Origin of the sequence: Propionispora sp. 2/2-37 (assembly GCF_001298735.1) — a bacterium.
Lineage (GTDB): Bacteria > Bacillota > Negativicutes > Propionisporales > Propionisporaceae > Propionispora.
Genome location: NZ_CYSP01000001.1, coordinates 288,358 through 346,028, shown reverse-complemented (window position 1 = coordinate 346,028; position 57,671 = coordinate 288,358). Strand labels below are relative to the sequence as shown.

The following is a 57,671-nucleotide window of genomic DNA, read 5'->3' as shown; positions in this document are numbered from 1 at the left end:
CTGATTTTGCTGCAGACCGGCGTGCTGCCACTCCCTCTCAAGCCGCTGAGCTTGCCGTTCCCGATGTCCAGGAGCTTTGTCGTTACATACGGGCATTACAGTCAGCATTAGTGCGCAATATCAATAGTATTTTGCAATCTAATCGGGCTTTAGTTTGTCAGTATCTTGAAAATCGTTTTTTTAGGCAGCCGCACTTACTTATTAAAGATAAACACCAGACTCTGGACGGCCTTTTCCAAAGATTGAAACAATCTATACATAAATTGAATATGGACAAACGTCATCAATTTCAAATTACCGCTGAAAAGTTGTCCATGTTAAATCCATTGGGAGTTTTAGCCCGTGGCTACAGCATAGTAACAAATCATGACCATCAGGTGGTTCGCAAAGCTCAGCAAGTGGTTAACGGGGAAAATGTAAATATTACATTACACCGCGGAGAACTTGCCGTAAAGGTAATTAGTGTGAAAGAGGATATGACCAGTGAATAAAAAAAGTATGAACAAAATGTCATTTGAAGAAGCTATAAAAAAACTTGAAGAAATTGTTAAACATTTAGAGCGGGGAGAATTAACACTGGACGAGTCTTTGACTCAATTTTCGGAAGGCATTGCCCTATCACAGCATTGCTTGGCACGACTTGAAAATGCGGAACAGCAGATTGATAAGATGTTACGGGAAGAAGAAGGAACTATTATAGAAAAACCGTTGCAATTGCAGGAGGATGCGAAATGTTGAAACAATATATGCAGGAAAAATGTGATGTTATTGATCAATTTCTTGATCAGCTGATTCCTGGCAGCCAAGGGTACCCACCGGTTATTTTCGAAGCTATGCGGTATAGTTTGTTGGCTGGGGGAAAACGCTTACGCCCTGTTTTGCTTATGGCGGCTGCGGATGCTGTCGGCGGTAAAGGGGAAAGATATACACACGTGGCCTGCGGATTGGAAATGATTCATACCTATTCTCTAATTCATGATGATTTACCAATCATGGACAATGATGACTATCGCCGTGGGAAACTGACAAATCACAAAGTTTATGGCAATGCAGTGGCACTGTTAGCCGGTGATGGATTATTGACCCTGGCTTTTGAAGTCATGCTGAAACAGCCGAATATAACAGCCGAGGTGCTTCTAAAAGTTGTACATGAAATTGCAGTTTCTGCCGGTGTTTTAGGAATGGTTGGCGGGCAAACGGTCGATTTACTGTCAGAAGGTAAACTTATTGATATCGAGACACTGCGTTATATGCATAAGGCAAAAACAGGAGCTTTATTCAAAGCTTCATTACGTGCAGGTGCCATGCTGGCAGGTGCTGGAGAAAGTCAATTGCAGGCATTGACTACTTATGCAGAGCAATTTGGCTTGGCCTTTCAAATCACTGATGATATTCTTGATGTTACGGGAACACAAGAAAAAATCGGTAAACCAATAGGAAGTGATGAAAAAAATCACAAGGCCACTTATGTTTCTTTATATTCATTACAAGAAGCACAACAAATGTCTAACAATGCCGGACAAAAGGCATTGGAGGCGCTCCAGGATTTCGGCCCTGAGGCGGAAGTGCTACGAGCCATGGTCCGGTATATATTAACGCGTGATAATTGAGGTGCCTGACGTGTCTGAATTTATAACCTCGCTAAAACAAAATAATATTCTTATCAGTGCTTTTTCTGCCTGGATGAGTGCGCAAATCTTAAAAGTCCTGTTTTCGTTTATAAAACATCGTGAATTTAATGCAGAACGCCTGATCGGTGCAGGAGGGATGCCAAGTTCGCATACGGCTTTGGTTGTCTGTCTGGCGAGTTCAGTTGGCTTTCAGGAGGGATTTGATTCTTCGCTTTTTGCTATATCGGTTATATTGGCGGCCATTGTTATGTATGATGCAGCCGGTGTGCGTAATGCTGCGGGTAAACAGGCAAAAGTGATTAACCGCCTGGTACATCAAATGCGGGTACAACATACCCTGCCTGATATAAAGTTAAAAGAATTACTTGGTCATACCCCTTTAGAAGTACTGGCAGGTGCTTTGTTGGGTTTTTTTGTAGCATACGCTTTTTACTTATAGGTAATATAGTTTATTTGATGCGAGGTAAGAGGTAGTTTACATGAACAAAGAACGATTGGATGTCTTATTGACAACGAAAGGCTTAAGTCCGAGCCGAGAACGGGCAAAAGCCTCCATAATGGCCGGGCTGGTTTTTGTCAATGATCGAAAGGTTGATAAAGCCGGAACCGTGGTACCAACAGACGCTAAGATTGAAATCCGTGGAGATAGTATTGGCTATGTTAGCCGGGGCGGCTTAAAACTGGCCAAGGCATTACAAGTCTTTTCCATTCAATTAGAAAATAAAACCATGGCAGATATCGGCGCCTCCACTGGCGGCTTTACTGACTGCGCTCTAAAAAACGGAGCAGCCCGGGTATATGCTATTGACGTTGGTTATGGTCAGCTTGCTTGGTCACTCCGGATGGATGAGCGTGTAATCAATATGGAACGAACTAACGTTCGCAATGTTACTTTAGAAATGGTTGGAGAATTACTCGATTTTATATCTATTGATGTGGCTTTTATTTCACTCAGCAAGGTTTTGCCGGTAGTCAGCAAACTGCTTGCACCACACGGTTCTATCGTTGCCTTGATTAAGCCGCAGTTTGAAGCCGGACGTGAAAAAGTCGGGAAAAAAGGTGTGGTTCGTGATGCTAAGGTACATTTGGAAGTGATTAGCAATGTGGCAGCTTTCGCCCGGGAATTGAGCTTGATTCCACAAGACCTGACGTTTTCACCGATTAAAGGGCCTGAAGGCAATATCGAATATTTAATATACCTTACTAGATCCGACCCGTCAGACGGTATTACCACCAGTTTTATTCATAACATAGTTACTGAAGCCCACGCATATTTATTGTAATCTATTTTATTGTGCTTTAACTGGAAACAGAGGCCACTATGGTATGGGGGAGTTATTTTGCAGACATTCGCTATATTCCCGAATTTGAAAAAAAAAAATATCGATACTATATTAGGATGGATTATAGAGTATTTACAGCAGCGGCAGGTACGAGTACTTCTTCCGGGCAGTATAGCCAGTCAAACAGGCTATAACGACCTTGCTTATTCCTTCAGCACGGAAAGTTCTGAAAATATTACTCTTGCCATAACTCTGGGCGGCGATGGTACCTTATTGAGTACTGCTCGTCAAATGGCACCGCTTAATATTCCGATTTGCGGAGTTAATATGGGACAGTTGGGGTTTTTAACTGAAGTTGAACTTCCGGAGCTTAGTGTAGCTTTTGATAAATTGATTGCAGGAGACTACCGCCAGGAACACCATCTAATGCTGGATGCTTTTGTTATACGCGGAAAAAAAACGTTTTATGTATCTTCGGCTTTAAACGATGTGGTGGTAACCAGGGGAGGATTTTCCCGTATGATTCGCTTAAATTTATACGTTAATAATGAGTTGACAACCAATTATGCCGCCGATGGCTTGATTATTGCAACACCCACTGGTTCCACCGGCTATTCATTGTCAGCCGGAGGTCCCATTGTAAATCCAAATTTAGATGTTATTTTAGTTACGCCTATTTGTCCACATACTTTAAATGCAAGGTCATTGGTTGTTGCTGATCATGAAGAAATTTTAATAAAACTACAATCGGTGTCAGAAGATATGGTTCTCACTGTTGATGGGCAAACGATTTACAATCTAACTCCCGGTGATCAAATTATTGCCAAACGTTCCTCACATTCCGCCAGTTTTATTCAATTCAAAGATCAAAATTATTATGGCAAATTACGTACTAAATTACGGCGGGGAAAATAAATACTATGCAAAATATGAATGCGGTTAAAGTGGCTCAGAAACTTTTAAAAGATAAGGTGAAACAGGCGAGTCTTGTTCTTGACGCTACCATGGGAAATGGATCAGATACCTTGTTTTTAGCGGAGCAAACCCCACCAGAAGCTTTAGTTTATGCATTTGATATACAAAAAACGGCTATTGAAAAAACGCGTGAACAAATAGTGCAGAATAACTGGGCTCATAAAGTACACTTGATTTTGGATAGTCATGCAAATATGAATAAGTATTTACCTGACAATCAGAAGTTGGATGTGGTCATGTTTAATTTGGGGTATTTGCCGGGAGGCAGTCATTCGCTTGTTACAAAGGCAGAATCTACGGTAATGGCAATAAAAAAAGCTGTTGCACGCTTGGCTGTTGGTGGCCGTATTTCTATTGTGGCCTATACCCGTCATAACGGTGGCCAGGAAGAAACGCTTGCCGTTGAACAGTTTGTATCCTCGTTACCACAAAATATATTTACTGTTGCCTGTTGGCAAACTATAAATCATGTTAATTATCCACCTAAATTATATATAATTGAAAAAATGCGAGGTGAAATGTTTGAAGGGGATACGTCATTCTAAAATAAAAGAAATTGTCGAGCATAAAGCAATCGAAACGCAAGAGGATTTGGCTGAAGCTTTACGAAGGGAAGGTATAGAAATCACGCAGGCAACAGTATCAAGGGATATCAAAGAATTGATGTTGATAAAAGTTCCGGTGGGTGATGGGCGCTATCGTTATGCGTTCCCTTTAGAGCAAAATGTGGTTTTTTCTCAGTCACGTATGGCCCGGATGTTCCAGGATTCTGTTGTTTTATTGGATCATAGTCAAAATATGATTGTTTTAAAAACGCTTCCCGGCACCGCACAGGCTGTTGCCTCAACCATTGATTGCTCTAAATGGCCGGAAATTCTAGGAACAGTGGCGGGAGATGATACTATCTTTGTTGTAGTAAAACCGCCTGAAGCCGTTCAGGAAGTCTTAAATAAGTTCCAAAAACTGTTACAATGATGTTTGATTATATAGGTTAGACGCTTTAGTTAAGGGAGAGAAAAATATGCTAAAATCGCTAACCATTACAAATTTTGCTTTGATTGAACAAATCACCATAGAATTTTCTAGTGGGTTAAATGTATTAAGCGGTGAGACAGGCGCCGGTAAGTCCATTATCATTGATGCATTGAATACTGTTTTAGGTAGCAGGGCTTCAAACGATTTTATTCGTGCCGGTACCGACTTTTTTCGGGTGGAAGCTATGTTTGCTATAGCTCCTGCCCATCCGGTTTATACTTTGTTAGATGAACAAAATATTGCTTGGGAAGAGGCCGATCATTTAATTATCAGTCGCAAATTTACGCGCAATGGAAAAAATTCGATTGTTGTAAATGACTGTCATGTAACCTTGGCAACCTTAAGGCAAATAGGTGAAATGTTGGTAGATATGCATGGGCAACACGAAAATCAGTCATTGTTGCGGACCGATGTGCATCTTGCGTTACTTGATCTTTTTAATCATGCTGATAAAACGCTTCTGGAAACATACCAAAAACTTTTTCAAGAATGGTCGTCAATTACTCAAGAATTATCCCTGAAGGAAGTGAGTGCTCGGGAGAGAGCTCAACGATTGGACATGCTCGAGTGGCAGACTAAGGAGATTTCTGATGCTGCATTAAGAATGGCTGAAGATGAGAAAATCGAAGAAGAGCTTCGATTTCTTTCCCATTCTGAAAAAATTACCCGGGTGATTCAGCAGGTTTACTTCCTTTTACGCGAGGGTGTTCATGACACTGGTGGAGTTTTGTCGCAACTGACAGAAGTAAAAAAAGAACTGGAATCTATTGAACGGTTTGATAAAAACTTACGGCCTATATTGTCCGCAGTTACAGATGCTTTATACCAACTCGAAGAAAGTGCCCTTGAAGTAAGTAATTATCAAGAAAGTATCGAATTTAATCCGCAACGGCTGGTAAGCTTACAGGAACGAATGGACACAATATACAGATTAAAGAAGAAATATGGAGCAACGATTACCGAAATTCTGGATTATTACCAACAAGCCAACAATGAACTGGAGCAGATTAAAAGTTATGATCAACGCTTGGAAGAATTGATTAATAAACGGGATGCCATTTATCGAGAAATGGAGGATATAGCCGAACAGCTTGATCAAAAACGCCGAAAAGCGGCCAGAGAAATGTCAAAACAAATAACGGAACAGTTGTCACATTTGGGAATGCCTAAAGCTTTTTTTTGTGTGGATATTACAGTTGTTCCGCAATTTAATAACCGGGGCCGCAATGAAGTTCGATTCCTTTTTTCCGCCAATCCCGGCGAGGAACCTAAACCTTTACATAAAGTGGCATCTGGCGGTGAACTCTCCCGCATTGCTTTATCCATCAAAACAGTTTTTGCTCAAAAGGACGAAATTGCAACGCTGATTTTTGATGAGGTGGATGCCGGCGTCGGCGGGCAAATGGCACAAAAAATTGCTGAACGAATGAGTCTGGTAGCTCTGCACAAACAAGTATTATGTATTACTCATTTACCACAAATTGCCTGTATGGCCGACTGGCATATTTATATTGAAAAAACAAATCAAGAAGGACGGAGTAAAACACACGTCCGTATTTTAGATAGAACGGCCCGCCTAACCGAGTTGGCAAGAATGACCTCTGGGAATGAGATTACGGCAATAGCACTTGAAAATGCCGAGCAAATGTTAACCAACGCCTTGCAAAAAAAAGAAAAATGGAAAAAAGAAGAGAAATCTTAAGATTTCTCTTCTTTTTTATTTTAAATCATCCGTAATCAGTGTAAATGATAATATATGTCATATTATCCGGAATAATCCCCTAAAAAACCAGGTAATCTATATACGAAATTAAATCGCCGCTAATATGAAAACGAAACAATGAAGGAGTGATATGCGAAAATGCAGAAATATAACAGGCGTTCTTTAACAGGTATAATTATAGTAATACTCATTCTTTCATTTTGTTTTTCTCCACAATTTCGTAATGTTTATAATTTTCCGCCACATATGCATATCGTTGAGGGAGAAACCGCGTTGTTTCCTATTCAATTTCCTTTAACAATAAAAGTTTATGAGAATGCTATAAAAAATAGTAATCTGCCTGTATATGCATTTTCGCAAGAAGTGGCCTTATCCTCACAAAATATAAGTAAGGCAATTGTAGATATCAAGCTTTTGGGATTGTTCCCTTTACGAAGTATCCAGGTTGATGTGGTTCCTGCAATCAATTTAGTGCCGGGCGGGCATTCAATCGGAGTTGTACTTCATTCCCATGGTGTGCTTGTTGTTGGTAATTCACCTATACAAAATAGAGAAGGTCAATATGTGACTCCTGCTAAAGATGCCGGAATTAGTATTGGTGATACCATTCTTAGCATTAACGGCATTGTTGTAAGTAGCGATGCGCAAGTTGCCGAAATTATTGATTCCAGTGGCAAAGAAGGGAAACAGTTAAAATTAGTGGTAAAACGTAATAGTGAGGAAATGACAATATCTATAACACCTGTTCTTTGTTCTGAAACGAAACGTTACCGGATTGGTTTGTTTATCCGTGACAGTGCTGCCGGTGTAGGTACACTTACCTTTTATGACCCCAATTCCCGTTCGTATGGTGCTTTAGGTCATGTGATTGCTGATAATGATACTAATCAACCAATTGATTGTGATCAAGGAAAAATTGTTGCCGCTACAATTTCAGGTATTCAGCAAGGAAAAAGAGGACAGCCTGGAGAAAAAATTGGTGTTTTCCTGGAAAATAATGAAATAATAGGTGATATTCAAAAAAATACTCCTTTTGGCATTTATGGACAGTCACAGGAAAAAATAGTAAATAATTTATATCCCGAGGCTATTCCGATTGCTTCTATGAATCAGGTCCAAGAAGGACCGGCGGAATTATTAACGGTGATTGAAGGACAAGAGATTGAAAAATTTAGTGTCGATATCCAAAAAATTAACATGCAGGATTCACCGGGCAGCAAAGGACTGGTGATTAAAGTAACAGATCCGCGATTATTGGAAAAAACCGGAGGCATTATTCAAGGGATGAGTGGGAGCCCAATCATACAAAATGGTAAGATTGTTGGTGCAGTAACTCATGTTTTTGTACATGATCCTACAAAAGGCTATGGGTGTTTTATCGACTGGATGCTTATGGAAGGCGGGTTAATGCCAAAAACAGAAAAACAATCGGCAAAAGGGTTATTCTCTTTTGCCGATTGTTCTTCATTACAAAAATTAAATGTATTTTTTTTCCAAAGCAGGAAGGAAGTTACGTTGCTTTGTCGAATTGTATTTTCATAAAACTACAGGGAGGAAAACTAATGATAAAAGATGTAATTAAAGTAGCAATCGCGGATGATAATCGTGAATTTGCTGCCATCATGCAGGAATTTCTTACCCAACAGGCAGATCTTGAGTTAGTAGGCGTAGCATATAATGGAGAACAAATATTAACGATCATTCAGGAAAGCAAACCTGATGTTGTTATACTAGACATTATTATGCCTCATCTAGATGGAATTGGAGTACTGGAACGCATCAATACTTTCAGTGGAAAACGTCCCAAAATCATTATGTTGACGGCTTTTGGTCAAGAAAGCATTACTCAAAGGGTAGTAGAGTTGGGTGCCGATTACTACATATTAAAGCCATTTAATATGGAAGTACTAACAAGCAGGATCAGACAATTGGCCGGTACCATTAGTTCTCAGCGGCCTGTAGTTGCGCAGGCTATCAAGTCACGGCCTATTGATGTCGAAGTGACCAACATTATCCGTGAAATTGGAATTCCTGCACATATTAAGGGATATCAATATTTACGAGATGCGATTATGATGATTATAAATGAAATGGAATTACTTGGTGCCGTCACTAAGGTTTTGTATCCTATGATTGCGCAAAAGTATACTACAACACCCAGCCGGGTCGAAAGAGCCATCCGGCATGCTATTGAAGTTGCCTGGAGTCGTGGAAATATGGATATGATCAATAAAATTTTTGGTTATACAATAAAACTGGAAAAAGGTAAGCCCACTAATTCTGAGTTTATGGCTATGATAGCGGATAAATTACGAATGGAAATGCGTGCTTAAAATATCATAATAAAATGTTTTTTCAAAGGTATTCTGCCGAAAGGTGAGAGTACCTTTTTTATATGAATAAAACTAATTTTAGTTGGCAATAATCCTCGTAGAGAGTCTGGTGACTGTGCAGAAAGATAGATGGGAGGAATGTTTCATGATTATTAATAAAGTTGAGATTTGCGGTGTAAATACAGCCAAACTCCCGATTATTTCCGCCGGTAAAATGCGTGAGTTATTTGAGGTAATGCAACAAGGAGAAATGACAGCACGTGAACAGTTGATCTACGGCAATTTGCGGCTGGTTCTCAGCGTAATTCAGCGATTTAACAACAGGGGAGAATATGTTGACGATTTATTTCAGGTAGGTTGCATTGGCTTGATAAAAGCGATCGATAACTTTGATCTTTCGCAAAATGTTAAATTTTCTACCTATGCAGTGCCCATGATCATTGGTGAAATCCGGCGATATTTGCGCGATAATAATCCAATACGGGTAAGCCGGTCTATGCGGGATATAGCCTATAAAGCCTTACAGGTTCGTGATTCACTGGTGAGTAAATATTCGCGTGAGCCTTCAATCAATGAAATTGCCGATGAACTTAAAATACCGCGGGAAGAAATTATCTTTGCACTTGATGCTATCCAGGAACCGATATCTTTATTTGAACCGATTTATCATGATGGCGGTGACCCTATTTTTGTTATGGATCAAATTAGTGATGACAAACATCAGGATTTTAACTGGCTAGAAGGAGTTGCCATCAAAGAAGCATTAAGAAAACTAAGCGATCGTGAAAAACATATTTTGATGCTGCGATTTTTTGAAGGGAAAACTCAAATGGAAGTCGCGGAGGAGATTGGTATATCGCAGGCGCAAGTATCCCGCTTGGAAAAAGCGGCTTTAGGACATATGCGCAAGTATATTTGACTCGGGTGAGAAGATGAAAAAATCTATTTTTATATTAATTATTTTGTTTTTTGGTATATTGGGCTGGAATGTGCTGATTAAAGAGCATTTACAACAGCAAATGACCTATGATCCCAATAAGCTTATTAGATTGCACATACTGGCAAATAGTGATAGTGATGTTGATCAGAAATTAAAACTAAAAGTGCGTGATGCTCTTTTAGCCTATCTCACTCCTTTGCTGGATAATGTAGCTGACCGTGATTCTGCCAGAGATATTTTACTGAAGAATGAACCGATGATTTTGAATATTGCCAGTCAAATTATTCGTGATCAAGGTGCAAAATATGAAGTAAAAATGGAGATTGGGCACTACGAGTTTCCTATCAAATCCTATGGCGATTTCACACTGCCGGCAGGCAACTATGAAGCGGTCCGAATTCTTATTGGCAATGCCCAAGGGAAAAATTGGTGGTGTGTTTTATTTCCTCCACTTTGTTTTATTGATATCACAAATGCCTCCACTGCAAAAACGGAAGATGTTGAAGGAGCAAAAAAGTTTAACAAAGAAGACGATCCCATTGAAATAAGATGGAAATTATTGGATTTAATTACAGATTAATTTAAATTCCTAAGAAATATGCACTTTCGCCGCTTGTACAACATATAGTGTAAGGAGCATGTAACGGAGGTGTATACATAATGGTAAAGACATCCGACCTAAAACTCAAAGAAGTGGTGAATGTCGTAGATGGTAAACGCCTGGGGTCAATTACCGACATTGAAATTGAAGTGGATACAGGGAAGTTAACGGCAATTGTTGTTCCCGGCTCAGGCAAGTTTCTTGGCTTTTTTGGACGAAATGATGATATGGTTATTCCCTGGGATAAAATTACCAAAATTGGATTTGATGTTATCTTGGTCGAGGCTCCTAATTTTATTGTCAATAAACATGCCGAATCCTGATAATGATTTGACCACTTGCCTGATGTGCAGCAAGTGGTTTTTTATTTTACGCAATAAATTTCCTGGAAGGAATCATACAAGATATGGAGCAAATCGCCAGGATGTGATACAATATATAGTACGAGATATAATATTATCTTGGAGAAACCAATGTAATCATTTTAGGAAGGAGGGATACTGTGCGTTGTCCATTTTGCGGTTTCGCCGAAAGTAGAGTGATTGATTCCCGTGCTACGGAAGAGGGTAATTCTATCAGGCGGAGACGTGAATGTCTCTCCTGCATTCGCCGTTTCACCACCTATGAAGTGATTGAAGAACTTCCTCTAATGGTAATCAAAAAAGACGGACGCAGGACTATGTTTGACCGTGGAAAGCTTCTTAGCGGTATATTGAAAGCCTGCGAAAAACGTCCGGTTCCCCTTCCTGTCATTGAAAAAGTAGTGGATAAAGTAGAAAAAGAAAGCCGAAGCCAAGCAGAACGAGAGATAACCACCAGAATGATCGGTGAAATGGTAATGGCAGAATTAAAAGAAATTGATCAAGTTGCCTATGTCCGGTTTGCTTCTGTGTACCGGCAATTTGCTGATATCAATAATTTTATGTGCGAATTAGAGTTGTTAATGAAACAAGGGAAAAAGAATAGCTGAATAAAGCGAGGAATTAAACGTGTTCACAAAAGTAATGAAACGTGATGGGCGAGAGGTAATTTTTGACGAGAGTAAAATAACGGAAGCCATATTTAAAGCAGCTAAAGCTGTAGGCGGAGCCGATAAACAGTTAGCTATCGAATTGACGCTTGATGTGTTAAAATATCTTAAAAAAGTATACAACGGCCGGAATTTCAGCGTGGAAGAAGTGCAGGATGCCGTAGAAAAGATCTTGATAGAAAAAGGTCATGCTAAAACAGCCAAAGCCTATATTATATATAGAAATAAACGTACGAGAATTCGTGAAGCACAGTCATACCTGATGGATGCTGTGGGTGAAATACTGGTGGAGACCAGCCGTGAAAACGCCAATGTATCCAATTCACCTTCGGCCAAAATGCTGCAAATAGCCAGTGCAGCCAGCAAGGCTTATTACTTAAACCGATTAATTCCCGAAAAAATTGCTCAGGCACACCTGCGGGGGGATATTCATATTCATGATCTTGACTTTTATGGAAAAACACTGACTTGTGTTCATATTCCTCTGGGACGGCTTTTACAAACAGGTTTTAATAATGGTCATGGATATATCCGTCCTCCTAAACGTCCTTCGTCAGCAACAGCCTTGGCAGCTATTATTTTGCAAAGCTCGCAAAATGATATGCATGGCGGACAGTCCTTTGCTTTCTTTGACCGGGATATGGCTCCTTTTATGTCAAGTGCCAGTGAAGAGGAAATATATCAGGCCATGGAAGCTTTAATTTATAATTTAAATTCCATGCATAGCCGCGCAGGAGCTCAGGTTCCGTTTTCCAGCCTAAATGTAGGTACGGATACAACACCAGCCGGAAGAAGGGTTACCAAAAATTTATTATTAGCCTATGAGAAGGGGTTAGGACATGGTGAAAATCCAATCTTCCCTAATATTATTTTCCGGATTAAAGAGGGCGTGAGTTTAAATCCCAAAGATCCAAATTATGATTTGTTTAAGTTAGCCATCCGAGTTGCTGCCCAGCGTTTGAATCCTACCTTCAGCTTCATGGATTCATCCTTTAACAGACAATATGGAGATCAGGTCGGATATATGGGTTGCAGAACTAGGGTTATGTCGAATATATGTGGTCCGGAAGTCTCGGATGGGCGTGGAAATTTAAGCTTCACCACGATTAATTTACCTCGCCTGGCAATCAGGGCGGAACGGGATTTGATGAAATTTTATCAAAGCTTATCCGATTTAATAGATCTTACCTGTGAACAGTTGTTCCATCGCTATCAGATACAGGCGGCCTTAAAGGTAAAAGATATGCCGTTTCTAATGGGACAAGGACTATATTTGAATTCAGAAAATCTAAAGCCCAATGATACAATTGCTGATGTTATAAAACATGGATCGCTTTCTGTTGGTTTTATCGGTCTAGCCGAAACACTAATCGCCTTAACCGGTTACCATCATGGCGAAAACGAGGATTCTCAAGTCCTTGGGGAGGAAATCGTTGCTTTTATGCGTAGTAAGGTTGATAAGGCGGCCGAGCGGTACCAGCTTAATTATTCACTCCTGGCAACACCGGCTGAAGGATTATCAGGCAGGTTTGTAAAAATGGACAGACGGGAATACGGCCTTATTCCCGGTGTTACGGATAAAGAATATTATACCAATTCATTCCATATTCCCGTCTCCTATTCCATCAGCGTGTACGAAAAAATGAAACTGGAGGGAATCTATCATAAATATGCTAATGCCGGACATATTAGTTATGTTGAGTTTACTGCACCACCGCTCAATAACCTTCATGCCGTTGAGGATATACTGCGTCATATGAAAGAGTGCGATATAGGGTATGCCGGCATCAATTTTCCCGTAGATTTCTGTGAAAATTGTGGACAGCTTGGCGTTATTGATACTGATACTTGTCCTGTATGTGGTTCGGTAAAAGTACGCCGTGTACGTCGAATTACCAGCTATTTAACTACAGTCGACCGTTTTAATGATGCAAAATCCCGGGAACTAAGCGACCGGATTTCACATGTTTAAGTTTTGGGAAAAGGAGTGGTTTCACATATGATCCGATATGCCGATATTATTTCTGAGTCTATCGTTGATGGACTGGGTATCCGTGTAGCTGCTTTTTTACAGGGTTGCCCCCGGGCTTGTAGGGGATGCCATAATCAGGAGCTTTTGCCGACTGAAGGTGGCATGGCGATAGAAGAAGAAGAATTTGCCGACCTACTACTTAGCAAAATAACCCCTCTTCATCAGGGAATAACCTTTACTGGCGGTGATCCGCTGCTGCAGCATGAAACACTATGTAAGGTTATTACATTAATTCGTAAAAAAAATCCTGACTTGGATATCTGGGTATATACCGGCTATACTTTTGAGGAAATACGACATCTCGAAATAGTAAGGAATATTGATGTGCTTGTTGACGGACCGTTTATACTGGAAGAGAAAGATATTGGTTTGCCTCTGCGCGGTTCAAAAAACCAGAGAATTATTGATATAGCCAAAACCTTGCAGCAGGGAACAATGGTAACTTTGGATGTGGATCATTCTTTATATGCTGCTTCATAAATACTTAAGAACAGGATTACCATGAAGCGTAATCCTGTTCTTCCATCAGTGTGGATATAAGGTCTATAAATAATTGGGGTTGAGATGGATTGTCTTGGTTACTTAAAGAAGAATTGCAGGAGATACTGCGCAAGGAAGAAGGCGCAATCGTTTTTCCTCCCGGGTCACGTAACGGGTTTGCTCTAATTTATCCGAACAGCTATTATGTTGGGATGTCCAATTTAGGATTTCATATTATATACAAATCTATTAACAACAGACAGGATACAGCCTGTGAACGGCTATTCCTGCCGGATAAAAAAAGTGAGCATGAATATTCCCGCACGAACACACCGCTCATGACGATTGAAACACAGCGTCCGTTATATGAATTCCCATTGATTGGTTTTGCCGTAACCTTTGAAATGGATTATTTTAACATATTAAAGATATTAACTATGGGAAAAGTGCCCTTGTTGGCTAGGGATAGAACCGAACGGGATCCTTTTGTTATGATTGGTGGTCCCTGTGCTACCTTTAACCCGGAACCTCTAGCGGAATTTGTTGACCTTTGCATTATCGGCGAGGGAGAGGAAGTAATCCATAATATTCTTGATACCTATTACCTGGCTAAAAACCAAGGGCTATCACGACGGGAAATTCTGTTGGCGTTAGCACAAATTAAGGGTGTTTATGTCCCACTTTTTTATGAACCCCAATATAACGAAAATGGCACGATTGCATCCATAAAAGCTGCTCCAGGTGTTCCGACAACTATTTACCGGAGATGGGTGGAAAAGCTGGATGATTTTAAAGCACAAACAGTAATTTTGACTTCCAACACCGAATTTGGCAATATGTTTTTAATTGAGATAGCCCGAGGCTGTGGCCGTCATTGTCGATTTTGCATGGCTGGATATTGTTTTCGCCGTCCCAGAATCCGCTCTCTGGCGAACATAAAACGAGCGTTGTATGAAGCAAAAACCGTACATACGAAAGTGGGCCTGATGGGAGCAGCCATCTCGGATCATCCGGATATTGATGCTATATGCGAGACTGTTTTGGCCGAACATATGACGATGTCGGTAGCTTCCCTAAGAGCTGATTCTCTTACTCCACGGCTTGTTCACGCCCTGGCAGCTAGTAATCATAAGACCGTTACATTGGCGCCTGAGGCCGGCAGCGCCCGGATGCGTAGAGTAATTAACAAGGGGATTACCGACGAACATGTGTATGAAGGTGTCCGAATGGCTATCCAAGCCGGCATCCCGCACATTCGACTTTACATTATGATCGATCTTCCTTTTGAAGAAGACGAAGATATTGAGCAAATTGTCACTATGGCAAATACGGTTAAGACCTATATGCAAGAATTAGGCAGCAAGGGTAAACTGACCTTGAGTATTAACCCTTTTATCCCCAAGCCTTTTACACCTTTTCAGTGGTTACCGGTATCTTCCCTGTCAGTCGTTGAAAACAAGCTGAAATATATTCAGGCTGCATTAAAAAAGAAAAAGAATATCGAAGTACTCATTGAATCCCCTAAAGAAGGACATTTACAGGGAATATTGGCACGCGGCGATCGCCGCCTGGGAAAATCATTGCTCAAAGCTCATGAACTTGGCGGGTATAGACATTTTAAACGGGCTATGAGGGAAACCGGTTTAACGGAAGATTTTTACCTTTATCGTCAACGCCATAAAGATGAAGTATTTCCCTGGCATCATTTGCATATGGGGTTTGATCCGGAATATTTATGGAATGAGCTACAGCGTGCAAAAGCCGAGAAGGGTACGTCTCCCTGCCAGGCAGGCTGTGTACGCTGTGGTGTATGTAAAAGAAAAGAAGAGGCGAAGTTAAATGGAGACATTCTCGTTACATCACCATAAAGGAATATGGAACGGCACGTTTAGCCATTTCGACCGTTTCCGTTTATTGCACGGCATATCTTCCCGCCTGGGCGGTATAAGTTCAGCACCTTTTTCTTCCCTTAATTTAGCTCTTCATACGGGAGATAACGATACCGATGTATTGAAAAACAGAGAGGCCTATTGTCAAGCTGTGGGAATTCCAGCTGACAGATTGATAACCGCCGAACAAGTACATGGTGAACACATTGCTCTTGTTACACAACGGGAAACGGGAAAGGGAGCCAAAAGCTATGCCCAGGCGTTAAAACAAACAGACGCTCTGATTACTCAAACCCCCGGTGTACCTTTAATGCTTTTTTTTGCTGATTGTGTACCTGTTTTGATTTTTGACCCGGTAACACAATCCATTGGAATTGTTCATGCCGGCTGGAAAGGGACGGTTGCACTTATTGCACAAAAGACCGTTTTAGCAATGCAAGATGCCTTTGGGACTGAGCCTGCTAATTGTCTTGTTGGTATTGCACCATCTATTGGCCCTTGCTGTTATGAAATTGATAACACGGTTTTAGAACGGGTAAAGCAAAACTTTGCTGTCTGGCCATTGCTGACAAAACCCAGTAACGACCGCTGGAAGCTGAATTTGTGGGAAGCCAACCGCAGCCAATTAATCGATATCGGGGTGCAAAACACCAATATTGTTTGCAGTGATATTTGTACTGCCTGCAATAAAACATTATTTTTTTCATATCGGGCTGAAAATGGAAAAACCGGACGTATAGGAGCATTTATCATGCTTACTTAAGTTTATAATGTGAAAGCCAACGCAGGCCTCAACATTAAACGCAATGTTATACCGTTTAATGTCGAGGCTTTTACGTGTTGTTTAAAAATAATAAAATAAAGTTTCGAATCATGCGGGAGGCAAGAGGAAAATTATGTTTACCCGAGAATAATATATATATTCAGCACGGAGGTTTATTATGTCAATACAAGATAATTTAGAACAAATTCGAAAAAATATTGGCGTGGCGTTTGCAAAGCGAAAAGCCAAGCACTTATTGATGCCTGCTGATGTAAAGCTGCTGGCGGTTACTAAAAATCAAGATGTGACATCAATACAGGAAGCCATCCGCCAGGGGATCACTGCAATCGGTGAAAACCGAGTACAGGAAGCCCATCAAAAATATCAGCAGCTAACCAATATAGAATGGCATCTTATCGGCCATTTACAGACAAATAAGGTAAAGCAGGCGTTACAAATATTTGATCTAATCCATTCAGTCGACAGCGAACGGCTGTCAGTTGAAATAAACCGGATTGCTGAAAATATGAATAAGCTGCAAGATGTATTGATACAGGTTAATGTAGCCGGTGAAGAAAGCAAGTACGGCATAACACCACAGGAAGTTATACCGTTGGCAAAATTGATCAGCAATCTGGCTAATGTGCGTTTATGCGGTTTAATGACCATAGCGCCATATTATGAGGATGTAGAACAGGTAAGGCCGATTTGTAAAGAAATGTATCGTTTGTTTCGTGAACTACGGGAGTATGGATTACCCAGGACTCGGATTGAGTGGTTATCTATGGGGATGACAAACGATTATTCAGTGGCGATCGAAGAAGGCGCAAACATTGTGCGTATTGGAACTGGTATTTTTGGCAAACGCGAATATAAGTAAACAAGAGGAGGCAGAAAGTATATGAAATTTATGGAAAAGGTATGGGGTAGTTTAGGCTTATTTGAGCCTCTGGAGATTGAGGAAGAACGTCCAAAACAGGAAGAACATGAATTCAAACCTAAAAAGTCAGGCGGTAATGGCAATAATGTGGTCAACCTGCCAACGGCCCAAAAACAAATGAAAGTTATGGTGGTGGAGCCATTTTCTTTTGATGATGCTCAGACGGTGGCAGATTTTCTTAAAAACCGCAAACCTGTTGTTGTAAATTTTGAAAGCAGTGAAAAAGAAGTAGCTAAGCGAATGATTGATTTTATCAGTGGTACCACCTACGCTTTGGGTGGAACGATTCAAAAGATCGGTAATGATATTTTTCTCTGTGCACCTAATAATGTAGACGTTGCTTATAGTCCACATGAAGAGGGATCAGATAAAACAGTTTTACCGTGGGTAGGTAAATGATAAGTAATATAGGAGGTACCATGTTGCAAAATAAAAAAGTAGGATTTCTTGGTGGTGGGGCAATGGCCGAAGCTTTGCTGCGCGGTATTTTAAAATCTGGCCTGGTTACACCTAGCCAGATTACGGTCAATGACATTTCTCTTTCGCGTCTTGACTATTTAAGAGAAAAATACCAAGTTAACATCTCTATGGAAGGCAAAAGTGTGGCGGCTAGTGCAGACCTTTTATTTTTTACGGTTAAACCACAAGTAATCCATACAGTACTTGGCACCGTGGCTGCTTCGGTGAGACAAGACACGCTAGTCATTTCCATCGCTGCAGGGATTACACTCGCTACACTGCAACAGGCCTTGCCCAAGAGTCCTGTGGTCAGAGTTATGCCGAATACCCCGGCCGCTGTAGGGGAGGCTATGTCAGCCATCGCCCTTGGAACATATGCCAATGAAGAAATGGGCAAAATAGCTTCTGCCATCTTTTCATCTGTAGGACAAGTAGTTCTTTTACCGGAGAGCCTGCTGGATGCCGTGACCGGTCTTTCCGGAAGCGGGCCAGGATATGTTTTTGTTATGATTGATGCTCTGGCAGATGCCGGAGTACGTGCCGGACTGTCCCGTGCAGATGCTATCCTGCTATCGGCTCAGACTTTGCTGGGGGCAGCTAAAATGGTAATTGAAACCGGGGAGCATCCGGCTAAATTGCGTGATATGGTGACTTCACCGGGAGGAACAACAATAGCCGGTATTCATGTACTTGAACAACAAGGTATACGGGCAGCCATCAGTGATGCTGTCATGGCGGCCACTAATCGTTCCAGGGAACTGGGGAAAAAGTGATGAGCGACCGGGAAAAGATTCTACGCTACTATCGCGCCAGCGGGGATGAAGTATTAGCATCCCGGCTTCTTGACTTAGCGGATACGGTGATACGCAATCGAAAATATAAAGCAAGTGATTTTCTGGATCCATATGGATTTAGTGTGGCAGAAACCATTGCTGCTCAATACGAGGGCCGAATTAATCTGCAAAGTGCAGGTGGGTATGAAAGTGCCGAACGAAACAAAGCTATTTTTGTAAGCAATGAATATTTGGGCAAAGTGGATTGCCCGCTTTCTGTGTTGAGCATAACCTGGGACTCACGCTATTATCATATAACGCATCGGGATATCCTTGGGGCCTTGATAGGATTGGGGATAGAACGTGAGATGTTTGGGGATATTTTGATGAAAGAAAGCGGCTGTCAGGTTATTACCGACCCGAATTTATGTTCGTTTACAGCAGTTAATCTCGTAACAATTGGTGCTGCGAATGTGTCGGTCCGGGCAGAGTCGCTTGAGCATATCGAACCTCCGGAAAAAAAGGTAAAAGAAATCCGAACAACGGTAGCTTCTTTACGTCTGGACGTAATTGCTGCGGCTGGTTTCAGTGTGTCGCGCAGTAAGATGGCAGATGAAATTACCGCCGACAAAGTCAAAGTGAATTGGCAAAGTGCAAAAAACAGTTCACAGACCGTCAAACAGGGTGATATTATTTCAATGAGAGGGCGCGGCCGGGTTGAAGTATGCGAGATACTGGGACAGACAAAAAAAGGACGTACCAGTATCTTTTTAAAGAGATTTATATAGTACTACGGAGGTGGTTTTCATGTTAACGCCGTTGGATATTCATAATCAGGAGTTTAAAAGAAGTTTTCGCGGTTATAACGAAGAAGAGGTCGATGATTTTTTAGATAAAGTGATTAAAGACTATGAGCAGTTGTACCGGGAAAATATTGAATTAAAAGAATCCTTAGACCGATTAAACAGCAAACTTGAGCATTTTCAAAACATGGAAAATACCCTGCACAACACCTTAGTAATTGCTCAGGAAACAGCCGAAGAAGTAAAACTCAATGCCAAGAAAGAAACGGAGTTGCTGATTAAGGAAGCGGAAATACGGGCACAAAAAATGGTGGAAGAAGCCATGGGCAAAGTACGCCGTATGACCGGGGAGTATGAGGAAATACAAAAACAGGCCCAGATCTTCCGCACCAGGCTGCGGTCTTTACTGCAGGCACAGCTGGAAATGATCAATCGTGGCGAGGAAGATGAATAAATGTTTTGCTATAATTTTGAACCGAGTCTAACTCGGTTTTTTTTATTGTTTTATGGGTAATATAAGTCAGGAGGAATATTGATGAGCACTGAAAAGGAAGATTTCCATTTGCTTGGCACACAACTGCAAAAACTAATTAGTCATATGGAGTCTATGCGGATTGCCGAATATATAGAGCTATTAGAAAATCCGCTACGGCTTATTATGACCAATTTTATTGCCGGGCTGGCTCGCGGATTGGGTATCGCCATCGGTGCAACCTTGATCTTTGCCTTAATGCTGGAATTCTTAAGGAGAATTATCATGTTGAATATTCCGGGTATAGGTGGTTTCATTGCAGAACTGGTTCACATTGTCGAAGTACAGAACGGACGTTTTTAAACTGGCGAATCTATCATTAAGGAGGAAATATCATGCAATCTGAAATTATAGCCTGCATGCGTGATTGCGGTACGGTAAGACATTTTAAAAAGGATACTATCACCGACGAACTGATCGCAAAAATTATTGAAGCTGGCTGTTTGGCACCAAGTGCAGGCAATCTTCAGCCCTGGTTTTTTTATGTTGTTAAAAATGAGAAAGTCAGACAAAGATTGGCCGAGGCTTGTCATGATCAATCACAAGTTGCAGTTGCTCCCGTTGTTATCGTTGTTATGGCTGATCCGGCAAAATCAAATGACCGTTACGGCGAAAGAGGAGCGCAGTTGTACTGTATCCAGGATACGGCCGCAGCAGCAGAAAATATCTTATTGGCTGCCGAAAGTGCCGGACTGGCCACCTGCTGGGTAGGAGGTTTTGATGAGCCCAAAGTGCAAAGGCTGGTAGAAGCACCGCCACGGCTCAGGGCTATTGCTATAATCTGCCTTGGGTATAGCGATGAACAGGTTGCGCTTCCGAAAGAACGCTTATCTGTTGCAGAAGTCACTAAAATTATTCATTAAACGGAGAGTGGGCCATGGACCAAAAAGAGTTGACGAAAATAAAACAAAGATTGCTTGCTGAAAAAAGCAGATTGGAAAAACAAATTTCTCATTTGGAAGAAAATGGACTAGGCACTGCCATGTCTGATTCTATCAGTGAATTATCTACTTACGACAATCATCCCGCGGACATAGGGGACGAATTATTCGAACGCAGCAAGGATATTGCCCTGCGTGATAATGAAATCGGGCTATTGGAAGCGGTAGACAGAGCTTTACATAAAATAACTCAGCATACATATGGTATTTGCGATACCTGTGGCGGTGAAATTTCCAGCGAACGCTTACAAGCTATTCCCTGGGCCAGTCAGTGCATTGCTTGTCAGCGAAAGGGCGAGCCGGATGACCCGGCACCCAGGCCGATCGAAGAAGAATTGCTCACTCCTCCTTTTCACCGCACCTTTTTGGATAGAAAAGCATATGTTGGCTTTGATGGTGAAGACACATTACAAGCTGTGCTGAAATATGGAAGTTCCGATTCGCCGCAAGATATTCCGGGTTCTTATAATTATAAAGCATTGTTTCCGAATAGTAACGAACATCAGGGTATTGTAGAAAAAACCGATGCTTTACCGGACCAGAATACTACAAATTCCAAACGCCGTTCTAATACCTAAAAGTCCAGAATTCTGGACTTTTTTTGCTTCAGAATAAATTCATGATAGATTTGATTGCCGACAGTGTCCGGTTCGTTGTATAGTATTATTATGTTTTCAGTTCACTTTAGAGTTACCGTTTATATATTGAAGAAATAACCTGTTTATATTAGTCAAAAAAGAAGGTGGCAAGCATGAAAGAAATTTTGGGCAATATTAGTGGCATTCGTCATAATACAATAGAACGGCTTAAACAGTTATACAATGAGATAGTCCCTTCCGGACAGCCGGTTTCTCAGAAAATAGTGAATACTTTAGCGGCACTGACACAAGAAATAAATCGTGAAATAGCGCTTTATATAAACAGGCGCGGGCAAATCGTTGCTCTTGCCGTGGGGGATGCCCATACAGTGGCCTTACCGGATATCAAAGAAAAACGGTCGGCAAACAAGCTCAGCGGTATCCGGTGTATACATACCCACCCGGACGGTAACAGTATGTTAAGCTCAATTGATTTTGCTTCACTTAAGGAAATGCGTTTTGATTCTATGACGGCCATCGGCGTGCGGGAGGGAACCGCTGTTGCAGCTAGCTGCGGCTTTATTAGCGGCTTCGCCGATGGTATATATAAAACTGAGGCAGTGGGACCATTAGCTCTATTTGAATTCATCAATCTAGATCATACCGCACTTATTCAAGACATTGAACGAATCTTATGCAGACAAACGACGGCCAATACCCAGGAAGAGATTGAGCAGGCCTTGCTGGTCGGCATTGAAAATATACGGTTGTGGGATGTGCAGGATTCTTTGCAGGAGCTGGCGCAGTTAGCTGAAACGGCAGGTGCTGTTGTTGTTGGGCAAACCTGGCAAAAAAGGGAGCGTCCGGATAGTACTTTTTTCGTAGGCAAGGGGAAACTGCGGGAAATCAGTTTACTGTGTCAGCAATGTCATGCTAACCTTATCCTCTTTGATGATGAATTACTGCCGTCTCAGCAACGTAACATAGAGCAAGAACTGGGTGTAAAAGTCCTTGACCGTACCGCACTCATTCTGGACATCTTTGCCCAACGTGCTCGGTCACACGAGGGAAAGCTTCAGGTAGAACTTGCACAGTTAAAATACAGTTTGCCCAGGCTTAGCGGTCAGGGATTGTCGCTTTCCCGCTTAGGCGGTGGTATCGGTACAAGGGGGCCGGGGGAAACCAAGTTAGAAGTGGACCGGCGCCGAATTCGCTCACGAATTAGTACTATTGAAGAAGAAATTGATACGATCAGGGCGCAACGAAGCCTACACCGTGCCAAACGCCAGGAGTCGCGTGTTCCCATGGTAGCATTGGTAGGGTATACAAATGCCGGGAAGTCCACCCTGCTAAACCGGCTAACGGCAGCTAAAGTGATGGTCGAGGATAAACTGTTTGCAACTCTTGATCCGACGACCAGGCGGTTTCCATTAAACAATGGTCGGGAAATTCTGTTAACCGATACCGTAGGTTTTATTCAAAAGCTTCCCCACCAGTTAATAGCTGCTTTTCGGGCAACTTTAGAGGAAATCTCATATGCCAGCCTATTATTGCATGTTGTTGATGGCAGCAGTACCCTTTACCAAGAGCAAAGTACGGCGGTTATGCAGGTTTTGCAAGAACTGCAGTTAAGGGATAAACCTTTGCTGACAGTTTTCAATAAAATTGATAAGATAGATAATTCCCATGTTGTAGAGCGGCTGCTGAGAGAGGAAAATAGTATAGCTGTTTCAGCGCTCAATAATACCGGAATAGATACTTTGGTTGAAACTATTGAGTCGTTTTTCAACAAGCAAACGGTTGACACCGAGTTAAGTATACCCTATAATGACAGCGGCATTATTTCACATTTATATCAGTCAGCCATCGTATATCATATTGATTACCGGGAAGATGCCATTTATGTAAAAGCCTCACTATCTCGGGAATTACGGAATCGTTATGGCAGCTATACAACAGGAGAGGATTAATTATGTGTTTTTCTCAAAAAATAACGGCTTTACGCTCCAAGGCATTAGCGGAAGCCAAGCCTTTTTATGCATTGGTCGATGACATTGGAGTACAAAATACGGAACGTGTATTGAGAACCTTTCGGGAGCATCAAATTTCAAGTTATCATTTTAGTGCCAGTACCGGATATGGTTATAATGATGCCGGACGGGATAAGCTGGAAAAAGTCTGGGCCGATATTTGCGGAACTGAGAAAGCGTTAGTGCGGACACAATTCGTTTCGGGAACCCACGCTCTGGCCACTGTGTTATTTGGTATTTTGCGACCGGGGGATGAATTGGTTTCTGTCACCGGAACACCTTATGATACTATGCAGGCAGTTATTGGCTGCACAGCCCCCACCCCGGGATCGTTATGTGATTTTGGTGTTGCTTACCGGGAAATAGCGATGACAAGTGACGGCAAGGTTGATTTTAGTAAAATCGGACAAGCCATTACCACAAAGACCAAGGCCGTACTGATACAGCGGTCCAGAGGCTATAGTATGCGTAATCCGTTAACAATTCAGGACATTTCTTCAATTTGTGCAAAGGTTAAAAGCATTAAACCGGATTGCATTTGTTTTGTAGACAATTGTTATGGTGAGTTCGTTGATACTATGGAACCAACTGCGGCTGGTGCCGATATCATGGCCGGCTCGTTGATAAAAAATCCCGGCGGCGGTCTGGCCGCTACCGGAGCTTATATCGCAGGCAAGGCCGAATTGGTGGAGTTGGCATCGTATCGTCTAACCGCTCCCGGAATAGGAAGCGAGGTAGGCTGTTCAACTGACGGATATCGGTTATTGTATCAAGGGTTATTTATGGCACCCCACGTTACCGCTCAGGCAGTCAAGGGAGCCATTTTTGCCGCAGCTTTTTTTACATTGTTAGGTTATGTAACATTTCCATTACCTTCAGAGCGCCGTAGTGATATCATTCAGGCTATTCAACTGGATTCACCGGAAAAAATGGTAGCTTTTTGCCGGGGGTTGCAGCAATATTCACCGGTTGATTCTCATGTTAAACCGGAACCGAGCGGTATGCCGGGGTATAGCGATTCCGTAGTTATGGCCGGCGGTACTTTTGTTCAGGGAGCATCCATTGAACTTAGTGCAGATGGTCCTTTGCGTTCACCATATGCCGTATATTTGCAGGGGGGGTTAACCTTAGAACATGCAATCATTGGTATCATGGGAGCTGCAGAGGCAGTTTTACGTATAAATTGAAGATTTAATTGCATATTTCACACGAGTTATAAAAAAGTAACAGGAAAATAAGAAAACATGTCGAATCTTTACATAGAATTATAGAAAATAACATTTTATGGTGGTCGTTTTGGAGTATGTTATCATTATTTTCGCGGCAATATCGGTTACTACGCTAATTGTTTATAAGGTGGGAAGTCGGTTATCAGGGATTAATCTGCGAATCCGTTCCCTGGCTTTATGTGCAATTTGCGCCTTATTCATCAGTTTAGTCTTGCCAAGAATAGTAGTAGGTTTTGCTGGGCTGCCTGCTACTATGCTTTTTTTGCTATTTTTTGCTGTCATCTTTGCTTATTTTATTGCCCGTTATGATAATGCAGAATATCATTTTCTAAAAAAAACTCCTGATAACGTGCTTGTTGAAAAAACAAATTCGGCTTTGCCGCTAAAAGGAAGTACTGGTGCCGTACATAACCAAAATAATATACTGACTGAAAATCAGCTTTTCGATACTATAGCTAATCCTGGCAAAATAGCAGAGGGAGTGTCTAAAAAAGTGACGCAAGAGCTATTGGCAGTAAAAGCGAATAAGATTACCAATGAACAGGGCGATAAAACAAATTACGCTCAATATAAATTTGATGCCAACAATACATCCGGGCAAGACATAACGGATTTTGCAGATATTGATTCTTTAGATGAGTTAATTGAAAAAGGCTTTATTCAGAAAGAGCAACATAATTTTAACCAGGCACTGCAACTATTTCGCCGTGCTCTTAACTCGTCTATCAAGGATGAAGCCGCTCCTTTTTTGATAGTTGAAATTGGTAATATTCTGAAAGATAAAGGAGCATATGACGAGGCAATACAAACTTTTCTAGACGGACGCAATTTACATGCTTTGCATAAAAATCACTCACTGGAACAAGAGTTTGTTTCCGCTATAGCTTTCTTGCGCATAGTAAAAAACACTTTACTTCAGCATCGTTTAGGATTTATTCCATATAATGATATACCTCAGGAAGTAATGGAAGAAATTAACGATGAATTCCGTGAGTGGCACAAACTGAGTTAGACTTTTTGTTTACTTTAACTTTTTGTTTACTTTATTTGTTTAATTTAATTGAACTTTATTAAATCTAGGGGGTTAAGTAATGAAGAAAAGCGTGGATATTTTAGGCTTACAAGTGATTAGTATTACCGAAGGCAAAGAATTAGGGATTGTAAAAGGACTAGTAATTAATTCCGGCGAAGGCAAGGTGGCGGCCCTTATTATTGATGATGGTAAATGGTATCTGGGTGCAAAATTACTGCCCTTTGGCACTATTGCCGGCATTGGTGAATACGCCGTAACAGTAGAAAGCAGTAATGAGGTTCAATCTGTTTCTACTGCACCTGACTATGAAAAATTATTAGCCGCTGATATAAAGATTATTGATACTAAAATCGTTACAAAAACAGGCCGTATATTGGGTAAGGTCAAAGAATTTAATATTGATGAATCAGGAAAAATTGTTTCCTGTGATTTCGAGGATATGAAAAATGAAACAGTGACTCTTGCTGCCGAAAGAGTCATTACTTTTGGTAAGGAAGTGACGGTTATTACTGAAAATGAAGAGACTGTCGTCAAGCCTGCTACTGCAGCGGTAATTCCACCGTCTACAGTAGCGCCACCGAAACCGCCTGTTCAGGAAACAGCAGTTGCTACTGCTACGTCAACACGGACGATTCCTCCTGCGCCGGCAAAACCGGCTGAAGCTCCTGCTAATGCTAATGAAAAGCCGCCAGAAGAAACAGAAAAGAAATTTGATGATAAACATCGCAAGTACTTGCTTGGGAAAAAAGCGAGCCGGCGTATTGAAACCGACAATGGAGTTGTAATTGTGGAACAAGGTGGAGAAATTACTGAAGAAGTGTTACAAAAGGCAAAACTTGCCGGCAAATTTGTTGAGTTATCGATGAATATTCAGTAATAAAAATCCCCGCAACATGCGGGGATTTCTTTCAGTTACTAGAACTTTTTTCTCATTACCTACATATTCTTTATTACTTAAATTTATATTTATAATGAAAGGGTGCTCTATGTGCAAATAGCGACAGGCAAGCGTACTACGAACATACTACTCTTTTTAGCTATTATCGTATTGTTTAGTTCCGTTAGTCTCCTAGCTGCTAATGCCGCATTTGTAGTGAGAGATGAAATTTATACCGGGGTTACCATAGGAGAAATTCCGGTCGGAGGTCTTTCTTTATCTGCTGCACAAAAGAAAATTGCGGCAACTATGAACGAACGTCTGGGGAAAACTCCCCTGCAGTTAACCTATAATGGACAAATTTGGAAAATTAACGCAGAGGATATTGATTTGCGTATTGATGTAGAAACTCTTGCACAACACGCATACAATATCGGTCGAACCGGCAATATTATTCATCGTTTACAGGAACGGTACATGACCATAAATCATGGTTATAACTTGCCTCTTTCTTTTTCTTATAATAGGGATAAGTTACAAAATATACTATCCAATATTGCTGCTGTGATTGACCGCGAACCCACTAGTGCCAAATTAACCTATAATGATTTAAAGATAGTAACAATTCCTGAAGTGAATGGCCGCCATATGGATCGTGATAAAACGCTAGCTGAAATAATTGACACTATAAACAATAGCCACAACTGGTCAGCAGTTTCTTTGATTGTTAATGAGGTGGTTCCGCCTATTGTTGCTGCTGATTTAACGGATATTGACGATGTACTGGCGCTATATACTACTCAATTTAATCCTAGTAATGGAAACCGGGTACAAAATATTCAGTTAGCTGCCAAAAGTATCAATAACATACTTCTTCGTTCCGGGGAAATTTTCTCTTTTAACCAAACTGTCGGCTTGCGTTTGGAGGAATACGGTTATAAGGAAGCTCCCGTATTTATTGATGGAAAACTTGTACCAGATTGGGGCGGTGGTGTCTGTCAGGTTAGCAGTACCTTATATAATGCTGCCTTATTAGCAGATATGGCTATTGTAGAAAGGACAGCACACTACAGACCGCCCAATTATGTACCGTTAGGTCAGGATGCAACCGTTGCTGATAATTTACTTGATTTTAAATTTAAGAATACATCTCGCCATAATATTTTTATTTCATCTAAAGTAGGTGCGAATCAATTGACAGTTTATATTTTCGGAAAAAGTGGCAACCTCCCCGAAATTACGATTGAAGCGACAGAAAAAAAAATATTGGAGCCCAATACAATTATCAAACAAGATCCTTCGCTGGAAGTGGGAAAAGAGGTTATTGAAGTTGAGGGAGAAAGAGGATTTTTAATAACCACACATCGGATAAAGCGGGTTAATGGGATCGAAACCGGATGGGAATTTTTGGCAACGGATGAATTCCCGCCTGAAAATCGTGTTGTGCGCGTAGGTACTAAAACGATGGCTAACAGCAAATAACTATTAAAAAAATAAGGTAGCTTAAGCTTATAGCTTAGTCTACCTTATTTTTAATGGTTATTTTAATTATTTTAATAAACGGAAGACACCGGTCACTTTACCAATGATAGAAACATTTTTTACATACAACGGAGTAAAGCTGTCATTTTCAGGCTGTAGCCGGACATGATCTTTTTCTTTGTAAAAACGCTTTACCGTAGTTTCTTCATTATCAATCAAGACAACAACAATATCACCATTATTGGCTGATTTCTGTTCACGCACTAAAATATAGTCACCGTCAAGAATGCCTGCATTCATCATGCTGTCTCCCTTAACCGTTAACATAAAAACGTTGTCATCGCGCACCAATTCGGTTGGCAACGGATATGTTTCCTCAATATTCTCTATTGCCAGGATCGGCTGTCCAGCCGTCACACAGCCGACAAGAGGAACAGGGGTGAGTTGTTTTTGCCGCCAGGGCGCCTCATCCAATACATCAATAGCACGGGGTTTGGTAGGATCACGTTTTATAAATCCCAGTTCTTCAAGTTTAGACAGATGGCTGTGCACGGTTGAACTGGAACTCAACCCTACAGCTTCCCCAATTTCTCGCACTGAAGGAGGATAGCCTTTAGCCCGCAGTGTACTTTTAATGTAGGTTAAGATTTGCTTCTGGCGAGAGTTTAATAGCGCATCTTTATTCATTATTTATCCTCATTTCATAAATGTTTCGTTCAGCTTATTACTTCTTAATATTATCTTTATATATATATTATCTTAATATTAATAGTATACCAATAGTTAGTAAAAAATGCAAACATTCGTTCGAAATGCACTTGACCAGAACATATGTACTGTGCTAAAATGTAACCAAACAAATGTTCCGGAGGTCGCGAAAATGTCTATTACAAATACTGTATATCGTACTTTATATCGATATACAGGTTTATTGATCATATTGTTAAGTTTTATATTTTTTATAACTTATCCGGTAGTATCGGCTCAAGACAATGTCTTTTTAAAGACAAAATCTTATGTGATTGTATATGTTGAACCCAACGACACTGTATGGAGTATCGCCGCAAGATATATTTCCGACAAACATGATATTCGCGATTTAATTAGCGCAATTACCGAAATAAATCACTTAACAACAAATTCGGCGATACAACCGGGACAAGCATTAAAAATCCCTGTTAAATCATAAAAAAAGAGGTTATTTCAGCTTCTTTTTTTTATGATTTTTACGTCCGATAATATCTATTATGTAAAATTAACGGAAAGGGGAAGCTCAAAACAACAAAGTATATTTTTCAATCCTTATACACATATTATATATGCTAATTTTAGGAGGTGAAAAAATGCATTACACTGTCAACGGGCTAAGTGAAAAAGATGTTATGTATTTACAGGAAGCTATGGAACTAGAGAATCTTTGTATTACAAAATGTGCAGTATATGCCGATCAATGCCAGGATCCTAATATAAAAAATCTGTTTTCTCACATAGCCAAGACGAAACGTCAACATGCTGATAAAATAAAACTGGTTTTGGAAAAAAAACAGATATAAATACGGAGGTAAAATTAAATGGCCAGAATTAGAAGAAATTATTCTCAGTTTAAAGATAATGTTTCAGGTACCGGCTTATCTGATCGTGATATGCTAATGGATATGTTGCTAACAGAAAAACAAGTTTCACATGTATATGAACAGGCTACCATGGAAGCATCTTCATCGGAACTTTTAAATATGTTTGAAGCATTCCAACAGGACGAACACACTAATGCCCACGCAATTTTTGAAACCTTGCAGGAAAAAGGCTGGTACGAAACAGTTGGTTCCGGAGCTACGAGAAATTCAAGACGCTTTAACGGACGAAATTTTATAACAGCTAGTCCGGTAAATAGCAACTATGCGGTTAAATCCTCGGCAAGAAACTTTGGTAATAAATTAGCCAATAATTCGTTAGCTTCTTTAGAATATTAAAAAAATATTGAATATCAAATCTATAAAAAACTATAAAAAAAATCTATCAAAAAGTAGAAAGAAATAGCTTATTTCTTTCTACTTTTTGATTATTCTATTCCTCTTTATTTGTCAAGGTAACATTTAACGTTTGTAAGACATGATCAATTTTATTAAATAAAGTAGCTTGCTCTGAACCAGCAAATAAAAGTCCCACCCCATAATTGTCGCCGTTATTATCGTCTGTTACAATTAATGAACCGCTATCTCCTGGCAAACTCATGGGGCCGGCTAATACCTGATCAGTAAAAAGACCGGTTTCTCTATTGTTTATGTTAATTCGAATAGTGACATCGGTAGCTATAATCATACTGTGCGTTAAGCCACTGCTTCGTCCGCTTTTTTTGATTTTCATTCCAACGCTGGGTGCCTGGCTGCCTTTTATTTCACCAATGTCCAAAACCGCCGGTTGGATGAGTTCCGGCCGGATTGGTTTGGCTACGGCACAGTCGACCAAATTAGCCTTTTCACTCTCCCGCAGGACGCGTATTTGATACTGGGGTTTAACCGTGTTAATTATCTTATTTATAATCCGTTCAAAAAACTGAGCGATTTTGCATTGTGGAGCAATCCATTCCAAATGCAGTGGAATAAATTTCTCCAGGTAACCTATAGTGAGTTCTTCGAGATTGCCATTTTCACTGTCATAAAGCCCCGGCTGTGTAATGGCATCTCCGGTTTGAGCCCGTCCGTCATCACCATTTGTTAAATTTGCCAATACATGGTTATTGGATAATATAAGGGGTTCCGAAGTCTTTTTGTCATAGACAACAGCACCAAATGTACCTGCCGATACTTTGTAATGGCCAATACTGATTCCTGGTTTTGCCGGGCGCATGATTTCAATACGGTTGTTTAATAAGCGTATATCTCCCACTTCGATAACATCTGTGGGCAGACCGGCTAAATTTTTTGGTATATAGGATGATCTTTCCAGCTTTTTCTTTTCTATTTTTTCTTTTACCAATACAACGACTGCTTTACGGTTGGTATCTTTTCCCCTTATTGTTTTTTTACCATAGCCTACACCCACCACATTGGCTAAATCGGCAACTTGCCGATACAATCCAAAATCTGCAATACTCATACATTTCCCTCCGCTACTAGCCGGCTTGATTAGCACTATAAATTCATCAATGTATGATATGCTTTCGCAGAATAGCAAGCAACCTTCTTATTTACAAATACGAGTGGATTATTTTTTTTATTGCCACTACTTTTTCGCTGGCTGCCATTTCACCTCGATTAATACATAGTAATGCCTGTTTAGTATTTTGAAAACTAATATCGTGGATTTCCGGACGAATAATTATATCGGCGTACTGTTCGCCTTTTAATAAGGTTACTTCTCTTCCCATGATATCAATACATTGCAGTAATATCTCCGCAACAGAGTTAATGTTATAGTTGGCTTGCCCGGCATAACCTAAGTCCACTCCGATAATTATATTGGCACCCAGATGATGTAGAATATCTGTTGGCAAATTATTTTTTACGGCTCCGTCAACCAGTGTCATGCCGCGAAATTTTTTAGGCAGGAAAATACCAGGTATCGATATACTGCTGCGAACGGCATCGGTTAATAGGACATTATGATAATATCGGGCATTTAAAATCTCCCTTCGCCCTTCTACTGGTGTAGTAAAAAATATTGTGGTAGCTGTATTGATATCTACAGCAGTAATCGCTAGGGGAATATTTGTATCCCGGACAGTCCTTTCCTGCCAAAATTTAGAAAAATAATTTTCCAATTTATCACCCTGTATCAAGCCTGTTGGCAAAACGGACCAAAACCGAAATTTTCCGTTGAAAAACCATTTCATCCCCTGTTTAATTACGTCTGAAATAGTTACATTCAAATCAATTAGTTTTGTAAGATCTATATTTTCCGCAAATTTAATCATCTGTCTTGGTGTATATCCACAGGCATATAAAGCGGCTACAATAGACCCGGCACTAGTTCCGGCAATCATATCTATAGGGATATGGTTATCATTGAGAGCCTTTAACACGCCGATATGTGCGATACCTCTTACCCCTCCGCCGCTCAATGCGACACCGATTTTAGGCTTATCTCTGAAATTATGTCCATTAACACGAATGAGCATAAAATCCCCCCATATTCTCATATACCATACTATGAAGAGATGCAGAAGAAAGCCCAAAAGAAATAACACCTGTTGAATTAATTCAACAGGTGTTATTTCTTTTGGGCTAGAATAATCATACGTGGTGTCTCCGGTCCATAAGGGCGCTGATCAAATGAACCATAAGTGGCTTTAACTAAAAAACCGCTTTGTTCTAAAATCGCTATCATTTCTGATAGAGAGTAAGCCCGTAATGCAAATTCATATTGAGTTTTTGTTCCGGTAACTTGATTAATCAACTGTCGCTTCATCGTAGCCATGCCATTTTGTAATTCCACTTTATATGATAGCACATATTCTCCGTTAGGATGACGCCAATAACGGTTTAGGCTGTTTCGAACCATCCATTCTTTATTTAATAAATCAATAAGAAACAATCCATCAGGGAAAAGAGAATGATTAATTAAGTGTAAAACATGTGCATTTTCTTCATCCGAAAAGTAACCAAACGCAGCGAACATATTAATTACTGCATGAAATTTCTCACTATAAGAGATTTTACGCATATCACAATGATTAAAATTGATGGTAACTTTTTCCTCTGAAGCCTTTTGACTTGCAATTTCCAGAAATTCTTTAGTGGCATCCACACCAGTCATATTATAGCCTAATTTAGCTAATTCGATAGTATGCCTTCCATATCCGCAATATAAATCTAAAATACAGGAATGAATAGGCAGTGACAATACATTGTTTATAAAAGTAATCTCTTGTTCCGTACCTGCTAATGAATATGTTTTAAAATCACCTAGCATTTCTTGCGTCATGATGACACCACCATTTATGCCCAAATTGGCAATTTAAGATTTAAATAGAACAATTTCCATATAACTTAACACAGTTCCTACCGGAATGCTTTGCGGTATACAAAGCAATATCTGCGCATTCTATCAATTCAATATCATAATAAGCATCTTGAGGATAATTAGAGATACCGATACTTACCGTTACAGCGCCATTAGGCTGAGAAGATCCGTTAGGAAAAACATGTTCGGCTATTCCCTTGCGTATTCTTTCTGCAAGTATACAAGCTTCATCCACGATAGTTTCAGGTAATAAAATGGCAAATTCTTCTCCGCCATAGCGTACTACAAAATCGACATCCCGGCAAGCCTGCTTGGCTAAAGTGGCGACAGTACTTAAAACACTATCCCCGGCCAAATGTCCGTTCGCATCATTGTAGTGTTTAAAATAATCAATATCAATCATAATCAAGGATAATGGCCGTTTGTAACGAACAGCCCTTTTTAACTCTTGCTCCAGGATCGTCCGAAAATAACGATAGTTATATAAACCAGTCAATCCGTCAGTAATGGCTTGCACCTCCACTTTGGATACATGGCTGGCATGGGCTATCGTTACAGCCACTTGACTGGCCAGTGAACGGAGTAAATCCAAATCATAAGGTTGCAGAATACGTCCATCCATGGTCTCAACGTTTAGTACACCTAAAAGTTTATCACCTACAACCAAAGGAATGGCCACTTCGCTAATGCAGCCATTATTTCTGGGAATATAGCGTGAATCTTGGCTTACATCCTCAACATACACCAATTCCCGATGCAAAGCGGCATATCCGGTAATTCCGTCCCCTAACGGAATTCGTACATCGTCAGCAAAACCACGTTGTGCCTTCGTTTTTAATTCTTTTCTCTTTTCATCATATAACAAAATCGATACATGAGTAAAGCCCAATTCTCTTGTAATACCATCCAGGATTTCATTTAAAACTTCCTGTTCATTAACTGTTTTTTGAACGATGGAAGTAATCCGATATAAAGCAGCAATTTTTTTATGTGCCTGTTCAATATCCATCATGCGAAACTCTAAATTCGACATGGCAATATAAAGATCCCGATTTAAACTTTCGTATTGCTCCGACATACAGGTGAACTCTTCTTCAATCAATATCGATTCAGTGATATTTTTTATAAAAATAATTACACAATTTTGTTCGGATACAAAGGAAAAATCGCATGAAAAATATTCACTTAATCCCCGCACCCCTATATGAAATATTTTGGAAATGTGGACCGACTGATGCGATGTAACGCATTCTTTATAAGCGTTATACAGCAACTGATAGTTTCCGGCATTACAAGCTTTCTTCAGCAAGTTAAACAAATTTTTGCCAATAAAATACTGCAGGTTGTGTGAATTGTGTCTGCTAATAGTAATATATGCGATTTTCTCTTTTGAATCCACAGTTATCAATGATGAAGAAATGTAGCTGACTACTGTATCTAACATGGTAGCATGCAATGCATCCGTCACTTTAATCAATCCACCCCAAAATTACAGTACCTTATACTATTCGCCAACTTGGCACTAAATCCTTCTACAGAAAACATCTGTAACAAAAACTGCCCCACAGCACTGTAGGGCAGTTTTTGCGGCACCCCGTATAATAATCATTTTATAATCGTAATAAAATCACCTGTTTTGATCATGGCTGCATTGCCCTCATCTGTGTCAACATGCATTTCTAATAATGACTGTTCACTTACCCGGATTAATACATTGTCGAAAATCAGTCCCCTTGTCCCTTCACACTTTACTTTTACAATTTGCCTATCTTCTACGCCAAACTCAGCAGCATCGGCAGGGGTCATATGAATATGGCGAGCAGCGACAATAACGCCTTCTCGAAGTTCTAACTGGCCTTTGGGGCCAACCAGCCTAATGGGTGCCGAGCCATTAATGTCGCCGGAATCACGCACCGGCGGGGCTATTTTCAATTTTAAAGCATCTGAAAGAGAGATTTCCACCTGTGATTGTTTCCTTTCAGGCCCCAGTATTCTTACCTTAGGGAAGGTCCCTTTTTCCGAGACCAGATCAACCACTTCTTCCGCAGCGAATTGTCCTGGCTGTCCCAGTGCCTTTTTAAATGTCAACTGATATCCCGGACCATATAAAATATCCAGATGTTCACGTGTTATATGTACGTGACGTGCCGAAATACCTACTGGAATTTTTTTGTCGATTGACATTGAGATCACACTCCTTTGTATATAGTTATATATCATCTGGATAACTAAGTATTAACCTAACCAGCCGGACAATCTTTCAACACATTCTCTCAACCGTTCTTCTGGCTGAACGAGTGCAATACGGACAAAACCTTCACCATATTCACCAAAAGCGATGCCTGGAATAACAGCAATACCCGTATTTTTCAACAGGTCTACTGTAAAATCCAGAGAGGATTGCCTTGTAGGTACGGGAGCCCAAACAAACATAGATGCCTTAGGACTCGGGGTTGTCCATCCTAACTTATTGAAACCATGAATAAGTACATCACGCCGTCTTTGATAACAAGCAACTAAATCTTTAACACATTGTTGCGAACCATTAAGGGCGGCCACAGCGGCTTGCTGTATCGGGTAAAACACGCCATAATCAATATTTGATTTTAGACGTCCTAATAATTCAATAATCCTGCGATTTCCTACAGCAAAACCGATACGGCAGCCTGCCATATTATAGGTTTTCGAAAGAGAGTGAAGTTCAATGCCCACCTCTTTTGCACCAGGGACGGATAGAAAACTATCGGGACGGTAACCGTCATATACCAGTTCGCTATAAGCAAAATCATGAACAACCACAAAAGAATAGCGGTTAGCAATATCAACCACTTTACTGAAAAAATTTTGTGTTGCTGTTGCTGCTAAGGGATTATTAGGGTAATTAATAATCATCATTTTAGTACGGCGCAGTACATCTTTACTAATAGTGTCTAAATCCGGTAAATAACCATTTGCCGGAATAAGCGGCATTCGGTATAAATCCGCTCCTGCAATCAACGGGCCGGCCGTATAAATGGGATAGCCCGGATCAGGAACTAATACTACATCACCAGGGTCAACCAGACACATAGCAATGTGAGAAAGCCCATCCTGCGATCCCATTAATGAATGGATTTCTGTTTCCGGGTCCAGAGAGATGGAAAACTTACGCTTATACCATTCTGCTATGGAATTGAGCAGTTTTTCCGTTCCTTTTGACAGGGTATATCCATAATTAGCGGATTCGGATACGGCATGAGCTAATGCCTCCATAATATGTTGTGCCGGAGGCATGTCCGGGCTACCGATACTTAACGTAACAACATCTTTTCCCCTACTGATTTCCGCTTTGCGCAAATCATCCATTTGTGTAAAAATAGCAGACATTAAATGATTCATTCTAGTCGCTTGATTTATTGCCAACACATAAAAACCCTCCTATTTTGCCCTCCTATTTTGCAATGACTATGGATGACGTAAAAGAGTTTCTATTGTAACAAGGATTTGCCGGTCAATCTCATACTACGGTGATGAGCCTCATGCACCAGACGTTCTTCATCTATTGTGGTTAATGTACGATTATCCAGCAGAATTTTCCCATTAACAATAACGGTATGGACGTCTCCGGAAGAGGCTGAATATGTCAATAAGGAAACCTGATCGTGGCGAGGATACCAATGGGGAGCTTTCATATCCAACAGAACAATATCCGCCTTGTACCCCGGGGCAATGACTCCTGTGGTTTTTTCCAACCCCAAAGCCCGTGCTCCATAGTGAGTAGCCATACGACAAGCTTCTTTTGCCGGTATCACTAAAGGATCCTGTAAATTGACCTTATGTAGCAATGCTGCCAAACGTAGTTCTTCCAACATATCCAGGTTATTATTACTGGCAGCCCCGTCTGTACCCAAACCAACACAGATACCGGCTTTGAGCATTTGTGAAACGGGTGCGATACCACTCGCTAATTTCATATTGCTTCCCGGATTATGGGCCACACGAACTTGCTTTTGCTGCATAATATGAATATCTTCAGGCGAAACATGCACACAATGTGCGGCTAGCGTTCCACACTCAAAAAGTCCCAGATCAGCCATTAAGGCGATAGGTGATTGACCATACTGTTGAATGCAGTTTTCTACTTCACCGGCAGTTTCCGATAAGTGGATATGTATTTCGGCTCCCAGACGCTGAGCTAACCCAACCACCCGCTTTAAATATTCAGGAGGACACGTGTATGGAGCATGCGGCCCAAGCATGACTGTAATCCGTCCATCTGCTGCATTGTGATATTGTCGGAAAAAAGATTCACTTTCAGTTAAAGCCTGTTCGGCATTAGGGCTAACACCAGCCATACCGCGCGATAAGACCGCTCTGATACCACTTTCGGATACGGCCTGGGCCACATGCGGCATTTCAAAATACATATCTGCAAAGGTTGTAGTCCCCGTTTTTATCATTTCGGCAATAGCCAATAAACTGCCATAATAAATATCTTCCGCTGTCAAATTGGCCTCTGCCGGCCATATTTTATTTTCCAGCCAATCCATTAGCAACATGTCATCGGCATAGCTTCGAAATAACGTCATGGCTGCATGAGTGTGAGCGTTAATTAGGCCGGGAATTGCCAGTTTATCTGTACAATCAATGATTTTGTCAGCCCTGAACCCATCACACTCGCCAATTTCAGTAATTACTGTATCAGTAATACTAATATTAGCAGGTGTAACCGTGCCGCTTGCACTCAAAATATCCGCATTCTTGAGCAATAATGTATTTCCCATTCTTTCCGCCTCCCTATCTTTCCTGGTAGTTGTTGTCAGGCCTGGTGCAGATAGGCTTCCTGCTCAGATGTTAAATGGTCAATGGCTACGCCCATGGCTTGAAGTTTAAGTAATGCCACACGGGAATTTAAAGCATCAGAAGCTACATAAACTTTATTTTCCATTTCTCCAGCATGTTTGGCAATATGCAGAACGGACAAAGCCTGCATTGCAAAGGATAAATCCATGATTTCTGTTGGATGCCCGTCGCCTGCAGCCAAATTAACCAAGCGTCCTTCTGCCAGCAAATATACTTTTTTCCCGCTTGTGAGTACAAACTCTTCAATGTTTTTACGGACTATACGCTTGGAAACCGCTAACTGTCCCAGGTCGTGCTTATTTATTTCCACATCAAAGTGACCGGAATTGGCCATAATGGCGCCGGATTTCATTTGCAGAAAATGTTCACGGCGGATTACATCCCTGCAACCGGTTAGAGTAACAAAAATGTCACCTATTTTTGCTGCTTCGCTCATCGGCATAACTCTGAATCCGTCGAATACAGCTTCTATCGCTTTAATAGGATCAATTTCGGTCACAATAACGCTGGCGCCAAGACCTTTGGCTCTCATGGCCACACCTTTTCCGCACCACCCGTAACCGGCAACAACCACATTTTTTCCGGCTACCGTCAAATTGGTGGTACGCATAATGCCATCCCAAGTAGATTGGCCAGTACCGTAGCGGTTGTCAAATAAATATTTGCAATAGGCATCATTAACTGCCATCATGGGAAACTTTAAGCGTTGCTCAGCTTCCAGCGCTCTCAGACGGATCACACCAGTAGTAGTTTCTTCCGAGCCTCCGAGAATATTAGCGGCTAAATCACTGCGGGAAGTATGCAGCAGTGATACTAAATCACCGCCATCATCAATGATAATGTGGGGTTTTGTGTCTAGCGCCCTGTGAAGGAACTGCTCATACTCTTCCGCTGTACAATCATACCAGGCATATACTTTTACTCCCTGCTCGGCAAGTGCTGCCGCAACATCATCCTGAGTGGATAAAGGATTGCTGCCTGTAACCGCTATATTAGCTCCGGCATTTTTCAATACCAAGGCTAGATAGGCTGTTTTCGCCTCAAGATGCATGGTGACGACAATATTTTTACCAGTAAGCGGTTTTGTTGCCGATAACTCATCATTTAACACATTTAGTACCGGCATGAACCCTTTAACCCAGTTAATTTTATCAGTCCCCTGCGGTGCCAGTGAAATATCCCGAACCATAGATTCCATTTTAATTTTCACCCTTTTTAATTTTTATTTTTGCAATTGCTTCCGGATATGGAGCTCGTATAACCCCATACTCTGTAATAATTGCTGTTATTAAAGAATGTGGGGTTATATCAAAAGCCGGATTATATGCACCAACCTGTTCCGGTGCAATACGTACACCGGCTATGGTAGTAATTTCCTCCGGATTACGCTCTTCGATCGGAATCTCTTCCCCGCTTTCCAGCGAAAAATCAAAAGTGGAAACAGGAGCTGCCACATAAAAAGGAATGTTATGCTCCCTTGCCAGTACTGCCACACCATATGTACCGATTTTATTGGCGACATCTCCATTGAGGGTAATGCGGTCCGCCCCCACAATGACAGCTTGAACCATACGTTTACGCATTACCCAGGCGGCCATATTATCGGTAATCAGTTTGACTGGAATATGATCCTGCATTAATTCCCATGCTGTCAAGCGGGCTCCCTGTAACAACGGTCTGGTTTCATCGGCAAAAACGCAGCTTATATTGCCTTCGGACCAAGCTTTGCGAATAACTCCCAGTGCAGTTCCATGTTCTACGGTGGCGAGGGCACCGGTATTACAATGTGTTAATATGGCCGTAGGTTGGGAAAAAAGTCCCGCTCCATGTTTGGAAATTAATTGATTGACACGGCTGTCTTCATCAGCTATCAGCACAGCTTCCCGTTCCAAAACAGCCAATATTCTTTCTGAAACATCTCTTTTATGGGCTTCCACAACGCTGAGCATACGGTCAACCGCCCAAGCCAAGTTGATTGCCGTAGGCCTTGTTTGCTTCAACTCAGCTGCTATGCTTTGTATTCCGGGATATATATCCGTTTCATTTCCGGCAATTTCACGCGCTCCCAATACCATCGCAAAAGCAGCGGCGGCGCCAATTGCCGGGGCACCACGTACCTCCAGTCTTTTAATGGCATCGGCTACCTTACGATAGTCATGACAGTTAATATATTCCACTTTACCGGGAAGAAGTGTTTGATTCAGCAACGTTAGAGACGAACCATCCCACTGTAATGATCGCATAAAGTTCCCTCCTTACAGTTTAAACCCACCGTATTCCGCCAAGGCATGACGGCAGTTACAATCCCGTTCAAGATTTAACTTTTTAATTGCGGCCATGGCCAACTGTTTAATGTTGTGCGTATTGGCATTCATTGCCTCGACAACTTCAGCATGAGTTAACGGTGAAGTGGATATACCAGCGGCAAAATTTGTAACCATAGAAATAGTAGAATAACAGATCTCCGCTTCGCGTGCCAGCACTACTTCCGGAACGTTAGTCATACCGACCAAATCGCCCCCCAGTTTTTTAAACATAGCAATTTCCGCCGGAGTCTCAAAACGTGGCCCTTCTGCACACACATATACTCCCCTGTCATGCATAGTAAGACCCAAGCTATTTCCAGCTTCCAGCAGCAATTGCCGCAAAGAAGGACAATAAGGACTGGTTACATCAACGTGTACAACGCCGCGCTCACCGCCCTCATAAAAAGTATTAACCCGGCTTTTGGTAAAGTCAAGAAATTGATCCACCAGAACAAAATCACCCGGTTTCATATTAACATTTAAAGAACCGACTGCAGTTGTGGCAAGAATATTTTCCACACCTATTTTTTTCATCGCCCAAATATTGGCACGGTAATTAATTAAATGTGGCGCAATGGAATGTTTACTGCCATGCCGAGGAATAAATGCAATATTTTTTCCTTCGAATTCACCCACCTGAAAGTTGACATCTCCATAAGGTGTAACCACTTCCATAGTTTGTATATGACTCAAAATGGAAGGATCATATACCCCTGTTCCACCGATAATTGCAATTTTCACCATTGTTTTCACCCTTTAAATGGATTTTTGTATCTTCTAATCCTCATATCATTGTACTATAAATTGCCCGAAAGAAAAATACAACATATTTAGATTAGATCCCATCCCAAGGAAAGAGCCCGTAAATTGACTTCTACTGTCCTTCCCGGAACGGATTTAATTACTGCTTTTTCACCAATGCTACGTTCAAAACCTAACTTTTTTAGTGCAGTTCCTAATAAAATGCTGTTAACTGTACGTGGCTCCCCAAGCTTTATAGCCATGCCAATAGCATTAACCGTTATGGTTTGACAATAGGAAGACAGTGTTTTCAAAATGTCCCCAGGGTAAGAAACTGTTCCCGTCATGCCGGACACAGGAGGTATTTCCTGTTCATTTACAATCATTATGCCTTTAGATTGCAAATAATCGGACCAACGTAATGCTTCTAACTTTTCAAACGCGATAATCATATCCGCTTGTCCTATTTCAACCATAGGTGAAAATATTTTATCGGCAAACCGGACATAACTTACCACACTCCCGCCACGCTGAGCCATGCCGTGTACTTCGGATTGTTTAACATCGTAGCCTGATAATTGCGCCGCCTGGCTGATAATCCTGCTGGCTAGAACAGTTCCCTGCCCCCCTACTCCGACAATCAAAATATTTGCCGCTTTATTCATGTATATCCCCTATCCTCTTCAATGGCTGAAAACATGCATAATTGCGTACAGACAGCACAACCATTGCATAACACTTCATTTATGAAAATTTCTCCGTCTCTATTACCAATCGCCGGACAGCCTATGTCTAGACAGGACCGGCAATATTTACAGTTTTCATGAATAATCCTATAGCTGCGGGCCATGCGTTTATTAATTAAAACGCACGGCTGTTTTGCGATAACAACAGCAGTTTCTTCGCAGGCAATTGCAGCTCTAAGAGTCTCGTTAACCTGCTTTAAATCGTAAGCGCTAATCTGCCATACCTGTTCTACCCCACAGGCACGAACCATTGCTTCTAAATCTATTTTTTTTGTCGGTTCATTTTTTATTGTAAACCCTGTAGAGGGATTGTGTTGATGTCCGGTCATTCCGGTCGTTGAATTATCTAAAATAACCAGTATTATCTTTCCACGATTATATACTACATCCATAAGGGCAGTAATTCCGGAATGCAAAAAAGTAGAATCTCCAATAGTCGCCACGATCTTTCTATCCGGCATTACCTTGGACATACCAAAAGCATTTCCAATGCTTGAACCCATACATAAGCACAGTTCACCAGCATTCAGAGGGGGCAGCGTGCCCAAGGTATAGCAGCCAATGTCAGTAGTAATATAATCAGCTACTTTGTTAAGCACATAAAAAATGCCACGATGAGGACATCCTGGGCAGAGAACCGGCGGACGGGCGGGTAGATTATGACTGGTTATCATACTGGAGCTTTTTTCGCCAAGGAGCTTTTCCTTAATCATCTGGGAATTCAACTCTCCAATGGCAGGGAAAAATTCTTTACCAACGACGTTAACGCCCATGGCCCTAATCTGTTCTTCTAAAAAAGGTTCACCCTCTTCAATCACATACAAGGTATCATGCAACGCGGCAAATTCTCTAATTGCTTTTTCCGGTAATGGATAGGTAAAGCCAAGTTTTAAATAAGTTGCACGCTCCCCCAATGCCTCGCGGGCATATTGATAAGCAATGCCACTGGTGATAACGGCAAAGTCCTCACCGCTACCTTCGGCTCGGTTGCCGGGAAAGGTATCCAGGTATATCCTAAGTTTTTGCAGGCGCTCTTCCAAAGTGATCCGGAGCTTTCTGGCATTTGACGGCATGACAACATATTTCTTCGTGTTTTTCGCATAAATGCGTTTTTCCCTATTGAGCGGTTCCCGCAAAACAACCAGACTTTTTGAATGTGCTATCCGAGTTGTGATACGCAAAAAAACCGGTAAATCAAATTGTTCACTAAGTTCCAGACCAAGGATAACAAAATCCTTTGCTTCCTGACTATCCGACGGTTCCAGTAAGGGCATTTTCATAAATTTTGCGTAATAACGGTTGTCCTGCTCATTTTGTGAGCTATGCATCCCCGGGTCATCTGCCGACACTACAAGAAACCCTCCGTTAACTCCCGTATATGCTAACGAGAATAACGGGTCGGCTGCCACATTGACACCAACATGTTTCATCGCGACTAATGCGCGTTCACCTGCAAAACAAGCTCCCTGCGCAACCTCAACCGCTACTTTCTCATTTGGGGACCATTCGCTGTTTATTCCATCATAAACAGCAATATTTTCCAAAATTTCCGTGCTGGGGGTTCCCGGATAAGCACAGGCAACTTTTACACCAGCTTCATAAGCACCACGTGCTATGGCTTCATTTCCCGATAGCAACTTAACGATAATATCTCCTCCCTTCTCAATATTTTTCTTGACATTAACATTCGCCATAGCAGGTAAAAATCCTTGTAATTTTATAAATTTACACCGACCAGTCCGCCCAATGAGCCGGCTGCAATACCGGCTAACAATTTATTAATAAAAACCAATAAGCTAAGCGACTCATCCTGCAATCCTTTACCGATCAAAACAGAAATGCACACATAGGCGATACCAACAGCCATACCAATGAAAAGCCCCTTTGATTCGGCTTTTTGTGTTGCAAAAACACTACCGCAAAATATACTTATTATACTGATACCGACCATTATATATTGTAGATGTTGATCAATAAATTCATTTTCGGAAATCAAACTAAAAACGGACAAAAGTAGAGCACAAACTAGCGAAAAAGCAAAACTAACCAAAATTCCCCTTATAATAAGTGATATAAGTCCGGGAACTTTTTGGGGAGGAGCATTATTCCAACGTGTATAGCCTTTTCTTAACACAGTCAATCCCCCTTTATTTTGGAAGATAAATTATTTAATGTAAATTTATGCCGTTATAAATTAATTATGCCCCCATACAGAAAAAAAGCTGACAACTTAGTTTTAAGAAAACTAATTGTCAGCTTTTTATAAGTTCCATTGCTTTACAGTATCCATAATAGTATAATTTGTCAGATCAAAATGGATAGGCGTAACTGAAATTTTTCCTGCCGCTACTGTAATAATATCGCTATCCGGATCATTTTCGCACTCCAGGATATTGCCACCCATCCAGTAATACGTTCTCCCTCGTGGATCCTTACGTGGCTGAAAAGTATTTTCATATTCGCGCCGACCCAGTTTGGTAACTGCAACTCCCATAATTTCACTTTCCGGCAAAGCCGGCACATTAACGTTTAACAGTGTTCGCGGCGGTAAGGGATTTGTATAAAGCGTTTGCGCTAATGTAACAGCAAACTTAGCTGCGGCAGCAAAATCAAAATCATTACGGCCGTCAAGCGAAACCGCTATGGCCGGGATGCCATGAAGCGCACCTTCGATAGCAGCACTGACCGTTCCAGAATAGAGTACATCGGTTCCCATATTGGGACCATGATTTATCCCCGATACAATGATATCCGGTTTTGTTATTCTATCCGTCTCCAGCGCAATTTTTACGCAATCGGTAGGAGTTCCGCCCACTTTCCAGCCTTGAACGGAAGTTCCGGGAAAACTATACTCATCAACATAAATTGGGTGGCGAACGGTTATCGCCTGACTAGTTGCACTGCGTTCCTCATCAGGAGCCACAACTGCGATATCGGCATTATGCATAAATTCTTTGACAAGGGCTTGAATGCCTGCCGCGTGAATTCCATCATCATTAGTTAATAAAATGCGCAATATAATTCCCTCCTTCAGATTTTCACCTGATTCACAAATACAGCGTCATTCCCTATTGAAAAAAGATGAGTATAATACTCACCTTTTTTACCAGCTATTATTTATTTAGCAGCTTGTTTGCCTAATAACTGTTCTTTGGGGAATTCTTCTGAGGTTGTCAATAATATCTCCTTATAACTCATACTCCTTGTATGCTGGGTATGGCTCCAAACCCTTTCATTCCGATGAATAAATCCAAGAAAGGTAATCGGAATCCAACTGTAAATAAACAGCGGGTACATAACCAGGTATAACCAGCATTTCCAACTAGCACGGATTTTGGCTAATACGATGACAGGAAAAATATACTGACCAATAGCAATGGCCGTCCATACTTCTACAGGTAACACCGTATACAAAATGTTAGTATAAAAAGGTATAAATTGGTACACATAGCTTGCTAAAATGAAAAATGTAGAAAGTATTAAGAAGTACGGCTGGATTAAGTGAATAATCCCATCCAGCAAACGGATATCTCGTTGCTTTATTCCCTCCACGAGAAGGCGGGGAATATATCTGCCAGCAACATCAAAATGACCTTGTGCCCAGCGTTTACGTTGATTCCATGACTGCTTAAAAGTCAACGGCTTTTCATCATAAACAATGGCGTCATGCGCCCAAGTCGTGGGAATTCCTTTGACCAAAGCTTTCATAGTAAATTCCATATCTTCAGTCAGACAAGTGGCGCCCCATCCATGTTCTTCCAGTATTTCGGATGCAATGCACATGCCTGTTCCACCCAGAACACTGGATAAGCCAATGTTATATTTGGCTAAATGCCAAATATGATTCACCACCCAAAAGGAAATCGCAAAAGTTCCTGCAATCCAGGTATCATTTGGATTTTTAGCATCAAGATAGCCTTGAATGACCTTATCGCCCTTACAAAGACGGTTATTCATCTCCAATAAGAAATTGGGATGCACTAAATTATCCGCATCGAATATAACCACTGCATCATATCGGCGTTCAAATCGAAACAGTTTGGCAAACATCCACTCCATGGCAAAACCCTTGCCCCGTTCTTCGAGATTAACCCGCTCATAAACATTGGCACCAGCATGTCTGGCAATTTGTGCCGTTTTGTCACTACAGTTATCTGCAATAACAAAAATATCATATAACTCATTAGGATAGTTTAACACATGCAGATTTTCTACCAATTGACCAATAACCTGTTCTTCATTATGTGCGGCAACGACAACCGCGAACGTTTTTTTCGGGGTAAGTATTTTGACTTCCTTTTTTCGCCACATGCCAAAAAATGCAACAACAAAATAATATACCGTAAAAAAAGCAATAATCAGTTGTACCGGGATCATTATGTAATCAAAAATATAGTTCATGCGAAGTTACTCCTTCTAAAAGACCTGTTTTAAAAGGTACTTTATAAGAATCAATTCCAACCGTACAAACACCATTGTAGAATCCTCAAACATGGATTGTCAAGATAAAACCGGGTAAAATGGAATTAAGAATAATATAACCCGACAAAAAAACAAGTATCCGAACAATTGGATACATTAAATAGTCCGCGAATCAAATAATCCAAATAATGTATTCAGTATTCCAAATACAGCATAGGAACAGAAGGGAATAAAAAGCAATGCAGTAACCCCTTGTGTAAGGAATATCAGATAAAGTGCAAACGCTACCGTAATAGCAGCCGGAAGTATACGAACTCTCTCACCTTTCCCTTTAAAATCAGGATATTTAATCGTACTGACCATAAGATAAGCAAATAAAATGACCATAACGGCAAAGAGCCATGTTGCCGGTTTAATACCCAATAGCACAAATGTGGCAACAACACAGCCGGCCGCTGGAATGGGCAGCCCCATAAAGTAGCCCTTTACTATACCTGTATTGATATTAAATCTGGCTAAACGAAGTGCTCCACAGGTAGCAAAAAGAGCCGCCACAAAATAACCTGCATAGCCCATTTCATGGAGCAAAAAAGTATAGGCCAGGACAGCCGGAGCCACCCCAAAGGAAACCAGATCACATAGAGAATCCAATTCCCTACCAAAATCACTGCTGACATTAAAGAGCCGAGCTACCCGCCCGTCAAATCCATCCGCAATCATAGCAGCAACAATGAAAATAGCAGCGTTTGAAAAGCGTCCGTGCAAAGTAGAAACAATAGCAAACATACCCAAAACTAAATTAAGTGCTGTCAATGCATTGGGAATGATACTCTTCATTCTGATAACCTCCCAATAACGGTTTCCCCGCCTTTAACCCGATCTCCCTTTTTAACGAGAACTTCCACTGATTTAGGCATAATTACCTCTGTACAGGAACCGAATTTTATCATACCATACCGTTGGCCCTTCTCTATCGAACTGCCCAATGTTACCCACGAAACGATCCTCCGTGCTATTAATCCGGCAATTTGTGTGACCAAAATGCGCATGGATTCATTTTCCAATCCAATGGAATGCCTTTCATTTTCATATCCTACAGATTCCTTATAAGCGGGACGAAAACGTCCGCAAGTATACTGTTGAAAAGTAATTTCACCGGAAATAGGACTACGATTTACGTGCACATCAAAAACCGATAGAAATATGGTCACCTTGTTACCAACTTCGTTTAGAAATTGGTCATCGTAAACCTCACATACACTCATGACTTTTCCATCAGCCGGTGACAAAACCAGCATATTGTCATCAGGTATTTTCCGGTTGGGATTTCGAAAGAAAAAAGTAACAAAGGCTAGCAAAGTTCCAGGGACAATACTCCAGTATGGACTAACGGCCAAAGCGACTACGGCAGTGATTAGTGCGAGAATAGCAATGTAAAGGTACCCTTCTTTGACTATAGGCGTTTTAACCATTTACACACCCCCTTTGTCCCTCTATGGTGTTTTATAAAAACAAAAAGCAAGAAAGTCACAACTTCCTGCATTCTCAAACTATTATAATATAATGAGAGTGCTTTGTCTAATCTTTTTTATACCTTATGACCTGACAAACAAAACGTGGTAACGCCAGCATACGGATGGCACGATATGGCTGGCATAACAAACGGAACAGCCATTCCAAATTGGCTTGTTGCATCCATAAGGGGGCTCGGCGTACATTACCGGCCATTACATCAAAAGTTCCTCCCACACCAATGCACACGGGTATCTGCAAAGTATCTAAGTTTCGATATAACCACTTTTCCTGTTTGGGAACGCCCAGCGCTACCAGTAAAATAGCAGGTTTTTCTTTGCGGATAGTATCAACTAACTGGTGCTCCTCCCCATCTGCCAAATAACCGTTTCGTGTACCAACAATTACGATACCCGGATACAATCTTTCTGCCGTTTCCTTTGCTTTTTCCGCTACCCCGGGGGCTCCACCAAAAAGAAATACCCGATACCCTTTCCTAGCGGCCTGAGCCAACAATCTTTGTGTTAAATCATAACCTGCAACCCGTTCGCTCATGCTATGGCCAAGATAACGTGCTGCCCATACAACACCGGCCCCATCGGGAACAACCAGATCGGCTTTATTAAGAATACATGCTAATTCCTGATCTTCCTTAGCCATCATAACCATCTCAGCATTGGCGGTAGCCACCAAATGGGGTCTATCCTCTGTAAGAAAGGTCTCAATTGCATCTAATGCCTCTTGCATAGTCACGCTGTCAATCATAATATCTAAAACAGGTATTTTTGTACGCACTGCGCCGCAGAATCCCCTTTTATCTTTTATTGTGCCATAAAATCAAGAATTTGGCTAAAAAATATTCTATCATATTATTAAAATTTGGGCAATTTAAATGGTAATCGCCAGCGTGGTTTTTTCTTTTCTTCCTTTGCTGCATCTTTTTTGTCAGATTCTTTTTGGCTAGCTTGGGGATTTTTATTACCTGTTCTATGATGAAAATCGAACTCTGTAGGTTCCGTTCCTTTGATAAATGCATCATATTCTATTTCCGGACAGTCGGGGGTTGCTAGTTTTCCCGAAGTGCTGCATACCGGTACACCGGTAACCATATTGGGAGGAATCACAAAATTCCCTTGGGAAACAACGGGAATTTGAGATACCATTGTCCCCCAAAGCTGTGCAACCTGGCTGCCGGAAATGTCAACCGGCTTCCGGTCGTCATTGCCAACAAGTATTCCCACAAGAATTTCAGGAGTAAAGCCGATAAACCAGGCTGTTTCATAATTATCCGTAGTTCCGGTTTTCCCTGCCGATTCCCGTCCAATATTTGCCGCTGTCCCGGTACCCCTGGTAATAACCGCTTTCATCATATCGGTAGCTAGATAGGCGATTTCCGGGCGTAAAACCGCCTGTTGGACTAAATGATTCTCCTCTAAAACTTGATTGTTTTCATCTAAAACTTTAATAATGCTAACCGGCTTAGACAGGATTCCATTATTAGCAAAAGGAGTATAGGCAGTGCTTAATTCCAGCAAGCTCACCCCTTGGGTCAATCCCCCCAGGGCTGCAGCGAGATTATCGTCTTCTGGAACAATTGTACTCAACCCCAGATTTTTTGCCAGGGTAAGTACTTCACTCATTCCCACTTGCTGTCCGAGCTTAACTGCTGCTGTATTTACCGATAAACTCAGTGCTTTTTTCAAAGTCATTGCCCCGTTATACTTTTTATCATAGTTTTTGGGTTTATAACCGTTAATATTTAAAGGCTCATCAACAAGGAGCGAATTTACACTCAGACCCTGATTAAGCGCTGTTGTATACACAAAAGGCTTAAAAGCCGAACCTGGCTGCCGGATTTCTGCAACAACCCTGTTGAGTTGACTCTCTTCATAATTTTTTCCACCCACCATAGCCTTGATGTATCCGGTTCTGGGGTCAAGTGCAACAACAGCCCCCTGATAGTTTCCCAAAGCCGCTTCTGCAAGCTGCTGTACCTTACTGTCCAATGTCGTGTATATTTTCAAACCACCTCGGTATACCCGGTTGGCACCGTAACGTTCGACTAGCTGGTTAGCAATGTAATCAATAAAATACGACGCCTGTATGGAACGCTTTTTTTTACCGGCAAGAACAATCTTTTCCTGCCGTGCAGTTGCCGCAGCTTCTGGTGTAATATAACCGGCATTAACCATACCATCAAGAACGATGCTGCGCCGTTCAGCAGCGGCATTGGGATCCACATAAGGAGAGTAGATGTTTGGTCCACGAGGCAGACCTGCTAATAACGCACTTTCTGCTAAACTTAGTTCACTGGCGTGCTTACCAAAATAGACCTGGGCGGCAGCTTCAACTCCATAAGCACCTTCACCAAAATAGACCTGATTGAGATAAGCTTGTAATATTTCCTGTTTAGTAAACTTCCGTTCCAACGTGATAGCTAAAAAAAGTTCATTTAGTTTGCGCGTGAAAGTTCTCTCTTGTGTCAAATACATATTTTTAGCCAATTGTTGAGTAAGCGTGCTGCCTCCTTCTACTAAGCCGCCTGCGCGTATATTAGCCCAAGCAGCACGCAAAATACCGATAGGGTCGATACCGAAATGACTATAAAAACGAATATCTTCATTGGCAATAATAGCCTGCTGAACATATACCGACATACTATTTAACGGAACAACAACCCGATTTTCTTCGAATAATTTAGCAATAAGCTGTCCGTTTTCATCAAAAACTTGCGTTGCCTCAATCAACTGTAAGTTTTCCAAATTATCTGTTTGCGGTAAACGAAAAAATGAACAACCATTTAAACAGAGCATAAGAAATAAAAGTAAAACGCATATGCAGGTAAGATTTGGATGTTTTTTCATTTTGCACCTCCCTTGTCTGTAGTATGGCAAAAATTCTCAAGATTTACGCGTTCACGCACTGCGAAAAACACCGCCAATAGGTATTGGCGGTGTTAAAATATTACAATTATTATAGACTATAATTTGGTGATTCCTTAGTTATATTTACATCATGCGGATGACTTTCTTTCAGACCAGCTCCCGTAATACGGATAAAACGCGATTTGGTAATCAGGTCATGGATGGTAGCAACCCCACAATAGCCCATACCGGAGCGTAAGCCTCCTATCAACTGAAAAATGGTGTCTGCGAGCGTTCCCTTGTACGGTACGCGCCCTTCTATGCCTTCAGGTACCAGTTTGTCCATATTTTCCTGAAAATAACGGTCCTTGCTTCCCATCGCCATAGCACCTAACGACCCCATACCACGATAAACCTTATAGCTGCGTCCCTGATAAATAATTGTTTCACCGGGGCTTTCTTCCGTACCGGCCAGCAAATTCCCCACCATAACCACGCTGGCACCGGCAGCGATGGCCTTTGTTATATCTCCGGAATATTTTATACCCCCATCGGCAATAACCGGTATGTTAAACTCCCGGGCAGCCCGGGCACACTCATACACCGCCGTAATTTGCGGTACACCGATACCGGCAATAATCCGGGTAGTGCAAATAGAGCCGGGACCGATACCGACTTTGACCGCATCAACACCTGCTTCAATCAAATCACGGGTCGCCGCCGCAGTAGCCACGTTGCCGGCAATTAAATCAACCTGCGGATACTTTTTCTTAATGGTTTTAATAGCCTCCAACACTCCCCGGGAATGCCCGTGGGCAGTATCCACAACTAAAACATCTACCTTGGCAGCCACAATGGCCTCCACCCTGTCCATCATATCTGCCCCCACACCCACGGCAGCAGCAACAAGCAGCCTTCCCTTGGAGTCTTTAGCCGAATTGGGATATTTTTGGGCTTTCTCAATATCCTTTATTGTGATTAGCCCTTTTAATTTCCCCGAATTGTCCACTAAAGGCAATTTTTCAATGCGATGCTTACGCAGCAATTCCTTGGCATCTTCCAAAGAGGTCCCTACAGGTGCGGTAATTAAATGTTCCCTGGTCATACAATCACGAATTTTAACCGACAAATCCGTTTCAAAACGTAAATCACGATTCGTAAGAATGCCTACCAATTTATCGTCCTGCGTCACCGGAACACCTGAAATATGATATTTTTCCATCAGGTTATGTGCATCTTGCAGAATATTATCCGGTGATAAAAAGATGGGATCAACAATAATACCGTGCTCCGATCGCTTTACTTTATCAATTTCATTGGACTGTCTTTCGATGGACATGTTCTTGTGAATTACGCCTAAGCCACCCTCCCGTGCCATCGCTATGGCCATACGTGCCTCGGTAACCGTGTCCATTCCGGCACTGATTATGGGAATGTTCAATTGAATATTTCTAGTTAACTGTGTACTAACCTCTACATCTCTAGGTAATACATCAGATTTTCCAGGAATTAACAATACATCATCGAATGTCAAACCTTCTGCAGCAAATTTGTCTTCAAACATGAATTTCTCTCCCTTCCCGAAACATTACATATATTTCATAATATAATACCATATGAAACTTGTCGAATCCACCATTTTATATGTAGTATTTTACTTTTTTTCTGCCAAAATGCCAGTAAAATATTACATAATATAAAAAACTTTAAACAATTATCTTCCCTTTACATACACGGGTTTATAATTCAGGAACCAATATGATGAAAAATCCAGAAAGAGTAAATAATCTTATGCGTATAATATGAATTTATGTCCAATGGCAGGGAACCCACAAAAAAGATTTTTTTTAAGCAAAAGCCGGCAATTCTATAAACTGCCGGCTTTCATCATAGTTAATCCAAAACATATACCTTTACATCCTGGATACCAAAATCATAAGCTTCCGCTACTGTCCACATAGCAATATCAATACGGTTGCCCTTAATTGCACCTCCGGTATCTTCCGCGACGGCATAGGATCCGCGTCCGTCTTCAAATTCGATATATACTTTTGAACCCAGTGGAATTACCTTCGGATCAACCGCAATAATTCCCGGTCTTACTTTTGTCCCTATATGAGTTAAATCGCCCCATTTTCCATTATCATGCGGCCCCGGTGCATAAGCGGTTGCTTTTATATTTAACTTTTTACTGTAACTCAAGTCCTTACTAGGTTTGGCTGATACTGCCGGAACAGCAAAACTGGTGATTAACATGACAATCACGGCACTCCATAACATAAAATTCTTGACAAATTTCATGAAGAACACCCCTTTCTAAAGCCTACGAGGTTAGCTGTCGGGTTCGGTCAAAGGTATAATCCCTACCGCATACGCGGATTCACCCCTGATAAATTGGGTTCCCCGTTTTCCATGGAAATTCGGCTTGGACTATATACTACAACAGAACACCTTTTATTGCAAGTCATTAAAACTTTGTCCCATCGGATTATTTTTAGTTATGTAAACAATACTGTTTTATCCTTCGTTATCATCATTTATGATATAATTGGCGGTATTTGACTGGAATGATCCTGCCTTTACATGCAAACACTAACCCCGGGTGACTTTAATGAAATCAACCGTCCGCCAGAACAAAAAACCTCTCAAATTATTTTACCGGCGCAGTCAGGCAATGCAACCGGGTAAGTATGACGTTATCATTGCCGGTGCAGGACCAGCCGGCTCAACCGCCGCTTATTTCCTTGCACGGGAAGGATTAAGTGTACTTTTACTGGAACGGGGACAATATCCCGGTGCCAAAAGTTGTGGTGGCGCAGCGTTAATCGCGGAACATACACATAGACTATTCCCCAATTTCTGGGATGAACTGACGGTTGAAAGAATCGTAACCGATCAGGCTTATTGGCTGATGACCGAAGATTCTCTGTTTGCAATCCGTTATAATAGTATGAGATTTCTATCCTCACCTTATAACCGGTTCACAGTGAAACGCCCCCATCTTTATAAATGGCTTACAGATAAAGCTGTTGCGGCTGGAGCTACGCTATTGTTTAACCATAATGTCCAAAATGTTATTTTTGAACAAACACAGGCTGTGGGAGTAACGGTATCTCCTCCTCAAAACACATCTTTTTCAGCCGACCTGATAATTCTGGCCGATGGAGCTAACTCTCTCATCGCAGAGAGTTCTGGACTTATAACCAAAGTAAACTCACAAAATTTATCACTGTATGTAAAAGAAACCATCGCCCTTTCTCCGGAAGCTATCGAAACGCGATTCAATTTACCTTCAGGCTGCGGCAGCGTCATTGGTATTATTGGTTATCCTACAGCCGGTTTTAACGGTACCGCATCTATACATACCTTTACAGACAGTATTAATATCAATGTGGGTATGTCACTTCGGCATTTTTCTCAGTCCGGAATTAATCCTAACAGTTTGTTGGAGCGCGTAAAAAAACATCCACTGCTCGAACCGTATTGGTCAGACGGTAAGCTGGTTGAATACGGCAGTCAAATGATCCCGGAGGGTGGTTATTACGCCATTCCCGAGCTGGTATATCCAGGTTTATTGATCGTTGGTGATGCAGCCGCCCTGGTAAATGGAACACATGGATTCAACCTTGCCATGTGGTCCGGATTTTTTGCCGCTCAGGCAGCTATCGCCGCCAAGAAGAGCCGTGACTTTTCTCAAAAGAAATTATCTCTTTATAAAACTTTACTCCAGGAAAGCTTTGTATTGGAAGATATGAAGGCCAACAGTAAAATTGCTGCATTTGAAAGAGAAATCCCCTACTATTTTAATTTATATAGCAAAATGATTAATGAAGCAGCTTATTTATCGGCCAAAGTTTACACTATGCCCAAAAAGGCAAAACGGATTTATATTTTTAAAAAATTAATAAGCATGCAATCCATCTCTAAATTACTGCGTGATATTTGGAAAACAATTAAGGTGATTCGCTGATGCTGCATGATGTATCTGAAAAAATCAAATTGATACATTGCAAGCCTGATCAATATAGACAGCATGTTGTGATAAAAAAGCCGGAATTATGTGACACCAACTGTAAAAATAACGAATGTTTATCCATATGCCCGGCCCAAGTATTTGTCTGGGATGGCACAAAACCTAAATCCATATCCGTCTTCTATAAACAATGCATAGAATGCGGTGCCTGCCGCCTTGTCTGCCCCCTGGGAAATATTAAGTTTTCTTATCCGTCTGGAGGCTATGGTGTCAGCTTTACCGAAGGTACTGAGGGATATGTGAACAAATAGTCCAAGTACGGTTGTCTGTACTTGGACTATTTGTTCACATATCCGACATTAGTATGCCGGCTTTAGCAATATGCTGTTTGGCAGACTCTCTAATGACAATGGTGATTGCTTCCGGCGGGCATTTGGCCGTCTCAGCAATTGCTACGGTGACTTTTTTGGCAAGTTCACGTTTTTGTTCAGTGGTTCGGCCTTCGGCCATATCAATTTGAACAACTGGCATGGTATCCCTCCTCCTCTCAACTTTAATTCGGCATAAATACTCAGATACCTGCAGTACCTTGTTTTTCTTCGGCAATTCGCAAAGGGGAATGATAAGGGTAACATTCCTGAGGACGTATTCATAAATTATAGTAACAGCTTATTATTTATGAATATGGGGAGGTACGCTATCTATGGGATTGTTTCATGAAATCCGTAATCCAGCACTGATTCGCGAGCTGGAACGTGAACTTAATACCGATGTTTTATTATTTGGCGTTGATGGTTTTACCTACTTCGGTAACTTACAAGCGATAGAAGAATGTCGAATTGCTATTTTAACTCCGGCAATTGAAGCGGCAACACCTGAAGTCGAAATTCTCACCCCTGGCGGAGAAGTAAGGGATGTGTCGTTTTTACGTTTAGATTTATGGTCGATAATTGGCAAAGGAACCGGTATTGTCAAGGATCCTTTTTTAAATTCTGTAACTTCAGTTACTATTCCAAGAGACTCTCAGGAGCGTCTGCAGAGCAAAGAACTTATTTGCAGGTTGGAACGCATGATTGGTGACAACGTTGCCATTACTACCCTAGGCGGATTTTTATTCCAGGGAATATTAGGGGCCGTTGATGATTGCTTAGCCGTTTTAACAGTTGATAAAATCTTTGTACCGGGATCTAATGATGCAATTTGTGAACACGATATCAGATCAGTTGTTGTTAACCTCGAAGGGTTGACTTCAGTAGCAACGGTATCTTGTTGTTAACCGTTCATTTTCATTTCAAATCCGTGCAGCCGGCAATAATCAGACTAACAAACTAACGGCTCGGTGTTAACTGCCAACCGGGCCGTTAGCTTTGATCCTGGAGGTTACAAGATGATTTTCGCTACTGAATATCTGGGCAGTGTCGGTGTAGGTGCCACTTCACCTCATTTTTTTTGTGCCAGTGACGATCAGGTTTATGTTGTTAAAATGCAAAACAACCGCTATGGGACGAAAGTATTAATTAGTGAACTAATTGCAGCCCAGATCGGAAAATTACTAAACCTTTGTTTTCCCCACAGCCAGCTCATAAAAATAGAAGAATCTTTTTTAAATAAATATCCCCATTTAAAGGCAACAGGGCTCGTGCCCAGTGTAAATTTTGCTTCCCGTTATATTGCAAATACAGCCTATTTGGAGAAACACCATCTCTCTAAATCAGAAAACCTGCCGGAACTTGCCGGTGTAATTTTATTTGATCATATTTTTCACAATGCGGACAGAACGAACAACAGAAAAAATCTTATTGTCAGCCCGCAACATACCGGATATAAAATATATGCTATTGACAATTCTCACTTATTCCGTTCCGGGCGATGGACCAATAAATCCGTCATGGATCTGTCAGAAATTGTTAAAGTATACTATTACCGTTTATTTGGATTATTATTAACTAGTTATATTTCACCAAATGATTTTATTCCATATCTGGAAAAATTCAAAGCCATTGATGATACTCAAATAAAGAAAATAATGCAGAGTGTTCCCGACGAATGGTGGAACAATAAAGAAGAATCTGTAATACTTGAAGAATATATTCGGACACGCAAGGGTATGGCGGATAAAATTTTTTTTAAAATATGCAAGTATATTCCAAAAAGTTCCGAAAGAAAGCAACGGTTAATAAAAACCGTTACTCATATTAGAAAATAAAATACCTTTTTTGCATAGCGGAGGGAAAAACAGGCAAAAATAATAATGTAAATTTTCTCCTCTCCCATAATTCGGCGGTATAAGCCGTTTTTTTTTAGCTTTGAAGCATTATATCAAAATGATTGGAAAAACGAGCAGCAATAACCGGAACGATCTTTTCCATATCTTTAGAATTGACTGTCTGTTGGGCAGCCTTTCTAGCTTTTAAAAGAAGGTCTACATCCTGAAGGATATCGGCAATTTTGAGATCCGGCAGGCCATGTTGCTGTTCACCAAAAAAATGTCCGGGCCCCCGCATGATTAGGTCCTGCTCAGCCAACTGGAAACCATCACTAATTTGTGTCATAATCTTCATTCGTTCCCGGCTTTCCGTATTTTTATTATCGGATAGCAAAATACAATAAGACTGATATTTTCCCCTGCCAATTCGGCCCCGCAATTGATGCAATTGTGCCAGGCCAAACCGATCTGCTCCTTCAATGACCATAACTGTCGCGTTAGGGACGTTTACCCCCACTTCAATTACCGTGGTAGAAATTAAAATTTTAATTTTTTGTTGATAAAAATCAGCCATCACTTTTTCTTTGTTAGTCATTTTCATTTTTCCATGTACTAATCCACAGGAAATATCCCTAAAAAACGATTGTTTTAGTTCGCTGTACAGCTTTACGGCGGATTGTGCCTGAATTTTTTCAGATTCTTCAA

General features: G+C 41.1%; 63 protein-coding genes and 1 riboswitch (2 of these 64 only partly in view). Of the genes, 39 read left to right on the top strand and 24 right to left on the bottom strand.

Annotated elements, in window-relative coordinates:
* The 32 genes from xseA to P22_RS01660 all read left to right on the top strand — a co-directional run.
* A protein-coding gene (gene xseA, locus P22_RS01815) for an exodeoxyribonuclease VII large subunit (protein ID WP_054258512.1) crosses the window boundary here: on the top strand, positions 1–491 show its 3' end. Its footprint begins 721 nt before the window's first position; only the last 491 of its 1,212 coding nucleotides appear in the window; its start codon lies off the left edge, out of view; the stop codon is at positions 489–491.
* Positions 484–738, top strand: coding sequence for an exodeoxyribonuclease VII small subunit (gene xseB / locus P22_RS01810; RefSeq protein ID WP_235814521.1), 255 nt, complete (start codon positions 484–486; stop codon positions 736–738). The genes xseA and xseB overlap by 8 nt, the downstream gene beginning before the upstream one ends.
* Positions 732–1,610: a polyprenyl synthetase family protein gene (locus P22_RS01805; protein ID WP_054258482.1), complete on the top strand. Its 879-nt coding sequence runs from the start codon at positions 732–734 to the stop codon at positions 1,608–1,610. The genes xseB and P22_RS01805 overlap by 7 nt, the downstream gene beginning before the upstream one ends.
* Before the next feature lie 10 nt (positions 1,611–1,620).
* A complete protein-coding gene (locus P22_RS01800; RefSeq protein WP_054258481.1) occupies positions 1,621–2,070 on the top strand; it encodes a divergent PAP2 family protein in 450 nt (149 codons plus the stop codon).
* 40 nt (positions 2,071–2,110) lie between these two features.
* Complete coding sequence (locus P22_RS01795; protein ID WP_054258480.1) at positions 2,111–2,914, top strand: TlyA family RNA methyltransferase; 804 nt, start codon at positions 2,111–2,113, stop codon at positions 2,912–2,914.
* 57 nt (positions 2,915–2,971) lie between these two features.
* Positions 2,972–3,829, top strand: a complete 858-nt coding sequence (locus tag P22_RS01790) for an NAD(+)/NADH kinase (RefSeq protein ID WP_054258479.1) — start codon at positions 2,972–2,974, stop codon at positions 3,827–3,829.
* Between the two features lie 5 nt (positions 3,830–3,834).
* Positions 3,835–4,434, top strand: a complete 600-nt coding sequence (locus P22_RS01785) for a tRNA 5-(aminomethyl)-2-thiouridylate-methyltransferase MnmM (RefSeq protein ID WP_054258478.1) — start codon at positions 3,835–3,837, stop codon at positions 4,432–4,434.
* Positions 4,412–4,864: an arginine repressor gene (argR, locus tag P22_RS01780; RefSeq protein ID WP_054258477.1), complete on the top strand. Its 453-nt coding sequence runs from the start codon at positions 4,412–4,414 to the stop codon at positions 4,862–4,864. The genes P22_RS01785 and argR overlap by 23 nt, the downstream gene beginning before the upstream one ends.
* A 46-nt stretch (positions 4,865–4,910) precedes the next feature.
* The gene (gene recN, locus P22_RS01775; protein WP_054258476.1) at positions 4,911–6,626 is read left to right on the top strand and encodes a DNA repair protein RecN; all 1,716 of its coding nucleotides are present in this window, start codon (positions 4,911–4,913) and stop codon (positions 6,624–6,626) included.
* A 159-nt stretch (positions 6,627–6,785) separates the two neighbouring features.
* On the top strand, positions 6,786–8,189 hold the full coding sequence (spoIVB, locus tag P22_RS01770) for a SpoIVB peptidase (RefSeq protein ID WP_069972730.1): 1,404 nt from the start codon (positions 6,786–6,788) through the stop codon (positions 8,187–8,189).
* Positions 8,190–8,209: 20 nt separating this feature from the next.
* Positions 8,210–8,980, top strand: a complete 771-nt coding sequence (gene spo0A / locus P22_RS01765; RefSeq protein ID WP_054258475.1) for a sporulation transcription factor Spo0A — start codon at positions 8,210–8,212, stop codon at positions 8,978–8,980.
* Positions 8,981–9,125: 145 nt separating this feature from the next.
* Complete coding sequence (sigG, locus tag P22_RS01760) at positions 9,126–9,899, top strand: RNA polymerase sporulation sigma factor SigG (protein WP_054258474.1); 774 nt, start codon at positions 9,126–9,128, stop codon at positions 9,897–9,899.
* 13 nt (positions 9,900–9,912) lie between these two features.
* Positions 9,913–10,500 (top strand): stage II sporulation protein R, encoded by a 588-nt coding sequence (gene spoIIR / locus P22_RS01755; RefSeq protein ID WP_054258473.1) that lies wholly within the window; start codon positions 9,913–9,915, stop codon positions 10,498–10,500.
* An 80-nt stretch (positions 10,501–10,580) separates the two neighbouring features.
* Complete coding sequence (locus P22_RS01750) at positions 10,581–10,844, top strand: YlmC/YmxH family sporulation protein (RefSeq protein WP_054258472.1); 264 nt, start codon at positions 10,581–10,583, stop codon at positions 10,842–10,844.
* A 179-nt stretch (positions 10,845–11,023) separates the two neighbouring features.
* A complete protein-coding gene (nrdR, locus tag P22_RS01745; RefSeq protein WP_054258471.1) occupies positions 11,024–11,491 on the top strand; it encodes a transcriptional regulator NrdR in 468 nt (155 codons plus the stop codon).
* A 34-nt stretch (positions 11,492–11,525) separates the two neighbouring features.
* The gene (gene nrdD, locus P22_RS01740; RefSeq protein WP_216598012.1) at positions 11,526–13,523 is read left to right on the top strand and encodes an anaerobic ribonucleoside-triphosphate reductase; all 1,998 of its coding nucleotides are present in this window, start codon (positions 11,526–11,528) and stop codon (positions 13,521–13,523) included.
* A gap of 27 nt (positions 13,524–13,550) precedes the next feature.
* On the top strand, positions 13,551–14,063 hold the full coding sequence (gene nrdG, locus P22_RS01735) for an anaerobic ribonucleoside-triphosphate reductase activating protein (RefSeq protein ID WP_054258469.1): 513 nt from the start codon (positions 13,551–13,553) through the stop codon (positions 14,061–14,063).
* A gap of 89 nt (positions 14,064–14,152) precedes the next feature.
* Entirely contained in the window at positions 14,153–15,931 is a 1,779-nt protein-coding gene (locus P22_RS01730) for a TIGR03960 family B12-binding radical SAM protein (RefSeq protein WP_054258468.1), read from the top strand.
* Positions 15,903–16,715, top strand: coding sequence for a peptidoglycan editing factor PgeF (pgeF, locus tag P22_RS01725; RefSeq protein WP_054258467.1), 813 nt, complete (start codon positions 15,903–15,905; stop codon positions 16,713–16,715). The genes P22_RS01730 and pgeF overlap by 29 nt, the downstream gene beginning before the upstream one ends.
* A 178-nt stretch (positions 16,716–16,893) precedes the next feature.
* Complete coding sequence (locus P22_RS01720) at positions 16,894–17,595, top strand: YggS family pyridoxal phosphate-dependent enzyme (RefSeq protein ID WP_054258466.1); 702 nt, start codon at positions 16,894–16,896, stop codon at positions 17,593–17,595.
* 21 nt (positions 17,596–17,616) lie between these two features.
* On the top strand, positions 17,617–18,054 hold the full coding sequence (locus tag P22_RS01715; protein WP_054258465.1) for a cell division protein SepF: 438 nt from the start codon (positions 17,617–17,619) through the stop codon (positions 18,052–18,054).
* 20 nt (positions 18,055–18,074) lie between these two features.
* On the top strand, positions 18,075–18,887 hold the full coding sequence (proC, locus tag P22_RS01710) for a pyrroline-5-carboxylate reductase (RefSeq protein ID WP_054258464.1): 813 nt from the start codon (positions 18,075–18,077) through the stop codon (positions 18,885–18,887).
* Complete coding sequence (locus P22_RS01705) at positions 18,887–19,675, top strand: YlmH family RNA-binding protein (RefSeq protein ID WP_054258463.1); 789 nt, start codon at positions 18,887–18,889, stop codon at positions 19,673–19,675. Before proC ends, P22_RS01705 begins: the two co-directional genes overlap by 1 nt.
* Before the next feature lie 19 nt (positions 19,676–19,694).
* Positions 19,695–20,144 (top strand): DivIVA domain-containing protein, encoded by a 450-nt coding sequence (locus P22_RS01700; protein ID WP_054258462.1) that lies wholly within the window; start codon positions 19,695–19,697, stop codon positions 20,142–20,144.
* An 81-nt stretch (positions 20,145–20,225) separates the two neighbouring features.
* Entirely contained in the window at positions 20,226–20,525 is a 300-nt protein-coding gene (locus P22_RS01695; RefSeq protein ID WP_054258461.1) for a DUF5665 domain-containing protein, read from the top strand.
* A 32-nt stretch (positions 20,526–20,557) separates the two neighbouring features.
* Entirely contained in the window at positions 20,558–21,085 is a 528-nt protein-coding gene (locus P22_RS01690) for a nitroreductase family protein (protein WP_054258460.1), read from the top strand.
* A 14-nt stretch (positions 21,086–21,099) separates the two neighbouring features.
* Positions 21,100–21,741, top strand: a complete 642-nt coding sequence (locus P22_RS01685) for a TraR/DksA C4-type zinc finger protein (RefSeq protein ID WP_054258459.1) — start codon at positions 21,100–21,102, stop codon at positions 21,739–21,741.
* A 173-nt stretch (positions 21,742–21,914) separates the two neighbouring features.
* Positions 21,915–23,711: a GTPase HflX gene (hflX, locus tag P22_RS01680; protein WP_054258458.1), complete on the top strand. Its 1,797-nt coding sequence runs from the start codon at positions 21,915–21,917 to the stop codon at positions 23,709–23,711.
* Positions 23,712–23,713: 2 nt separating this feature from the next.
* Positions 23,714–24,958 carry a methionine gamma-lyase family protein gene (locus tag P22_RS01675; RefSeq protein ID WP_054258457.1) on the top strand — a complete coding sequence of 415 codons (1,245 nt, stop codon included), beginning with the start codon at positions 23,714–23,716 and terminating at the stop codon, positions 24,956–24,958.
* Between the two features lie 109 nt (positions 24,959–25,067).
* Positions 25,068–26,012, top strand: coding sequence for a hypothetical protein (locus P22_RS01670; RefSeq protein ID WP_054258456.1), 945 nt, complete (start codon positions 25,068–25,070; stop codon positions 26,010–26,012).
* 79 nt (positions 26,013–26,091) lie between these two features.
* Entirely contained in the window at positions 26,092–26,910 is an 819-nt protein-coding gene (locus P22_RS01665; protein ID WP_054258455.1) for a PRC-barrel domain-containing protein, read from the top strand.
* 111 nt (positions 26,911–27,021) lie between these two features.
* Complete coding sequence (locus P22_RS01660; RefSeq protein WP_156318824.1) at positions 27,022–28,392, top strand: VanW family protein; 1,371 nt, start codon at positions 27,022–27,024, stop codon at positions 28,390–28,392.
* Between the two features lie 66 nt (positions 28,393–28,458).
* Here the strand turns inward: P22_RS01660 and lexA are convergent, their stop codons facing one another.
* Entirely contained in the window at positions 28,459–29,079 is a 621-nt protein-coding gene (gene lexA, locus P22_RS01655; RefSeq protein ID WP_054258454.1) for a transcriptional repressor LexA, read from the bottom strand.
* Positions 29,080–29,272: 193 nt separating this feature from the next.
* On the opposite strand from lexA, the gene P22_RS01650 reads away from it, so the two are divergent.
* From P22_RS01650 to P22_RS01640, 3 genes are all read left to right on the top strand, one after another.
* Positions 29,273–29,581: a LysM peptidoglycan-binding domain-containing protein gene (locus P22_RS01650; RefSeq protein WP_054258453.1), complete on the top strand. Its 309-nt coding sequence runs from the start codon at positions 29,273–29,275 to the stop codon at positions 29,579–29,581.
* A gap of 154 nt (positions 29,582–29,735) precedes the next feature.
* On the top strand, positions 29,736–29,945 hold the full coding sequence (locus tag P22_RS01645) for a ferritin family protein (protein ID WP_054258452.1): 210 nt from the start codon (positions 29,736–29,738) through the stop codon (positions 29,943–29,945).
* A gap of 18 nt (positions 29,946–29,963) precedes the next feature.
* Positions 29,964–30,362 carry a spore coat protein gene (locus P22_RS01640; RefSeq protein WP_054258451.1) on the top strand — a complete coding sequence of 133 codons (399 nt, stop codon included), beginning with the start codon at positions 29,964–29,966 and terminating at the stop codon, positions 30,360–30,362.
* 94 nt (positions 30,363–30,456) lie between these two features.
* On the opposite strand, the gene P22_RS01635 is transcribed toward P22_RS01640, so the two are convergent.
* From P22_RS01635 to P22_RS01535, 21 genes are all read right to left on the bottom strand, one after another.
* Positions 30,457–31,488 carry a Nal1-like putative serine protease gene (locus P22_RS01635; protein WP_054258450.1) on the bottom strand — a complete coding sequence of 344 codons (1,032 nt, stop codon included), beginning with the start codon at positions 31,486–31,488 and terminating at the stop codon, positions 30,457–30,459.
* Between the two features lie 91 nt (positions 31,489–31,579).
* Positions 31,580–32,509 (bottom strand): patatin-like phospholipase family protein, encoded by a 930-nt coding sequence (locus P22_RS01630; RefSeq protein WP_054258449.1) that lies wholly within the window; start codon positions 32,507–32,509, stop codon positions 31,580–31,582.
* Positions 32,510–32,601: 92 nt separating this feature from the next.
* Positions 32,602–33,315, bottom strand: coding sequence for a class I SAM-dependent methyltransferase (locus P22_RS01625; protein ID WP_054258448.1), 714 nt, complete (start codon positions 33,313–33,315; stop codon positions 32,602–32,604).
* A 40-nt stretch (positions 33,316–33,355) separates the two neighbouring features.
* Positions 33,356–34,822, bottom strand: a complete 1,467-nt coding sequence (locus P22_RS01620; protein WP_054258447.1) for a diguanylate cyclase — start codon at positions 34,820–34,822, stop codon at positions 33,356–33,358.
* Between the two features lie 137 nt (positions 34,823–34,959).
* Positions 34,960–35,538 carry a phosphate propanoyltransferase gene (gene pduL, locus P22_RS01615; protein WP_054258446.1) on the bottom strand — a complete coding sequence of 193 codons (579 nt, stop codon included), beginning with the start codon at positions 35,536–35,538 and terminating at the stop codon, positions 34,960–34,962.
* 51 nt (positions 35,539–35,589) lie between these two features.
* Positions 35,590–36,759: an aminotransferase class I/II-fold pyridoxal phosphate-dependent enzyme gene (locus tag P22_RS01610; RefSeq protein WP_235814519.1), complete on the bottom strand. Its 1,170-nt coding sequence runs from the start codon at positions 36,757–36,759 to the stop codon at positions 35,590–35,592.
* 62 nt (positions 36,760–36,821) lie between these two features.
* Positions 36,822–38,117 carry an amidohydrolase gene (locus P22_RS01605; protein ID WP_054258445.1) on the bottom strand — a complete coding sequence of 432 codons (1,296 nt, stop codon included), beginning with the start codon at positions 38,115–38,117 and terminating at the stop codon, positions 36,822–36,824.
* Between the two features lie 35 nt (positions 38,118–38,152).
* Positions 38,153–39,394 carry an adenosylhomocysteinase gene (locus P22_RS01600; protein WP_054258444.1) on the bottom strand — a complete coding sequence of 414 codons (1,242 nt, stop codon included), beginning with the start codon at positions 39,392–39,394 and terminating at the stop codon, positions 38,153–38,155.
* A 1-nt stretch (position 39,395) separates the two neighbouring features.
* Positions 39,396–40,439, bottom strand: a complete 1,044-nt coding sequence (mtnA, locus tag P22_RS01595) for an S-methyl-5-thioribose-1-phosphate isomerase (protein ID WP_054258443.1) — start codon at positions 40,437–40,439, stop codon at positions 39,396–39,398.
* Positions 40,440–40,451: 12 nt separating this feature from the next.
* Positions 40,452–41,246, bottom strand: coding sequence for an S-methyl-5'-thioadenosine phosphorylase (mtnP, locus tag P22_RS01590; RefSeq protein ID WP_054258442.1), 795 nt, complete (start codon positions 41,244–41,246; stop codon positions 40,452–40,454).
* Between the two features lie 86 nt (positions 41,247–41,332).
* Positions 41,333–41,908: an indolepyruvate oxidoreductase subunit beta gene (locus P22_RS01585; RefSeq protein WP_054258441.1), complete on the bottom strand. Its 576-nt coding sequence runs from the start codon at positions 41,906–41,908 to the stop codon at positions 41,333–41,335.
* Positions 41,905–43,683 (bottom strand): indolepyruvate ferredoxin oxidoreductase subunit alpha, encoded by a 1,779-nt coding sequence (gene iorA / locus P22_RS01580; RefSeq protein WP_235814518.1) that lies wholly within the window; start codon positions 43,681–43,683, stop codon positions 41,905–41,907. The genes P22_RS01585 and iorA overlap by 4 nt, the downstream gene beginning before the upstream one ends.
* Before the next feature lie 23 nt (positions 43,684–43,706).
* A complete protein-coding gene (locus P22_RS01575; RefSeq protein ID WP_054258440.1) occupies positions 43,707–44,123 on the bottom strand; it encodes a TIGR04086 family membrane protein in 417 nt (138 codons plus the stop codon).
* A 126-nt stretch (positions 44,124–44,249) separates the two neighbouring features.
* A complete protein-coding gene (surE, locus tag P22_RS01570; protein ID WP_054258439.1) occupies positions 44,250–45,005 on the bottom strand; it encodes a 5'/3'-nucleotidase SurE in 756 nt (251 codons plus the stop codon).
* A gap of 101 nt (positions 45,006–45,106) precedes the next feature.
* Positions 45,107–46,390, bottom strand: coding sequence for a glycosyltransferase family 2 protein (locus P22_RS01565; protein ID WP_054258438.1), 1,284 nt, complete (start codon positions 46,388–46,390; stop codon positions 45,107–45,109).
* Between the two features lie 177 nt (positions 46,391–46,567).
* A complete protein-coding gene (gene pssA, locus P22_RS01560) occupies positions 46,568–47,248 on the bottom strand; it encodes a CDP-diacylglycerol--serine O-phosphatidyltransferase (protein ID WP_054258437.1) in 681 nt (226 codons plus the stop codon).
* Entirely contained in the window at positions 47,245–47,883 is a 639-nt protein-coding gene (locus tag P22_RS01555; protein ID WP_054258436.1) for a phosphatidylserine decarboxylase family protein, read from the bottom strand. The genes pssA and P22_RS01555 overlap by 4 nt, the downstream gene beginning before the upstream one ends.
* Before the next feature lie 106 nt (positions 47,884–47,989).
* Positions 47,990–48,718 carry a WecB/TagA/CpsF family glycosyltransferase gene (locus P22_RS01550; protein WP_054258435.1) on the bottom strand — a complete coding sequence of 243 codons (729 nt, stop codon included), beginning with the start codon at positions 48,716–48,718 and terminating at the stop codon, positions 47,990–47,992.
* Between the two features lie 77 nt (positions 48,719–48,795).
* Positions 48,796–50,787, bottom strand: coding sequence for a transglycosylase domain-containing protein (locus P22_RS01545; protein ID WP_054258434.1), 1,992 nt, complete (start codon positions 50,785–50,787; stop codon positions 48,796–48,798).
* A 109-nt stretch (positions 50,788–50,896) separates the two neighbouring features.
* Positions 50,897–52,351 (bottom strand): IMP dehydrogenase, encoded by a 1,455-nt coding sequence (gene guaB, locus P22_RS01540; RefSeq protein WP_054258433.1) that lies wholly within the window; start codon positions 52,349–52,351, stop codon positions 50,897–50,899.
* A 329-nt stretch (positions 52,352–52,680) separates the two neighbouring features.
* Positions 52,681–53,088, bottom strand: a complete 408-nt coding sequence (locus P22_RS01535) for a 3D domain-containing protein (protein WP_082378361.1) — start codon at positions 53,086–53,088, stop codon at positions 52,681–52,683.
* 4 nt (positions 53,089–53,092) lie between these two features.
* A riboswitch (cyclic di-AMP (ydaO/yuaA leader) is annotated at positions 53,093–53,223 on the bottom strand.
* A gap of 175 nt (positions 53,224–53,398) precedes the next feature.
* On the opposite strand from P22_RS01535, the gene P22_RS01530 reads away from it, so the two are divergent.
* Positions 53,399–54,757 (top strand): FAD-dependent oxidoreductase, encoded by a 1,359-nt coding sequence (locus P22_RS01530; protein ID WP_054258432.1) that lies wholly within the window; start codon positions 53,399–53,401, stop codon positions 54,755–54,757.
* Positions 54,757–55,071 (top strand): ferredoxin family protein, encoded by a 315-nt coding sequence (locus P22_RS01525; protein ID WP_054258431.1) that lies wholly within the window; start codon positions 54,757–54,759, stop codon positions 55,069–55,071. Before P22_RS01530 ends, P22_RS01525 begins: the two co-directional genes overlap by 1 nt.
* A gap of 34 nt (positions 55,072–55,105) precedes the next feature.
* Here the strand turns inward: P22_RS01525 and P22_RS01520 are convergent, their stop codons facing one another.
* On the bottom strand, positions 55,106–55,366 hold the full coding sequence (locus P22_RS01520) for a 2-hydroxymuconate tautomerase (protein WP_255351774.1): 261 nt from the start codon (positions 55,364–55,366) through the stop codon (positions 55,106–55,108).
* Between the two features lie 97 nt (positions 55,367–55,463).
* Here P22_RS01520 and P22_RS01515 point away from each other — a divergent pair, with 97 nt between their 5' ends.
* Positions 55,464–56,036, top strand: a complete 573-nt coding sequence (locus P22_RS01515) for a hypothetical protein (protein WP_054258429.1) — start codon at positions 55,464–55,466, stop codon at positions 56,034–56,036.
* Positions 56,037–56,099: 63 nt separating this feature from the next.
* A complete protein-coding gene (locus P22_RS01510; RefSeq protein WP_156318823.1) occupies positions 56,100–56,966 on the top strand; it encodes a HipA family kinase in 867 nt (288 codons plus the stop codon).
* A 94-nt stretch (positions 56,967–57,060) separates the two neighbouring features.
* Here P22_RS01510 and recG read toward each other — a convergent pair whose 3' ends face one another.
* Positions 57,061–57,671: the final stretch of an ATP-dependent DNA helicase RecG gene (recG, locus tag P22_RS01505; protein ID WP_054258427.1), read on the bottom strand. Its footprint extends 1,441 nt past the window's final position; 611 of the gene's 2,052 nt are visible here — the last part of the coding sequence; the start codon falls outside the window, past its right edge; its stop codon occupies positions 57,061–57,063.

Bases quoted from the DNA above. Each gene is read 5' to 3' on its own strand.
- P22_RS01530 (WP_054258432.1), top strand. From the start codon at position 53,399: ATGAAATCAACCGTCCGCCAGAACAAAAAACCTCTCAAATTATTTTAC.
- P22_RS01785 (WP_054258478.1), top strand. From the start codon at position 3,835: ATGCAAAATATGAATGCGGTTAAAGTGGCTCAGAAACTTTTAAAAGAT.
- proC (WP_054258464.1), top strand. From the start codon at position 18,075: ATGTTGCAAAATAAAAAAGTAGGATTTCTTGGTGGTGGGGCAATGGCC.
- P22_RS01600 (WP_054258444.1), bottom strand. From the start codon at position 39,394: ATGGAATCTATGGTTCGGGATATTTCACTGGCACCGCAGGGGACTGAT.
- P22_RS01545 (WP_054258434.1), bottom strand. From the start codon at position 50,787: ATGAAAAAACATCCAAATCTTACCTGCATATGCGTTTTACTTTTATTT.
- P22_RS01805 (WP_054258482.1), top strand. From the start codon at position 732: ATGTTGAAACAATATATGCAGGAAAAATGTGATGTTATTGATCAATTT.
- iorA (WP_235814518.1), bottom strand. From the start codon at position 43,683: ATGGCGAATGTTAATGTCAAGAAAAATATTGAGAAGGGAGGAGATATT.
- nrdG (WP_054258469.1), top strand. From the start codon at position 13,551: ATGATCCGATATGCCGATATTATTTCTGAGTCTATCGTTGATGGACTG.
- sigG (WP_054258474.1), top strand. From the start codon at position 9,126: ATGATTATTAATAAAGTTGAGATTTGCGGTGTAAATACAGCCAAACTC.
- lexA (WP_054258454.1), bottom strand. From the start codon at position 29,079: ATGAATAAAGATGCGCTATTAAACTCTCGCCAGAAGCAAATCTTAACC.
- recN (WP_054258476.1), top strand. From the start codon at position 4,911: ATGCTAAAATCGCTAACCATTACAAATTTTGCTTTGATTGAACAAATC.
- P22_RS01630 (WP_054258449.1), bottom strand. From the start codon at position 32,509: ATGCTCATTCGTGTTAATGGACATAATTTCAGAGATAAGCCTAAAATC.
- P22_RS01605 (WP_054258445.1), bottom strand. From the start codon at position 38,117: ATGGGAAATACATTATTGCTCAAGAATGCGGATATTTTGAGTGCAAGC.
- P22_RS01645 (WP_054258452.1), top strand. From the start codon at position 29,736: ATGCATTACACTGTCAACGGGCTAAGTGAAAAAGATGTTATGTATTTA.
- P22_RS01585 (WP_054258441.1), bottom strand. From the start codon at position 41,908: ATGAATAAAGCGGCAAATATTTTGATTGTCGGAGTAGGGGGGCAGGGA.
- P22_RS01720 (WP_054258466.1), top strand. From the start codon at position 16,894: ATGTCAATACAAGATAATTTAGAACAAATTCGAAAAAATATTGGCGTG.
- mtnP (WP_054258442.1), bottom strand. From the start codon at position 41,246: ATGGTGAAAATTGCAATTATCGGTGGAACAGGGGTATATGATCCTTCC.
- P22_RS01675 (WP_054258457.1), top strand. From the start codon at position 23,714: ATGTGTTTTTCTCAAAAAATAACGGCTTTACGCTCCAAGGCATTAGCG.
- spoIIR (WP_054258473.1), top strand. From the start codon at position 9,913: ATGAAAAAATCTATTTTTATATTAATTATTTTGTTTTTTGGTATATTG.
- P22_RS01695 (WP_054258461.1), top strand. From the start codon at position 20,226: ATGAGCACTGAAAAGGAAGATTTCCATTTGCTTGGCACACAACTGCAA.
- P22_RS01640 (WP_054258451.1), top strand. From the start codon at position 29,964: ATGGCCAGAATTAGAAGAAATTATTCTCAGTTTAAAGATAATGTTTCA.
- nrdD (WP_216598012.1), top strand. From the start codon at position 11,526: ATGAAACGTGATGGGCGAGAGGTAATTTTTGACGAGAGTAAAATAACG.
- mtnA (WP_054258443.1), bottom strand. From the start codon at position 40,439: ATGCGATCATTACAGTGGGATGGTTCGTCTCTAACGTTGCTGAATCAA.
- hflX (WP_054258458.1), top strand. From the start codon at position 21,915: ATGAAAGAAATTTTGGGCAATATTAGTGGCATTCGTCATAATACAATA.
- P22_RS01650 (WP_054258453.1), top strand. From the start codon at position 29,273: ATGTCTATTACAAATACTGTATATCGTACTTTATATCGATATACAGGT.
- P22_RS01700 (WP_054258462.1), top strand. From the start codon at position 19,695: ATGTTAACGCCGTTGGATATTCATAATCAGGAGTTTAAAAGAAGTTTT.
- P22_RS01635 (WP_054258450.1), bottom strand. From the start codon at position 31,488: ATGAGTATTGCAGATTTTGGATTGTATCGGCAAGTTGCCGATTTAGCC.
- P22_RS01685 (WP_054258459.1), top strand. From the start codon at position 21,100: ATGGACCAAAAAGAGTTGACGAAAATAAAACAAAGATTGCTTGCTGAA.
- spo0A (WP_054258475.1), top strand. From the start codon at position 8,210: ATGATAAAAGATGTAATTAAAGTAGCAATCGCGGATGATAATCGTGAA.
- pgeF (WP_054258467.1), top strand. From the start codon at position 15,903: ATGGAGACATTCTCGTTACATCACCATAAAGGAATATGGAACGGCACG.
- P22_RS01665 (WP_054258455.1), top strand. From the start codon at position 26,092: ATGAAGAAAAGCGTGGATATTTTAGGCTTACAAGTGATTAGTATTACC.
- P22_RS01525 (WP_054258431.1), top strand. From the start codon at position 54,757: ATGCTGCATGATGTATCTGAAAAAATCAAATTGATACATTGCAAGCCT.
- P22_RS01795 (WP_054258480.1), top strand. From the start codon at position 2,111: ATGAACAAAGAACGATTGGATGTCTTATTGACAACGAAAGGCTTAAGT.
- spoIVB (WP_069972730.1), top strand. From the start codon at position 6,786: ATGCAGAAATATAACAGGCGTTCTTTAACAGGTATAATTATAGTAATA.
- P22_RS01555 (WP_054258436.1), bottom strand. From the start codon at position 47,883: ATGGTTAAAACGCCTATAGTCAAAGAAGGGTACCTTTACATTGCTATT.
- P22_RS01750 (WP_054258472.1), top strand. From the start codon at position 10,581: ATGGTAAAGACATCCGACCTAAAACTCAAAGAAGTGGTGAATGTCGTA.
- P22_RS01535 (WP_082378361.1), bottom strand. From the start codon at position 53,088: ATGAAATTTGTCAAGAATTTTATGTTATGGAGTGCCGTGATTGTCATG.
- P22_RS01705 (WP_054258463.1), top strand. From the start codon at position 18,887: ATGAGCGACCGGGAAAAGATTCTACGCTACTATCGCGCCAGCGGGGAT.
- P22_RS01515 (WP_054258429.1), top strand. From the start codon at position 55,464: ATGGGATTGTTTCATGAAATCCGTAATCCAGCACTGATTCGCGAGCTG.
- guaB (WP_054258433.1), bottom strand. From the start codon at position 52,351: ATGTTTGAAGACAAATTTGCTGCAGAAGGTTTGACATTCGATGATGTA.
- P22_RS01565 (WP_054258438.1), bottom strand. From the start codon at position 46,390: ATGAACTATATTTTTGATTACATAATGATCCCGGTACAACTGATTATT.
- pduL (WP_054258446.1), bottom strand. From the start codon at position 35,538: ATGTCAATCGACAAAAAAATTCCAGTAGGTATTTCGGCACGTCACGTA.
- P22_RS01625 (WP_054258448.1), bottom strand. From the start codon at position 33,315: ATGACGCAAGAAATGCTAGGTGATTTTAAAACATATTCATTAGCAGGT.
- P22_RS01715 (WP_054258465.1), top strand. From the start codon at position 17,617: ATGAAATTTATGGAAAAGGTATGGGGTAGTTTAGGCTTATTTGAGCCT.
- pssA (WP_054258437.1), bottom strand. From the start codon at position 47,248: ATGAAGAGTATCATTCCCAATGCATTGACAGCACTTAATTTAGTTTTG.
- P22_RS01690 (WP_054258460.1), top strand. From the start codon at position 20,558: ATGCAATCTGAAATTATAGCCTGCATGCGTGATTGCGGTACGGTAAGA.